This window comes from Sphingobium cyanobacteriorum, assembly GCF_030580935.1.
Classification (GTDB): Bacteria; Pseudomonadota; Alphaproteobacteria; order Sphingomonadales; family Sphingomonadaceae; genus Sphingobium; species Sphingobium cyanobacteriorum.
Genome location: NZ_JAUQOM010000004.1, coordinates 1 through 57,671 on the forward strand (window position 1 = coordinate 1; position 57,671 = coordinate 57,671).

Sequence of the window (57,671 nt, forward strand, 5' to 3'; positions counted from 1 at the left end):
TACAGGTGCTCGATCGAGACCGATGTTTACGAGATTGGAGGACAAGAGCGAGCCTGGTAGATCGCCATGTTCAATCTTTGTTCTTCAACATGGCCAAAATCGCAGCTTCGGGCCGACTGGGCCAGGTAAGCTCGAGTTCGCCGCCTACGGTTTCCGACTTGCGAATGTTGTCCACCGCAGCGAGGACCGAACTGGTGAACAGCAGGACCTGAAGGTTCGTATAGTCATAGTGGAAGACCGAAAGATTGGCCGTGACGACGCCATTGAACAATGTCGATTTGATGCCGCCCTCGAGGGATGTCAAGCTTTCAGGCTTGAACGTGTCGCCACAGGCTGTGATATTTACCCCGCCGTCCTTGAAGCCGGTTTGCCATTGGGCGTAACTCAATACGCGTGGTGCAAGATCATATTCTAGACGAGCCTTGCCATTGACGCGTTCGAACGTCTGCTCGGTACGCGGAGACGGGCAGGTGAGGATTTCAGATGCTACCCCGTTTGAACTGATGGCTACCCCCGTCCTCTGGACCGAGACTTTTTCATCGTGGCTGTAGCGCCCCCCAAGATTCAGTCGCAGCCTGTCGGTCAGGCTATAGGTAAGGTCGGTAAATGCAGCATAGGAAGTCGTCTTTTCCCGCATCGAGAGGATGAGCCGCGTCAGTTTGACGCCGGGGCCGAAGCCCGCGCCGTTCAGTTCCTGGATCAGCGGATCGACAAACGAGAGGTCGGTCGCGGCATCGAGCTTCCCGCTAAAATAGTATAACCCGGCAATCCAGCTCAGGCGATCGTCGAAGGCCGAGCCGGAAAAGTTGAACTCCTGACTGAACGCATGCGACTTGTAATCGCGCGGATTGTCGACGCTGCCGGTCGTTGCGATCGCCAAAGACGTTCCGTCGGTATCATAGGCGCCGGGCCCCCAGCGGTGCTTGATATAACCTGTGAGCGAGCGGATCTTGACGGTATCGCTTGCATCGACCGATACGTCCAGGGTCGCGCCCCAAGTCTTTTTCGCGTCAAAAGGGCTGTATTCGCCAGCCGTTTCATTCGGCCGGGTAGTCGAGATCACGCTTCCCGGCGCGATCACTCCAGCGTTCTCGAGCAGGGCGACCAGATCATTCTCCCCCCTCAGCAGCGTCTGAATAGGCCCCGTGAACCTGTCCTTCTTGTAATAAGCGGACAAATCGACGCTGACATCAGTTGCGGGCGTAAGCCGTAGAGCCCCGCGAACGCCGTATCGGCGTGACCCCATCAGATTTTCGCCCGTCACAATATTACGGTAATAGCCTTCATCACGGTCGAAGTATGCAGACACCCGACCGGCGAGAACGTCGGATACAATCGGCCCAGAAAGGAAGCCATCGACATTGCGGCCCTTCCAGCTGCCAATCCCGGCAGTCACCCCGCCTTCGAATATGTTTGTCGGCTTCTTCGAAATAAAGTTTACAGCGCCGCCGGTGGCATTACGTCCGTAAAGCGTGCCTTGAGGGCCGCGCAGAACCTCAATTCGTTCGAGATCGACACTCTCAAGCCCCGGCATGGTCGGCTGAGACTGATAGATTCCGTCGATGTGCTGGGCGATATTGGCTTCGGCAACGCCCGTCAGGACCTGCATGCCGACGCCTCGGACAATAAGGCGGGGGGTTCCATTGGTATCCGAAAAGTTGAGCCCGGGAACGGTTCTGGCCACATCGGCAATGCTCGTTATGGCTCGATCCTGAAGTTTATCCGAATCGAGAGCGGTGATTGCGCCCGCGACTTTTTGTACCGATTGCGACCGGCGCTCCGCTGTCACGACGATCTCGACTCCGTCGGTCGCAGCCTCTGCTGCCGTATGACCGCAGATCATCAGGCCGAGGCAAGTCGTTCTCAAAAGTGCTCGTTTCATCGCTCTCCCTCTCTGTCGCGCCTGTGCGCTGCCGACTGGCGGACCACGCTGGCCACCCTATGATTCGTCTTGAAAGATTTTCCTAGAGACGAAAAATCTTATTTCAATAGTCGATTAATGAGTTTATGCGTTTTTCTGTTGTCGTTTTTGAACAGGGTGTTCACTGTGCTGGGGCTCGGTTTGCCGCAATCCGGCCGTAACCATGGCTCCGCCTCGCACGGAGGCGGCAGGCTCGACGGGAGAGAGAATATGGGTCAAGCGAAGAAGGTTCTTGCAGATCTGGCGATTGGGAAAAGCCGCGCGATTGACCCCGCGGACGAGGATCTCCACAGCCCAAATCGGGAAGATCTCAATTGGGCGGAAACATCCTGGTGGGCATTCGCGAACGCGGACGGCGACATCGGCGGCTGGTTTTATTTGCTCACCCGGCGCAATCTCGGCGTGGCATCGCTCGGCATTTACATATGGGACGGCACCTCGGCCAACCCGTGGGACTTTCCCTATTCCAAACACTTCCAGCATATACCGCTGGCGGCCGACTTCAGCCTGCTGAACGGGAGTTTTCCTGAGATTGGGGCCGCGCTCGGGGTACGCGAGCCTCTCCGTTCCTACTGGCTGCGCTACTCGGACACACCGCATCTCGAATTCGAACTTGATTTCGAAGCGCTTGTGATGCCGCAGCCCATCGGAGTGGGGGAGAGCACCGGCCACCTCGACCAATTGCTGTGGGCCAAGGGAGAGCTGCGCTTCGAAGGCCGGCAGGTACGGATAGACGGTCCCGCATGCCGAGACCGTACGTGGAGCACCCGACCCGAAGCCAATGCCGGGCAATATAATTCCTATGCCTGGGGCGCCACGCGCAATGGCGGCTTTCACGCGATGATGCTCGAGACGCCTGAAGGCCAGCTTCTCTTCTCGGCCGGATTTATCTGGCGCGATGGCGCGGTGGTGCCGATCGAAAAGGTTAAGCGAACGGTTGAGGCGAGAGGGCCAGACGGTCATGCGATTCGCGTCCGGATGGAGATGACCGACCGAGAAGGCCGAGTGGTAAACCTGGTCGGCTCATCGCGAAGCACAGCCGCACTCGAAGCGTTCACGGGATCGCTGTGCTGGTGCTCGGTCATGGATTGGCAAGCGGAAGATGGCCCCATTTATCGTGGAGAAGATCATGAGGGCTGGCCGCACACCTTGCTAAGGCAAGCAAGACTCACGGGAAAATTGCCCGGCTTGGGGGAGCTTTGACCTTGTCCAAAAACACTCTTCAAGGCACGGCCGGACATGCGGTCGCAGCGGCAAAAAAGCGCTTTTCTCCAATCGAGGCTTCCGCGATCCACAGGTTGCTGTCGGCCCAGCGCGGCGTGTCGGCCGTCTCGCTCTCCGATGTGGAGACACTGGCGGACGGCGCTGGCGCGAGCAATGGGATCACTTTCTTCAAGGCGCAATATGTCGAGGATGGGGTAGAGCGTTCGGGTGAGTTCGTTCTGCGTTACGAGGCAGGCGAAAAATTGTTTAAACAGAACCGATTCAGCGCCGAATTTCATACTTTGTCTGCGGTCGCCAAGAGGGGGCTGCCGGTGCCGTTTCCCGTCTGGATCGACGAGGCAGGCCAGATATTGGGCCGCTCGGGTTATATTCTCGAACGCCTTCATGGCGACGCTCCTAAAGCCGCCATTTATTCCCAAGGACCGTTGGCCAGTGTTTCTCCGGCCACTCGTCACGACATGATGCTGCAGGCTGCGGATTTTATCGCAGCGCTTGCGGTCGCTGGCCTTGATGCCGAAGATGTCCCGCATCTTGCCGCCCGAGGCGGCGACGGTCATCCGATCGACAACGATCTGAACTGGTGGATGACGGAAGTTTCCGGGGTAACCGACTCTGCGCTGGTGCTCGATGGACTGCTGGTCCGGGCCGCCACGAAGCTTTCCGACCGAAAGCCGGCCGATGCGCCGATCGTCCTCGTCCACGGCGACACGAACTTCGGCAATATGATGTATGGTGAGAACCGGTTTCGCGCGATGCTCGATTGGGAATTGAGTAGGCTCGGTCACAGCGAACTGGACCTCGCTTTCACGATCTTCTGTTCGGAGATATTCCAGATCATGGACAAGCAGGTCGAGGGCGTACCATCCGAGCAGGATTTTATCGCTCGCTTCGAAGCGCAGGCGGGCCGCAGCGTGACTCACTGGGATTATCATAAGGCCTATGTGCGCTTTACATCGGCTTGCGTATCGGTGCTGCTTGCCGATGTGATGGGCCCAACCCTCGCGCGGTCGGTGGCGGAACTGCATACCGACCTGTTGTCGAGGGCATTAGCCCGGATCTGACTTCGCGCCGGCGCCGTGGTCCTTTCCTGCCGGGATGTTGGCGATCCGGCATTCGTTGCTTATGCAGCATGGCGTGCTTGCAAGGGAGGAAATGTGTCAGCCGCTGACCTGGACCATATCGATTTGGGTATCATTGCTCTGCTGCAGGGCGACGCGAAGCGGAGCAATCGCGAAATTGCGGTCGAGCTCAAGTTATCCGAAATCACTGTAGCGGCAAGAATCCGTTCGCTTCACGAGCGCAACGTATTGCGGATCATTTTGCAACGGGACATCAGTGAATTCCAGGCACACGCCATGGTTGACATTCTGGTGGAAGGACGTAGCCCCGCCGATGTCGCGTCGGATCTCGCGTCGATCGATCAGGTCGTTGCTGTCATCCTTGCGATCGGTCAGCCCGATATCGTGCTCCACCTTTATGCCGAAAACCTCGCGGATCTGCTGGACATGATGGAGCGAGACGTCGCCACAATAGATGGTGTCACGGGGTACGAAGTCATGCCGATCGGAAATATCCTGAAACTGGACAAGCGGTTGGGTGTCCTCGACCGATGAGCACGCAGATAGATGAAACAAACGAGCAGATAATCGCGGCACTTGTCCGCGATGCGAGACAAAGTAACCGCGAGGTCGGTAAGGCGCTGGGCTTGTCCGAAGCGACGGTTCGCAAGCGCCTGTCGCGCATGATCGATGAGCGGCAGGTGAAGCTCACGGCTGTTTGCGACGCGGCCGCCATGGGCGTGAAAGTGTCGGCTATCGTGCGCCTGCGAGCACGACCAGCAGAAGTCCGCAATGTCGTCGCCTCGGTTCAGGATCTCGACAATGTCTCGTTCGTCGCGCTCTCGGCGGGGCGTTTCAATATCATGCTGATCGTCGCGTGCGAAAGCCGGGGTGCTTTGGCAAGCTTCATCCACGGCACTTTGAAGAAACGCAGCGGCATCGATGCATTGGAGGTCGTGGAATTTGTCGACGTGGTAAAGCACCGCCTTGACTTGATTCTGGTCCCCAAGGACTGATGCCGAGAATTGTCATAGCGCCGAGCCAGACTGCCACTCATCTTCCCTACCACAATGCCGCCGGTTGCATGTCAGCGCTGCGCTCATGTCACTCCCGTGTTCAGGCTCACCTCAAGCGTAACGCTCCGTTGAGGGGCGCCTTGCGGTGATCGGCTGATATTTTGACATGGCACCTGTGCAAGGGCGGGTGTTTGCACCGATACTCAGGACGGTGCGATGAGTCAGATCACGGAAATTTCGGGGCCGGAGCGGCGGCGGGTATGGACCGACCAGCAGAAGCGCGAACTGGTCGCGGCGGTTTCGGCGGCCGGTGCGAACGTGGCGGAGATTGCCCGCCGTGCCGATTCAGGGGACGCCGCAGCGACTTCTGCGAGATCATCGGGCATGATGGTGTCGGCATGTCGCTTTATGCCAAGGCTCTCCTGCGCTTGTCGAAGGGCGTCTCGATCGCAGGAAGTATATCTGGCCTTCGGCCGTCCACGGCGTGATTGCCACCTCCCCCTAGCAGATGGCCTGCATGTTGGAGGCGATCGACTGGCGTAATCCGCAGGCCACATGGCGGCCGACATTGGCCGGATAAAAACCCCGGCATGCCCAGCGAAGCTACGAATTCCGGTACTTTTTGGCTAGCGCTCCGAACGTACGCGCCATCTGCTCGACCAGCTGGAACTGACCTTTGAAGAGTGCGAGACCGCTGCCAGCGAAGATGAGCTTTTGGCTGCCCCGACAGCGGCGAAGATCAACGTCGGCCTGTTTGAGCGCAAGCGGCCCGCCCGCAAGTCCTTGCCTGAACATCTACCACGTGAGCGGGTCGTCATCGCCGCGCCCGATGCCTGCCCCTGCTGCGGTTCGGATCGGCTGTGCAAGCTGGGTGAGGATATCACTGAGACGCTCGAGGTGGTGCCCCGACAGTGGAATGTGATCCAGACCGTTCGGGCGAAGTTCTCCTGTCGCGATTGCGAGAAGATCACGCAGCCGCTGGCGCCATTCCTCGATGATGGCCGCATCTGCCTGACGAACAACGCGGCGGAACGGGCGCTTCGAGTCATAGCCCTGGGAAGAAAATCAAGGCTATTGGCTGGTTCAGATCACGGCGGCCAGCGCACCGCCTCCATGCTGAGCCTCATTGGCACGACGAAGCTCAACGACATCGATCCGCCGCCTTGGCTTGCCGATGTGCTCAGCCCCATCGCAGACATCACCCAGAACCGTACCCACCAACTGCTGCTCTGGAACTGGCGCGCCGCCGCTCTGCCGAACGCCACGCTTCAGATACCACACAAGCGTTCCCGCAGATCTCAAGAACAGGAGCCGATCCAGCTGGCCTTCTCCACTAAAAGCCAGCTGGAATCAAAGCCCCAGGCAGAGAACCGACGACCATTTAGCCGCAGTCCGATAGACTCCCGTCACTGCTCAACTCACCGCCAATGCGGTTTTTGAGTTATTTGAAGAAGAATTTCACTCGGCGGCTTCGGCCAACGACCGATCATCGCGAACTGTCTCCAGCATCCGCCCGGGCATGGCACCAGTGGCCTCGCTGTTGTGCATGATAGGCTCTCCGTTCACCACGACCCACTCGACACCCTGGGCGCGTATCACGCGACGCCAGTCGTTCTCCGGGAGATCATGGACGATGTCCATCTGCTCGCGATTATAGTCCAGCTTTTCGTAGTCATAGATGTAAAGGTCCGCCGCCTTGCCTTCGACCAACGTACCGCGATCCTCAAGACCCAGGACCTCGGCGGGACGCTGCGACAGCAGGCTGTGCAGCTCTTCGAGCGTGAACCGCTTTTCCTCGCGCTCCATCCAGGCGATCACATCGGTGGCATACACACCGCCGTCGCTGAACTTGACATGGGCGCCGCCGTCCGACGTGCCGGCCAGCACACGTGGGTGACGCAGGATCGCGTCGACCTTTGCCGGATCCTTGGTCGTCGCTTCGGTCGTGCGGAAGTCGGCATGCGCCTCGGTATCCGCAATGATATCGAACAGAATGTCGATTGGCGCAGTCCCTTCAGCCTTGGCAATCTCGGCAATGAGCTGCCCTTCATATTTCGCGAAGCGTGAACTTTTGGCGTCAACCAGCTTGTGCGATTCGATCGGGCCGCCGGAGGCATACATCACATTCGGGTCATAGGCCTTGCGCGCGCGTTGCCGGAAGGCGGGATCTTTTGCAGCGCGGGTCTTGGCTTCCGAACCGACGTGGGTGCTGAATTCGGCGAAGGGTTCGACGTTCTGCCACAGAGTATCGACCGTCAAGGCCGTGAACTCGGCCCAGGAGCGATGTACCAGCGACTGGCTATAGATGTTGAGACCGCGTTCAACGGTGCTATCCAGCCACTTGAGCACGTTGACATGATGCTCGGGGGCGGAATCGAAGCCGATCACGACGTTGTGGAGGATCGGACGACCGGAAACACGGGCCATTTCCTCCACCAGGAAACTATTGTTCACAACCGCGTTCAGCTGGGCAAGGCATTGAATCACACCCTGTCCCCGCTCGCGCAGCACCTCCGCCAGATAGACGGCATCTTCGGGAAACATCGAGTCGGTCGGCATTGGCGTGAAGTCGATATCTTTGTGGCTATTGTAGACACCAAGATGCGACATGGCGAAACCAATCGCCCCGGCGTCCATCGCCTCATTCAGAAGATCGCGCATCTGGGCGCGCTCTGCCTTGGTCGCAGCGCGTGTCTTGGCGGCTTCCAGGCCCATCACATAGATCATCAGCGAATTGAGCGGCATGTAGGATGCGAGATTGATGCCTTTGTTGAGCTTGCGCATGTGCGCCATCCACTCGGGAAAGGATTCCCAGGTCCACGGCAGGGCGCGCTGCATCGCCGCGGCCGGAACCTGTTCGGTGTTTTCCATCATCAGCATATAGCGCTCACGATCGCTTGGCCGGCACGGGGAAAAGCCGAAGCCGCAGTTGCTGACCACCACGGTCGTGTTGCCGTGCCAACTGGAACTTGTGCAGTAGGGATCCCAATGCACTGCGGCGTCATAATGGGTGTGCGGATCAATGACGCCCGGTGCTACGATTTGACCTTTGGCATCGATGACCCGTGAGGCGACCGTCTCAATCACGCTGTCAATCCGGGCGATCACGCCATCCTGGACCGCGATGTCGCCCTCAAATCGGGTCGCCCCGGTGCCATCGACGATAGTGCCGTTCTTGATGATCAAATCGTACATTGTTCTCTCTCCAAAATGCATCAGGGATGCGACCGCAGGATCGGCCGGGCGATCCTGCGGCGGTGGCCGCTCTAAGCATCATCATCCCTACCGACCACTCACGAAAACATGCATATTTTCGCTATATCAGTTCGAACATTATTGCCTATATGTAATTTGTCAACATAATAAGATCCACATATAGCATTAATGGTGTTATAAATTTATATGCACCTCGTTCATGTCAGGAGATGCGCTGTGATCGCGGATCGGGCTGGCGGCGCGTTACGATGAACCGTGGGGCGGCGAACTTTCGTCCCTGTTAGAACGCCATCTGCCGACTCGACCCGCGATGGAGGCGGCCGATATAGTCGATCCGCGCGAGGTAAGCGGTCGAACCAGCAGCAAAGATCCCAAACTCGATCCGTGCTAATAGCTTGAATAGACGCGCAGTGAGCCATCGGGCGGCCACCGGATGCCCACCTTCGGCGTTATGGAAGTCCTGGACGTGTAACGGATTTGCGCCGGTCACCTGAGCGATGGGAACTCGCAACAGGAGACCAGCGCGATGATCAAGCACACAGAAGACCTCAGGCAGGAGGCGGTGCGGATTGCACGTAAGCGTCCGGGCTATGGCGTTTTTTGAGGAGATTTGCCGGTCGGATCTCGACAAAATGGCGAACGTTGACTGCCCGCATCATTCGTTCGGAAAGCAATAATCCGGCAAATTCTTTGGATCGATGCTGGAGCACCGTTCCTCCGCGTTTAACATCACCCAATCATTCCCGAGTTGAGTGAATACCTTTCGCCGGGGCTACCACGGTCCGAACTCTGTTTCGCCGAACTGCCGAACACGGATTTGATATTTGCATGCAAAATGTCGAAAAGCGCTCTTTGCACATGAAACGCCTGCAATCTCTACCGTCGGCGTCTTTAAAGCGCCGCTAGGCTCAAACTTCCAAGGTTGAGCGAGACTCAGCCGTTCTATATCACTTATTGTCTGGGTGGGCGGGGGTTCGGGTATGTCTTGGGCAGTCCCAGCATCAGGAATAGGGCCAACGATTGGTGGCTTCATTGCCGAGGCGGTCGTTCCAGCGAAAACTGGACTTGCCAGAAATATGTAGGCTGCGAGAAGCATTCTGCAGCAATGCTGGAAAACATTGTCTGTGGTAATTCGCTTGAACAGCCGGTCAGCCTTCTGCATTCCAGTTCCATGGCAGCAACTCGTCCACCCGGTCGATGGGGTGACCCTTGCCGATACGGCCAAGCACATCGGCCAGTCATTCTTGCGGCCAACACAGATGCCGCGCAGCGCGTTCTCGGCGAGGCTGTTGTCGATCTCGAGGCTGCCGTCGTCGGTATAGGCTATCCTACTCTAGGACGTGAACCCATAAACGGCTGAGAGAGCGGTCCCAGATTGAACGGGATCGGTTACGGCCGTATCGTCAAGGGATGGGCATCTTCGATCAGCGACGAAAATGGCGGGAACTGGCTCGTTTGCTGGATAGCGCCTTGGAGATTGAGCGATCTGAACCGCGCCGGGATTGCCGGAGGCATTGGGTTGTGAGTCACGCTGCCATATCGATGTTGTCTGCGGCAGCATGATATTGTTCTTCGGCTTCGGCAGGCGGGATGTTGCCGATGGGCTCCAGCAGCCGACGATGGTTGAACCAGTCGACCCATTCGAGCGTGGCATATTCGACGGCTTCGAAGCTGCGCCATGGTCCACGCCTGTGGATCACCCCGGCCTTGTAAAGGCCATTGATCATCTCGGCCAAAGCGTTGTCGTAGCTATCGCCGACGCTGCCGACCGAGGGTTCTATCCCAGCTTGGGCGAGGCGCTCGGTGTACTTGATGGAGACCTATTGCGACCCGCGATCGCTATGATGGATGAGGCCGCCCCGATGGGCCGGCCGTCGATCGTGAAGCGCCTGTTCCAGAGCATCGAGCACGAAGCTGGCATGGGCCGTTCTGCTGGCCCGCCAACCGACAATCCGCCGAGCATAGGTATCGATAACGAAGGCAACATAGACGAACCCCGCCCAGGTCGCGACGCAGGTGAAGTCCGACACCCACAGCATGTTCGGTGCTGGTGCGTAGAACCTGCGGTTGACGTGATCGAGAGGGCATGGCGCCGCCTTGCCACTGATAGTTGTGCGCACCGGTTTGCCCCGGATCACCCCTGCCAAGCCCATCTCGCGCATCAACCGCGCGACTGTGCAGCGGGCGACCGGAAAGCCTTCCCGCATCATCTGCCGCCAGACCTTGCGCACGCCGTAGACCGCGAAGTTCTCGGCGAATAGGAACGCCCGCGCGCTTGCCGCTGTCGACCTCAGCCTTCTTCACCCACTCATGCAGCGTCGGCGGCGAGCAGCCGATCTTCTCGGCAATCGATACAACCGTTGCCCAGCGCGATGGATGATCCCGCTCGTGATCCAGCACCATCCGGATCGCTCGATCGCGCACCTCCGGCGCAAACTTGTTCGTCGTCTTGCTCATATCGGCTCCATCTACTCAAGAGTTGAAGCCGCCGACAAACCCGGCGCGGTTCATCCCATCCTTTCCCCCGCCGCCATTTTGAACCCAGTAGCGGCCTTGATCACGATCGGTGCTGGAGCGGGATCAAACGCCTCCCGGCCCGACCCCGCACCGGGCCAGGGAAGGCGTCAAAGACCCAGTGCCGTCTTTGCAAGAATGTTGCGCTGGATCTCGTTGGATCCGGCATAGATCGAGCCTGCGCGTTCATTCATGTAACGCAGTGGCGCGATCGCCTGCCAAATTTCCCCGGAGACGTAGCCATCGGCGGGCGGCTGATAGTCCACTACCGGGCCGCCAGGCCTGGTTGCGTGCGGCTGATAGACGGCGCCTTGCGGCCCGGCTGCCTCCAGCGCCAACTCGGTAACATGCTGGCTCAGTTCTGTGCCCATAATCTTTATCACGGAAGAAAATATGCCGACGCTGCCCCCGGCGGATGCTTCAGACATGATGCGGAACTCGAACATCTCCAGCACGTCGGTCCTGATCCGGGCGGTTGCCAGCTTCGCTGCGAAGATCGGATCTTGAATTAACGCCTCGCCATCGTCACCCGGCTGGCGCGCAGCCGCTTCGCCAATCTCACCAAGCCGCACCTGAAGTTCGGGCGCATAGGCCGCGCCGCCACGCTCGAACTCCAGTAGATATTTCGCAACCGTCCAGCCCTTGTCCACCTCACCCAGCACATTGCTTTTCGGCACACGCACATTGTCGAAGAAGACCTGGTTCTGGATCTTTTCCCCCGAGGTCATAACCAGCGGCCTGACTTCGATGCCAGGCGTATCCATGGGGATCAGCAGAAAGGTAATGCCCTGCTGCGGCTTTCCATCGCGTGAGGTGCGCACGAGGCAGAAAATCCAGTTGGCCTCCCCTGCGTGGGTGGTCCAGATTTTGGACCCGTTGCAGATGAAGTCGTCACCATCCTGAACCGCACTCATCTGCAAGGAAGCAAGGTCCGACCCTGAACCTGGCTCAGAATAGCCCTGGCACCAGAAATGTTCACCCGTCAGGATGCGCGGCAGGAAAAACGCCTTCTGTTCATCCGTGCCGAAGCGTGCAATGACATGGGCGACCATGTGGACGCCCATCGGCGACACCGGCGGAGCGCCCGCCGCAACGCGCTCGCGGGAAAAGATATAATGTTGTAGGGTCGACCAGTCGCAACCGCCATGTTCGACGGCCCAGCTTGGTGCGGCCCAGCCCTTTTCGTTGAGCACCGCTTGCCAAGCCATGCCGATATCATGATCGGCATATACGCTGGTCATCAGGCTGCCGCCGTCCCGGAATGCCGGTGTCAACTTCTCCGCGAAAAAGTTGCGCACCTCGTCCCGGAAGGCCAATTCCTCCTTGCTCCATTTGAGATCCATGTCAGTTCCTCAGGCCGCTTGTGAACTGCGGTTTTCCAATGTGGTCAGCATGCCTTCCAGGCGCTGGCGGATAAGCGCTTCGGCCTGCTCGATGATCCCGTCGATCAGGCCTTTGACCGTCGGGATATCGTTGATGATCCCAACGACCGAACCCGCCGTCCAGATGCCATGATCGGTATCGCCGCTGATCAAACCTTCAAGGCCCCGCGCGCCCTTGACCAGATGCGCAACATCCTCGAACGGGCGGCCTTCCCGCTCCAGCCGAACGACTTCCTGACTGATGGCATTGCGCGCCACCCGCGCGCTGTTCTTGTAGGTCCGGAAAATGATGTCAGTGGCCCGCTCGTCGGATTCCACCATTATTTTTTTGAAATTCTCGTGAATCGGCGCTTCCTGTGTGGCACAGAAGCGCGTGCCCATGTTGATGCCGTCCGCGCCCAGCGCAAGCGCGGCGACGAGCCCCCGGCCATCGGCGAAGCCGCCCGAAGCGAGCATCGGCACCTTGACCTTGTTGGCAGCGGCGGGGATCAGGATCAATCCGGGGATATCATCTTCGCCGGGATGGCCGGCGCATTCGAACCCATCGATCGAGATGGCGTCCACGCCCATTCGCTCCGCCGACAAAGCGTGCCGCACTGCGGTGCATTTGTGGATCACCTTGATCCCGTGCGCCTTGAAATCATCTACATGTTCCTGCGGCTTGTAGCCTGCGGTTTCGACGATCTTGATGCCAGCCTCGATGATCGCCTGGCGATATTCGGCATAGGGCGGCGGGTTGATCGAGGGCAGAATGGTGATGTTCACGCCGAACGGCTTGTCCGTCATCTCCCGCGTGCGCGCGATTTCCTTGGTCAGTGCTTCGGGCGTCGGCTGCGTAAGCGCGGTGAGGAAGCCCAGCGCGCCGGCGTTGGCGACAGGCGCGACCAGTTCGGCCTTGCCAACCCACATCATGCCGCCTTGGGCAATGGGGTGATCGACGCCGAACATTTCGGTGAAACGTGTCTTGATCATGTTAATGGCCCTTCCATTGCGGAGCACGCTTCTGCGCGAAAGCGAGCGGTCCTTCCTTGATATCATTCGACCGGAACAACGCACCCATGGCAGGATAGCGAGTCTGGCTCATGGATGCGCTTTGCAGATCCTCTTCCAGACCACGCAAAACCGCTTCCTTCGATGCGCGAACCGACATCGGACTGCACGCGCTGATCTCCTCGGCCCAGCGGCGCGCTGCTGCAATAAGGTCATCGGGCTCCACGACTTCGTTCACGAAGCCGAGCGATAGCCCCTCCTCCGCTGAAACACGCCGTCCTGTCAGGATCATGCCCATGGCCTGCTTGAGGCCAATCTGCCGCGGCAATCGCAACAGCCCCCCGGCGAGAGCGGCCAGCCCTACCTTCGGTTCCGGCAGCGCGAACACGGCGTTGCGCGACGCGATGATAAGATCGCAAGCCAGCGCAATCTCGAAACCGCCCCCCATCGCGACGCCATTGACCGCAGCGATCACCGGCTTCGACAAGTCCCATCGCGACGTCAGGCCAGCAAAGCCTTTGGTCGGCATGGGGGCCTGATCCCCGCGCGCCATGGCGGTGGCCGTGAATTTCAGATCGTTACCGGACGAAAAAGCACGATCGCCCGCCCCGGTCAGAATGGCGACCCACTGATCGGGGTCCGCCTGAAACTCGTCGAAAACCTCGCTCAGCTCTTCATTGGCAAAGGGATGCAGCGAGTTCATCGAATCGGGGCGATTGATCGTAACTATCGTAATCTTGCCATCGCGCTCGACCGTGCAGAATTTCTTGGGCACGGCCCTGCGATCCCGCAACGCGCCAGCCTCCCAGACCAGATTGCCGAACGCATCGATCCGGGCATATCCTTTGGCGCCGACTGGCGATTGTTCGGTGCTGGTCAGCAGCGCGAGGGAGATTTCATCGTCAGCGCGGACGCGCGCGATCAAGCGCGCGCCGTCCGGGTTGCGCGCGATCACCACCCCGTGGCGCACATGGCCTGTGGGGCCATATAGCACGGTGAACGTCTCGATCTCGGCCGGACCGGCATAATCATCGATCAGTTCAGGCACCGGACCGCGCAGCGCGTCAGCCTTGTCCTGGACCGAATACTCCTCGTCCAGAGGCGTTGTGGCAGGGAAGGACGCCAGGACAAGCGCATGATGTTTCGACACTACGCCGCCCTGCCCGTAGACGAGGCCAACCTTCCCCTCACCGCTGCGCAGCCGACGCACCATCGCGCAGACGCCGTGCGTCATGTAGTTATTCAAGGGGCCGCCAAAGAAAGTAAGGCCACCCGCAACCGTGGGCTCGACATCCTCGCGCAGCCCCAGCGTCGCCATCGCCATTTTTGGAACGACCGGGAAACAGCTATAGAGTTCCGCCAGATCGAAAACACCCGCGTCTCCGCCAGCCACTTCGACGGCGCGTTCGAGCACCGCCTGCTGCGCGGTCGAATGGTCGTAACCGTCCCGCAGAAGGTAATCGCCCGGCTCATGCGCCGCCGCGCCGCCATGAATATAGACGATCTTGTCATCGGCTATGCCCGCTGTGCGCGCCCAGGCAAGGCTGGCGACAATCACCGTGCCCGCCTGATTGACGTTGGGGTTGGCTACCATCAATTTGGGGTAAGGATGGCTCACCATCCGGTTGCTTTCCGATGGCGTGCCGATATCTTCGGCAGAAGGTGCCGTGCGGATCCAGGCATAGGGATTGTCGGCCGCGACAGCGGCGTAACGCGCCCACAAGGCGGCGGACTCTGCGGTGCCCTGCGCAGGGGTCTGGCCCTTCGCGGCCTGGAGTGCATTTTCGTAAAGCGGATAGATATGGACCGGATCGGTCGCAGCCGCTTTCTTGGCCGAGCGGCTCAATGGCAGCTTTTCAAAGTCGAGCTTTACCGTGTCCTCGCGTGACGCGAGGGGCGGCCAGTCGAGTTTGACCTTCGCCTTGCGCGCCTTGTTCAGCGCACTGACGGCCTCTCCCCCGACGACCGCCGCTACCTGGCTTTCGCCTTTGGCGATGCGCAGTGCTGCCTGATGAATGAGGCGAATGGGCGTCTCGCCGCCCATGCTGGCGTTGATGGCGCGCGCTGGCTTGATGCCCAACCTGTGACACAGAAGATTGACGGGATCGCTGTATCGCCAGCTCACCTGACCGACAAGTTCGATGGAATTGATCGACGGCAGCAAGGGGACGCCAGCATCGAGCTCTGCCGCGCGCAGCGCTTGCGCCATCAAGTCAACCGGCTCTCGCGCCTCAGCCGGATCGGCAGGCTGCTCAAGAAATTCGCCGATTGCGATGATCACCGGAATCCTATCGAGGGATTCACCCGTCATGCGTTTCTCCTATCACCTTGCTTAGCCCCGACCCGCTCGTCATCTTGGGTTAACCACGCCTCGACTGCCCCTCATAATTGTCGAGCGCTGGGCGCTTGCAGAATGACCAGGCCGTTGCATCATCAAATGTTGGTGGACGAGTACAAAAAACCCCGCACACGCGCAAGCTTAATTGGTCGATTGAAGATATTTACCCCATGCGTGAGCGCCGAGCGCATCAAAGGGCTATGGCGCGATATTCTAGGCGTACGCCGCGCTGCCTGCGGACTCCGCAAAGCGGACGGTCACACCCCGTCCGTTTCCAACATGCCCCATACGGCTTCATTTTTATACATGTCGGACATAATCTGCGCAGTCACGCTGATGACGCCGTCCAGTGATCTGCACCAATCGAGAAGCACCGCGCTCCGGCCATCGCTCGTGAGGCCGATGGCGATGATGACGACGACCGACACCATGCGACCGGCCCGCCGCACGTTGATATAGGTCGCGTCCATCCACAGGTAGGGCCTGTCGCCATCAATCGGATGACGTCTGGCGCAGTCATCATCCTTCTCCCTCATAACGATTTCATCGCCGAAAATCGGGGCCATCATACCCTTCGCTGGAGTTCCAGCCCGTTGCCAGCCGGCACAGGGAATGGCCACAGGCTGGAACTGGCCCCATAAGAAGAGGGCGACGTCACCGCCGCCCTCTTGTCATCTCGACGCGGGCCGCCCGTCAGCCGCGCGTGAAGCTCTTGCCCTCTTCGGCAAGTTTCACCAACAGCGGGGAAGCCGTGAATTCCGCGCCATATTTGGCCTCATATTCCCGCAGCTTGGCCACGATCTTTGGCAAGCCGACAGTGTCAGCCCAGAACATGGGGCCACCAGTATAGACCGGCCAGTTATAGCCCAGGATTGAAGCCATATCGATATCGGATGCTCTCAGCGCGATGCCTTCGTCAAGCAGTTTGGCGCCTTCGTTGACGACCGGATACAGCAGACGCGCAAGAATCTCCTCGTCGCTCTGCTTGCCCTTGTTCTCGATCCCCTTAGCCTTGGCAAAGTCAGCGATGATCTCGGCCGCGACAGGCGAAGGGGTCGCTTTGCGCGATTCATCATAGTCATAATAGCCGCCATTCTTCTTCTGGCCCAGCCGGTCCAGCTTGACGAGATCGCCCGCCACTGTGCGCTCAGCGCTATCGCGGCCGATCACATCCAGCCCGACCAGATCGCTCATCTGGAAGGGGCCCATCGCGAAGCCATAGTCATAGATGACTTTGTCGACTTCCTGCGGGGTCGGACCTTCCAGGATAAGGGCGTCGCCCTGAATGGCGCGCTTGGCCATGATGCGATTGGCGATAAAGCCCCAGCACACGCGGCTCAGCACCGGCACCTTGCCGATCTGGCGGGCCAGCTTCATGCCGGTCGCGATGACTTCGATGGAGGTTTTTTCGCCGCGCACGACTTCGAGCAGGCGCATGACATTGGCGGGCGAGAAGAAGTGGAGACCGATCACCCACTCGGGCCGCCCGGTGACAGCCGCAATCTCGTCAATGTCGAGGAAGCTGGTGTTCGTCGCCAGGATAGCGCCCTGCTTGGCGATCCGGTCGAGCTTGGAGAATATCTCCTTCTTGATCGCCATTTCTTCAAACACAGCCTCGATCACGAGATCGACATCGGACAGGGCCTCGATTCCGATGACCGGATTGACCAGCGCCATGCGCTTTTCGACCTGCTCGATGGTGAGCTTGCCCTTCTTGGCGCTGTTCTCGTAATTTTTGCGGATGACCGCAACGCCGCGATCCAGCGCGGCCTGGTTCATTTCCACGAGCGTTACGGGAATGCCGACATTAAGGAAGTTCATGGTGATGCCGCCACCCATCGTGCCGGCACCGATGACGCCCACGGACTTAACCGGGATCGTGGGAGTGGACGACGGCACGTCCGGGATCTTGCTGGTTTCACGCTCACCAAAGAAGGCGTAACGCTGAGCCTGGCTTTCGATCGAGGGTTCGAGTTCGAGGAACAGTTCCATTTCACGCTCGATGCCCTCGTCGAATGGCAATTCGACGGCAGCCTCTATTGCCTTGATGATATTTTCAGGCGCCTTGAAACCCCGAAACGCACGGGCGTTCTTCTTGCGGAACTCGCTGAACAACTCAGGTTTGCCGCGATAAGGCGCGACTTTGTCGTCACGGTCGCGCACGCGGACGGGCGGCTTGTCGGCGACAGTACGGGCAAATGCGATCGCGTCCTCGCGCAGCGTGCCTTCCTCGGCCAGCGCATCGATGACGCCATATTCCAGCGCCTGCTTGGCCGAAATCGGACGCCCCGAGATGATCAGGTCAAGGGCAATTTCAGGGCCGACGATGCGTGGCAGTCGTTGCGTGCCACCGGCACCCGGCAACAGGCCCAGATTGACTTCCGGCAGACCGACCTTGGCCGATGGCACTGCAATGCGATAATTGCAGATCAACGCCGTTTCCAGGCCGCCGCCAAGTGCCGTGCCGTGGATCGCAGCTACGACCGGCTTGCCGACATTCTCGATCGCTTCGAACACGTCGCCCAGATGCGGTCGCACCGGTTCGCTGCCGAATTCGCTAATATCGGCGCCGGCGAAGAACGTGCGCCCGCCACAGATCAACACAATCGCCTTGACGGCGTTATCAGCCGCAAGGCTATTGAACCCGTCATGCAGGGCCCGGCGCACATTGATCCCCAAGGCGTTGACCGGGGGGGAGTCGATGGTCAATATCCCGATGCCGTCCTCGACGGTCAAAGATGCCACGTTTGTCATATAGTCGCCCTTCTTGCGCTATTGCGCCGATGATAATTACGCTTCGCACGCGGTCCCAGTGCGAACAGCTGCGGACCGATCAGATCGATCGGCTGATGACTTCTTTCATGATCTCGCTGGTGCCGCCGAAAATGCGGGTCACGCGCGAGTCGCGCCAGAAGCGCGCGATCGGATATTCGTTCATGTAACCGGCGCCGCCGTGCAGCTGAAGCGAGGCGTCCACGATCCGCGAGAGCATTTCCGTATGCCACAGCTTCGCTGCCGACGCTTCGGCGGTGGTGAGTTCCCCGACGAGATGACGGCGCAGCGCCCAATCGACATGCGCCCAACCGACCTGGAGCTGCGCCTTGAGGTCAGCGAGCACGAAGCGGGTGTTCTGGAAATCAAATACCGTCTGACCGAAGGCCTTGCGACCTTTGGTGAATTCGACCGCTTCGTCAAACGCTCGCTGCGCCGAAGCCTGCGCCGAAATTGCGATGGACAGACGTTCCTGCGGCAGCTGGCTCATCAGATAGCCAAAGCCCCTGCCCTCTTCGCCCAGCAGATTGTCGACCGGCACGCGCATGTCCTGAAAGAACAGTTCCGAAGTGTCGGCCGAATGTTGACCGATCTTGTCGAGGTTGCGGCCGCGGCTGAAACCGGGCGTGTCGGCGTCGACCAGAATCAGCGAGATGCCCTTGGCGCCCTTGGTCGGGTCGGTCTTTGCCACCACAATGACAAGGTCTGCATTCTGGCCGTTGGTGATATAGGTCTTCGACCCGTTGATCACATAATGATCACCATCCCTGGCCGCAGTCGTGCGCACGGCCTGAAGATCCGATCCGGTCCCCGGTTCGGTCATGGCGATGGCGGTGATGCACTCACCCGCCACCATCTTGGGCAGATATTTCTGCCGCTGCTCCTCGGACCCGTAGACTTCAATATATTCGACAACGATGTCGCTTTGAAGGGTGATGCCAGCCGACGAGCCGGCATAGGCCAGCTCTTCGGCGACGACGGCGTTATACCCGAAGTCCAGTCCCAGACCGCCATATTCTGCCTTGACCGTGGGACAAAGAAGCCCAGCCTGGCCACACGCAAGCCAGAACTCCCGGCCCACAATCCCGTCTTCTTCATGTTTGTCGAGATGAGGTATCAGTTCCCGCTCGAACAGGCGGCGCACCGTGTCGCGGAACATCGTGTGGTTTTCATCATAGGCTGTCCGGCCATTGAGATCGAGCATCTTCATTCTCCTGTCTGCCACATGAGCTGGCAGCCCACGGTGCTTTGCTGTTAAGGGCACGATGTGCCTTCGATGATAATCAGGGCATCCGGACGGATATTTGGGCGGTGCGCGGCGCCTTGGCCGGTCAACTGCCCCTTGCGCGAAAGACTCGTCCCCCTTCGTCAGTTTGGTGCCCGCAGCCGGCGCTGCAACGCGGCACAAGTCGGTCATCCGCGCACGATGATCTGCGACCTCCCGTGCGGCCAATTGCCAAGCGCGGCCGAGCCCGGAAAGTCGATCGACAGGTCAGCGGTAAACACGAACCCTTCATCCGTATCCCCAAGGCGCCCGTCATCATCCTGTCGCGCAGCGTCGCGATCCAGCTGCCGTGACCGACACCAAGCGGTCGGTTCCGGGCGACAAACCCCATAACGGCTTGCACTTCTTCGCCACCGGGCAGCACATTCCGATCATCGCGCGCAGGATTGGGTATCGATGATCGTTTCCATAGTGCGTGGCGATCCGCCGATATGCCGGCGCGACCTTTCATTCCCAAGCCACTTTCGACTGGATGATCATGATGGCAACATGGCGCACGCAGACATGGGAACTGTTAATCCATGCTATGGTCATGCCCGCACCTGCTTTTATTCCCGCTTGATCCCGCCACTCACGCCCGCTCGTTAGCACTCTGTCCAGGACTAATCAATCGGACAATGAAATATTGCGCATTTGCCGTTCGGTGCACCGCTCGGGGGTCGACGCATAGCAAACCCGCTGATATGCACCGGACAAGAGCGTCGTATTCCCCCATGAATAATATTGGATCGTGTCAATGTCGCTGGTCATACTGGAACGCGCTGAACGCATCGCGACGGTCACTCTTAACCGGCCAGAGGCGCTCAATGCGCTGTCCCTGTCGCTGCAAACGGAACTGGCGCGCATATTTATCGAGCTTGAGCAGGATAAAACGGTCGATGTCATCATCCTGACCGGGGCGGGCGAGCGTGCCTTTTCCGCCGGCCTTGACCTCAAGGAATTGGGACAGGGCACGATCACCTTTGGCAGCGATAGCGACGCCCAGGATTGTGTGGCCGCGCTGTCGAAACTGACCAAGCCCGTGATCGGCGCGATCAACGGCATCGCCATCACCGGCGGCTTCGAACTGGCGCTCGCCTGCGATATTCTTATTGCCTCCCCGAATGCGCGGTTCGCCGACACCCATGCGCGCGTGGGTGTCATCCCCGGCTGGGGCTTGTCGCAGCGATTGTCGCGGATCGTCGGCATCTCGCGCGCCAAGCAACTATCACTGACGGGCAACTTCATTGATGCCCAAACCGCGCTTGCCTGGGGTCTGGTCAACGAAATCCTGCCGGTCGACGGGTTGATGGTAAAGGCCAGGGCACTGGCCGCCGACATCGCCAGCGCCGATCCGCAAATGATAAAGCGGTACAAGAATTTGATTGATGTCGGCTATGGCATGGCCCTGGCCGATGCCTTGGCACATGAAGGTCGGGAAGCATCCGCCTATAACAGCCGCTTGAATCCTGAAGCGCTCGAAGCGCGCCGTGGCGCAGTGCTGGACCGGGGCCGCACCGCTTGAAGCTGAAGCAGGCGCCTGACAGAATGATCGTTAAAGGGAAGGATATCTTATGCTGTCAGGCAGAATAGCGCTTGTCACTGGGGCCGGTCGGATGCGCGGCATTGGACGAGCAGCTGCGCTTCGCCTCGCGGCAGACGGCGCCGCTGTCGTCATATCCGAAGCACCCCGTGACCCGGCCAGTTTCCCCGACGACGAAAAGGCCGTTGGATGGCGCGGCGCGGCGAGCATCGCTGATGAGATCAGGACCGCCGGGGGCCGCGCCATGGCGATCACCTGCGATGTGACGCAGGCTGACCAGGTAACCGCGATGTTCGATCAGGCCCGGCGCGAAATCGGCGTGCCCGATGCCATCGTCAACAATGCCGGCACCGCAGGCGGCGCAGGATCGTCGCCGATCATCGATCTGGATGACAGCTTGTGGCAGCGCACGCTAGATATCAATCTTAACGGCACCTATTATGTGTCGAAGGCTGCTGCGCGGGCGATGCGCGAAGCCGAAAAAGGCGGTGCGATCGTCAATCTTTCCTCTCTGGCCGGGCGGACAGGCATGGCTGGCTATGGCGCCTATTGCGCCTCGAAATTCGCGGTCATCGGCTTTACCCAGCAGTTGGCGCAGGAGCTTGTCCGTATCGGCATCCGGGTGAATTGCGTGTGCCCGGGTTCGGTGGACACGGATATGATGGACGGCACCTTTCAGCGCACCGCCGACCAATCCGGCCGGGTCAATTTCGATCAGGTCAAAAAAAATGTGGCGCGCGGCGTCCCCATGCGTCGGCAAGGCCGGCCCGATGAACAAGCCGCGATGATCGCCTTCCTGCTGAGTGAGGAAGCATCCTACATCACCGGGCAGACGATCAATGTGGATGGCGGGGTCCGAATGGATTGAAGCATATGCCGGTCCGCCGCTGCCTCGGAGGCTTGGCGGATCGATCCTGCGCAGGCGATCAGGCACCCGTTTGGCCACCCCAGCACTGCCGCCAGCGCGTAGAAATCCTCAGGCGGCCGGATATCGGTTGGCATCGGCGTACCGTCGAAGTCGGTGTGATTGCTGGTATCGAGCATCCGCGAGAAAGAGAAACCGGCCGCGCCCAGATCCATCGCCTCGTTAAGCAGAGCCTTGAGATGCGCCATCCATTCCGGGAATGTTTCCCATGTCCAGGCCAGCGCGGCCAGCAGAACCCGCTCTGTGCTTTCCATCATCGCCATCGTGCTTTCGCGCATTTCCGGGCGAGCCGGAGCCTGGCCAAAGCCGCAGCGGGTGATCAGGGTCGTCGTGGCGCCGTGCGACGTACGGGGCGAGCAATACGGATCCCAATGGACCTGCGCATCAAAATGGGCGTGCGGATCAATCGCGCGGGGCGCGACGATCAGGCCATTGGCGTCTATTGCCAGCTTGGCCTCAACAGGGCCAAGGTCTTTCGAGATTGCCGCGATCACGCCGTCTTTGGCGGCAATGTCGCCTTTGCCTGCGGGTGAGCGGTCGCCAGCGATGACCGTGCAGGCGTAATAGCTGGCGTGGGTGCCTACAACGCGTAAGCGATGCCGACAGCCCACAGCAGCACCTCGAACTGATCCACATGCACCCTAGCCAGATGATGGCGGCGGCGAGGTGTACCCTCAATGTCCCCCAGTTTAGAACTGATAGCCAAATTGCAAGCCATAGGTGCGCGGTTCGCGGGCTGAGGAGAAGGAGAAGAGGCCCGCAACCGTCAGCGCCGCATTGGGGCCGCGATCGTCGGCCAGGTTGCGACCATAGGCGGTCACGCGCGCCTTATGGCCGTTGAGGTCGAATTCCAGCGTGGCGCTGGCATCCAGCAGGCCCTGGCGATCGGACCGCACGCGCGGATCGTTGCCGCCCACGATCACGACGCCGCTGCTGCTGGTCGTGGTCGGGCCAACCGAAATCTGCTGGTCATAGGGTGCGATGTTCCGATAGCTGACATTGAATTTCGCTTCGCCAAAACTGACCGGCACAACATAGTCAGCGGTGAGCGACAGGGTTTCGCGCGGATTGTAGATCAGGTTATTGGCCGAATAGTCGAACGTGGTCAGCACCCCGCCGACCGGCGCCTGGGTAATGAAATTCTTGAACTTGGACCGCAACAGGCCCAGCGAGGCAGTCAGCGTCAGGCCGGTGGCCGGCTTGGCGACCAACTCCGCCTCTATGCCCTTGATGCTGGCCGACCCGACATTGGTGACGACCGTTTCATTGCCGATGCCGCCGGAAATGGGGATCGTCGTATTCTGCTGGAGGTCGCTATAATCGGAATAGAAGCCCGCGACATTGAACAGCAGCCGCTTGTCGAGAAACGCGCTCTTGAAGCCCAGTTCATAGGAATCGACCGTTTCAGCGCCATAGGGCGTCGTCGAGGATATGAGCGTCTGCCCACGCCCTGACAGGCCCCCCGCACGATAGCCCCGCGACCAGGAGGCATAGAGCATCAGATCATCGGACGGCCGGAAATCCAGCCCGACCTTGGGTGTGAACTTGCTGCCGGAGTAGCCGGCTTTGGGGAACTGGTTGGGCTCGACGAAATTCTCGTTGGTCTTTTTGTCATGTGTCCAGCGACCACCGAAGGACAGGCGCACCCTGTCGATCAGTTGGAGGTTGAAGTCGCCGAATAAAGCATAGGATTGCGATGTGCCCGTCACCGTTTGCGTGGGGGCTGGAAAGCCTCCGAACTGGGTATATTGCGTCAGATTATATTTCGAGTCGTAGAAATAGGCGCCCACGACATAGTCGAAGCCATCGCTGATCTTGCCTGCGGCCCGCAATTCCTGGCTGAACTGGCGGAAATCCTGCACCCGGTTGACGAAATAGAGATTGGCGCTGGTGGAATCGAAATCCTGCGTCTGATCCTCGTCCGATTTGCGATAGCCGGTGATCGACGTCAGCTTCACCCCGCCCAGGTCCAGGTTCATCTCCAGCGTCGCGGCGGGCGCGGTATAGTGCGACCGGGTCGGGCTGCCGAACACGGTGTAGAGATCGTCCGTCGTGTTGCGGTTGCACTGATTGGCCGGCGCGGCGGCGACCAGACCGGGGACACCGATCACCGCGTCCAGAATGGCCTGGTTACAAAAGGCTTCGCTGCTGTTGGAAATACTGGAATTGACCGGCTCGAAATCCTGCACCTGCTTTTCCAGCGTCAGCAGCGCGTCGAAGTTGCTGGAGGGGGTGAACAGGATACTGGCGCCGAAATTCTCGTTATTGCTCTTGCCCACCCGCTTGTTGCGGATGACGTTGCGATAATAGCCGTCACTTTGATTGTGGAAGTAAAAAGCCTTCGCTGCCAGCACGCCATCCACGACAACACCGACCGTAGGATCAAAGGATTTTTCCACGTCGGCGAAGGTCAGGCCGCGGATCGACACGTTGGCGGCGGCCGCCCCGCTATTCTGATTGGTGATCAGCACGTTGGGTGCCGCACCCTGAAGATCGCCGATGTTGATTGCGGCCTTGTTTTCAAGCTGCGCGGACGAAAAGGCGGTGATCGCGATGGGCGTCTGTTGCAGCGTTTCGTCACGGCGACGGGCGGCAATCTGGTATTTCAGGGCCGCATCGACGGCCAGTTCAACGCCTATGCCGCCGACAGCGGCAAGCTGTTGTGGCGCTTTTCGGCGCAGGCGCCCGTCACGGCCCCACCGATCAGCTATGCGGTCAATGGCAAGCAATATGTCACGGTCATCACCGGCATGGGCACCAGCGGCGCAGCGTTCGGCGCCCTGTTGCCGGTCAGCATAGATTATCGCACCCAGGCACGCCGCATCCTCACCTTTGCGATCGGCGGACGGGGGACTTTGCCGGCATCGCAGGCCGCGCCCGTTACGCCGACGAACGATCCCGGCTTTGCGCCCGACGCGCCTGCGGAGGCGCGCGGCATGCTGACCTATGCCCGGCATTGCGCCGTATGCCATGGAGTGGATGCGATCGCTGCGGGCCACGCGCCCGATTTGCGGGCATCGTCGGTGCCGCTTGATCCGGCGACCTTCGCCACTGTCGTTCGCGACGGTGTGCTGGTGCCGAACGGCATGCCGCGCTTTGAAGAATTTGACGATGCGCAGTTGGCGGCGCTGCGCCAATATATCCGACGCAGCAATGCCGACTGGCGCGCGCATGGCGGCGCGAAGTAAGCAATCTTGCTTGCGGCAGACCGCCCGTTTGGCGGCGATCGGGGGTTTGCGCTTTGGCAATTCCGATCCCGCCCGCTATAGGCGCGCCTCGTGCAACGGGGAATCAAGACAGCGCCATGGCTCGCAAACATCCAAAGCAAGGCAGCTATGAAATTGTCCCTGAGGACAATGAGGCGGAGGCTCAGGCGCCGGACCTGGCCTGCTGGCTGTGTGGCAGGCCTATGGGAACAACCACCGTGTGGCATCATCCCGTCCCCAAAAGCCGGGGCGGACGGGACGTGGTGCCAATGCATCCGATCTGCCAGCAGACGCTGATCACCAATTTCACCAATTCGGAACTTCAGCGGCATGGCATGGACGTCGGCGCCTTGCTGGCCAACCCTGCCGTGCGGAAATTCGTCGATTGGGTCGCGACCAAGGAGCCGGACTTTACCGCCACGACGGCAAAGAAGCGGCGCTGATCGCCTGTCTCATTTACACGTTCCGCCCACCGGCCCGCTTGCAAAATGCGATGTGGACCGCCATTTCCGGCGCGTTCGATATGGCAAAGGGGTTTTTGCAGCATGACGACTGATACCGACGCAGCACCGCAGGTCCACGCTTTTGAGGCGGACGTGTCGAAGCTGCTGCACATGATGGTGCATTCGGTTTATTCGGACCGTGACGTTTTCCTGCGTGAACTGATTTCCAACGCCGCCGATGCCTGCGAAAAGCTGCGCTATGAAGGCATTGCGACGCCTGCGCTGCTGGGCGACGACGCGCAACCGCGCATCAGCCTGATCCTCGATCCCGAACAGGGGCGCCTGACGATCGAGGATAACGGCATCGGCATGACCGCCGCCGACATGGGCGAGACGCTCGGCACCATCGCCCGGTCGGGGACCAAGGCATTCATGGACCGGCTAGCGGCCGATGCGGGCAAGGAAGGGTCGCAGTTGATCGGCCAGTTCGGCGTCGGCTTCTATTCCGCGTTCATGGTCGCGCGCGAGGTCGAGGTCTTTTCCCGTCGCGCTGGCACGGACGAAGCGGCGCGGTGGCGTTCGGACGGACAGGGCACCTACATGATTGCGCCCGTGGACCTGAACGAAGCGCCCGCGCGCGGCACCCGCGTCGTGCTGCATCTGCTGGACGACGCCAAAACCTATGCCGATCGCTTCACCGTCGAGCGCATCGTCAAGGCGCAATCGGGCCATGTGCCCGTGCCGATCACCCTGTTTGAAAAGCCAGACGCGGAAGGGACGGCCATTGCCGACGGCGCGGCGCTGTGGCTCAAACCCCGCGCGGAGATCAGCGAGGCCGATTATGCCGACTTCTATCGCAGTGTCGCGGGTCAATATGATGCGCCAGCCCGCACGATCCATTACCGGGCGGAAGGGCGGTATGAATATTCGGTCCTGACCTTCATCCCGCAGACCAAGCCGTTCGATCTGTTCGACCCCGATCGCAAGGGGCATATCAAACTCTATGTGCGCCGCGTGTTCATCACCGACGAGGCGCAAATCCTGCCCCGTTACCTGCGCTTCGTCCGGGGCCTGGTGGATTCCGCCGACATGCCGCTCAACATGTCGCGCGAGATGATCCAGGACAGCCCGGTGCTGGCCACGATCCAGAAAGGCGTGACCGGCCGGATCCTGAGCGATTTGCAGAAGGTCGCGGACAGCGACCCGGATGCCTATCGGCAGATATGGGAGAATTTCGGCCCCGTCCTCAAGGAAGGCCTGTATGAGGATTTCGAACGGCGCGAGACGCTGCTCGGCCTCGCCCGGTTCAGGACGACGGCGTCGCAGGATGGCTGGCGCTCGCTCAAGGACTATGTCGCCGACATAAGGGAAAACCAGACCGCCATCTATTATGCGACCGGCAGCGATCTCGACCGCCTCGCCACGTCGCCGCAACTTGAAGGCTTTCGCGCGCGCGGGATCGAGGTGCTGCTGCTCCCCGATCAGGTGGACAATTTCTGGACGACCGTGGGCATCGACCATGACGGCAAGCCGTTCAAGTCGGTCACGCAAGGGGCGGCTGATCTGAGCCTCATCCCGCTGACACAGGATGGCGAACAGCCCGAACAGCCCGCAACCGGCGACGTCGACGCCTTCCTGACCTTCGCCAGGGAGGCACTGGCCGGCGCGGTGTCGGACGTGCGCGCGTCCGAACGCCTGACAACGAGCGCAGTATGCCTGGTGGCCCCCGAAAGCGGGATGGACCGTCAGCTTGAAAAGCTGCTCGCCAGCGCCGGACAATTGCCGCAGGCGGCGCTCCCCGTGCTGGAGATCAACCCGGCCCATGCGCTGATCCGCAAACTGGCGGCGGCGGACGAGGCGGACGGGCTGAAGGCCGACCTGGCCCATCTCCTGCTGGATCAGGCGCGGATCGCCGATGGCGAGCAGCCCGCCGACGCCCGCGCCTTTGCCGAACGGCTCGACAGGCTGATGCGCCGCGTCGTCGACTAGGGGCATGGCGGACAGCGCCCCCTATCGCCAGATCGGCATCGTCGGCACGGGCCGGGTCGCCCGCGCGATCGGACTGGCGCTGGCGCCCCATTCCGCGGCGCCGGCGCGGATATGGGGGCGCAATCCCGACCATGCCGCGGATGCCGTGGCCATAATCGGCCATGGCTGTGCCGCGCGGAACCTGGCCGACATCGGGCGGACATGCGACCTGATCGTCATCGCCGTATCGGACGATGCGATGGGACGGGTCATTGGCGATCTTGCCACGCTCGACGGTCCGGCATCGCCCTTCGCCTTCCATGTCAGCGGCGGCAGCGGGGCCGCCTTGCTGGCGCCGTTGCAGGACAGGGGGTGGCTGACGGCCGCCATCCATCCCGCCATGACCTTCACGGGCGATCCGCAGGCCGAAGTCGCCCGGATGACGGGTGCGCGCTTCGCCGTGACCGGATCGACGCAACAGGCCAGCGTCGCGGCCCGCGCCGTCGTAACCCGACTGGGCGGGGTGGCGGTGGACGTCGCCGAAGCGCATCGGCCGCTCTACCATGCGGCCCTGTGCCATGGCTCCAACCACCTCGTCACCCTGATCGCGGACGCCTGCGAAGCGCTGGCAGCGGCGGGCGTGGATGATCCCGCCGCCCTGATCGCCCCGCTTGCGCGCGCCGCTCTCGACAACAGCCTCGCCAGTGGGATGGCGGGCCTGTCCGGTCCGCTGCTGCGGGGCGACGAAGGCACGATCGCGGGGCATGTCGCCGCCATGCGTCAGGACTGCCCGCCGCTGCTGGCGCCCTATCGGGCCATGGCACGCGCGACGCTCGATGCGCTGGAGCGGGCAGATGGCACGGCGCGTCCCGATTGCCTGCGGGCCATGCTGGATCAGACGCCGTCATCGGGAATTTGCTGACCACAGGGCAACCATTACCCGCGCGGAATGTTCTGCGGTTGCCCTCGGACGAACTGGAGCGACGATGACCGCGCGGACCATGCTGCAATTCTTCCACTGGTATTATCCCGACGGCGGCAGATTGTGGGGCGAGGTCGCGGACAAGGCGACCGCCCTTGCCGACATGGGCGTCACCGACATTTGGTTGCCGCCCGCCTGCAAGGGCGCGTCGGGCGGCTGGTCGGTGGGCTATGACATATATGACCTGTTCGATCTGGGCGAGTTCGACCAGAAGGGTTCCGTGGCGACCAAATATGGCGACCGCGCCGGGCTGGTGCATGCGGCCCAATCCCTGCGCGATGCCGGTATCGGCGTGATCCACGATGTCGTGTTCAATCACAAGATGGGCGCGGACGAGAAGGAGCGGGTGCAGGTGCGCCGCGCCGATCCGGAGAATCGAACCGATATCGAGGATCATGTTTTCGAAGCATCGGCCTATACCCGCTTCACCTTTCCCGGACGCAACGGCCAATATTCGCAGTTCATATGGGATATGAAGTGCTTCAGCGGCATCGACCATATCGAAGACCCGGACGACGACGGCATATTCCGGCTGGTCAACGAATATGGTGACGGCGAATGGAACCGTGAAGTCGATGATGAAAAGGGGAATTTCGACTATCTGATGGGTTCGGACGTCGAGTTTCGCAATAATGCGGTCTATGAGGAACTGAAATATTGGGGCCGCTGGCTACCGGAGCAGGTGGTGTGCAACGGCTTCCGGCTCGACGCAGCGAAGCATATTCCGGCCTGGTTCTTCCGCGACTGGGTGGGCCATGTGCGGGAAACGGTGGATAGCGAGTTGTTCGTCGTCGCGGAATATTGGCACCCCGACATGGCGGTGCTGCGCCAGTATCTCGACCAGGTCGACAAGCAACTGATGCTGTTCGACGTGGCGCTGCATCATCGCTTCTTCGAGGCGTCCAAGGCCGGCGGCGATTTCGACATGCGGACCATCTTCGACGACACGCTGGTTTCCGCGCTGCCCGATCATGCGGTAACATTGGTCGCCAATCACGACACCCAGCCGCTTCAGGCGATGGAGGCATCGGTCGAACCCTGGTTCAAGCCGCTGGCCTATGCGTTGATCCTGCTGCGTGAGCAGGGGGTACCGTGCCTTTTTTATCCTGATCTTTACGGCGCGCGCTACAGCGATCAAGGCGATGACGGCCAGTCGCATGAGGTGGACATGCCGGCAATCGCCTGCCTGCCCCGGCTGGTGGAGGTGCGCAAGCGCTTTGCCCATGGGCCGCAGACCGATCTGTTCGACGACCCGCATTGCATCGCCTTCGTCCGCCATGGCACTGCCGAAGCGCCGGGGTGCATCACCATCCTGTCGAACGGCGAGGGGATGGACAAGACCGTCGAACTGGGCGCGGACCATGCGGGCGTGCGCTATCGCGACTATCTGGGGCATTGCGAGGAAGATGTCGTGGCGGACGATCATGGCACGGTGACGGTTCGGGTGAACGGTGGCAGCGTCAGCGTGTGGTCAGCCTGTGACGTGGGATGAAGCGCGCAGACTAACTACGCGCGCAAGGGCTGATGCGGCGCAAATGCCCAGGTCTTTCCGCGCTGAACCTCCGGCGGGCTGGGCCAGGCAAAGCCCGATGTCATCCGGGGCGCTTGCCACTGGACGCGCTGCGACATTTATCCGAACAATATCGCACGGCGTCCCAGTCGCGCTCCCATTTTTTGCGCCACGCAAAGGGGCGGGCGCACGTTGCGCATATCTTGGTCGGAAGGGTCAGTTTCTTGTGAACCATCATCATCCCCTGCCGCCCGCGACCGTCATCCTGGCCCCATGACCATCCTTATACCGATATTGGGCGATCAACTCACCCATGATCTCGCTTCGCTGCGCGACGTGGCGCAACAGGACGCCGTCCTGCTGCTGATGGAGGTAGCCGACGAAACCACCTATGTCCGGCACCATAAATGCAAGATTGCGCTGATTCTGTCGGCGATGCGCCACTTCGCGCAGGAGGCGCGCGCGGCGGGCTGGACGGTCGATTATGTCCCGCTCGACCATCCGGACAATAGCGGCAGCTTCACGGGGGAGGTCGCCCGCGCCATTGCCCGTCACCATCCCCGGTCCATCCGCATCGTCGAACCGGGGGAATGGCGCGTCAAGGCCATGATCGAGGGCTGGGCCGCGCGCTTCGGCCTGCCGGTCGAGATACTAAGCGACGATCGCTTCATCTGCGGGATTCTGGAATTTCAGACCTGGGCGCAGGCGCGCGGCGATCTCGTAATGGAATTTTTCTACCGTGCCATGCGGCGCAAGACCGGATTGCTCATGACCGGCGACGGACAGCCCGAAGGGGGCGCGTGGAACCTGGACAAGGACAATCGCGCGCCGCCAAAACAGGGGCTAAACTACCCCGAACCGATGCATTTCACCGCCGATTCCGTGACAAATGACGTGATTGTGCTGGTCAATGACCGTTATGCGGATCATTTTGGACGGCTTGAAACCTTCACGCTGCCGGTCACGGAGACGCAGGCCCGCCGGGCGCTTGCCCATTTCATCCGCACCGCGCTGCCTGATTTCGGCACGTATCAGGACGCGATGGTGACGGGACAGGACTGGCTCTACCATAGCTGGCTCAGCCCCGCGCTCAACCTTGGCCTGCTGACGCCGCTCCACGTCGCACAGGCCGCTGCGGACGCCTATGCTGCGGGCGACGTGCCGCTGAACGCGGCCGAAGGCTTCATCCGCCAGATCATTGGCTGGCGCGAATATGTGCGCGGCTATTACTGGCTGGAAATGCCCGATGTCGCACAGGCCAACGCGCTGGATGCGACGCGGCCCTTGCCCGATTTCTACTGGACCGGCGAAACCGACATGCTTTGCATGGCCGAAGCGATCCGCAACACCCGCGATCATGCCTATGCCCATCATATCCAGCGCCTGATGGTGCTCGGCAACTTCGCCATGCTGGCCGGCGTGCGGCCTCAGGCGGTCGCGGACTGGTTTCTTGTCGTCTATGCCGATGCCTATGAATGGGTCGAACTGCCCAATGTCATCGGCATGAGCCCGCATGCCGACCGCGGGCGACTGGCGACCAAGCCCTATGCCGGCGGGGGCGCCTACATCAATCGCATGTCCGACCATTGCGGTCGCTGCGCCTATGATGTGAAGCAGAAGGTCGGCTCGAAAGCCTGTCTGTTCAACGCATTATATTGTGAATTTCTAGCCCGGCATGAACAACGCTTCCGCCGCAACCGCCGCATGGTCCAGATCTATGCCAACTGGGACAGAATGAAACCCGACATCCGCGAAGCCTATCGCGCCAGCGCCGCCACATTCCTCGACAGCCTCGAACCAGCGGCACCGGGCTGGGCGCGCTGAACGCGAGCAGGCCGAACGCGTTGGCGGATCGGATCGCCCTTCCAAATATACGATAAAATTACGTTTATGTTAAATTTTATCGCCGGCATGGACCGCTGAGATAGCGGACCATCATGATGCCTGGCCGTCAGGATCGCGCTGGCGCGGCGGGATATGGCTTGCGATCCCATGGCATCGGACGAACTGCTCCAGATTTCTGATTTTACCTTATATTCCAAATATTAGATGATCGTATCTTATGTGTAATATCAAAAGATGCGCAACGCCCTGTTCAAGGATTTTCACCTCATCCCCGCGCCGACGGGTATCCCTCTCCTGAGGCAACATCATGATGATAGCCTGGGAGATGGCTTTCCGCCTGCGCGGGGATGGCGATGAAGCATGCGGGCATCGGCATGGCGCACCGATCCCCATCATGGGGTCATGGACGCGACCAACAGGAAGGACAGCATTTTAATGCTAATGCGTTTGACTCGCATTTTGTTCCGGTTTAACGGGTGCCACGCCCTGGCAAGGAATGACAATGCACGTACCCGTCCGCTTCCCCCTTCTGTCCGGCACGATGCCGTTCACCAGCCGGGCCTGGGCGGCAAAGGGCGAACCGCGACCGGTCAGTGAGGCCCCCATCATCGTCACCGGCGTTGGCATCTGCCTTGGCGCAGGCGTTGGCACAGGCATTGACAGCAGCGGTCAGGCGCCGGGCACGGCAACCGGCCTGGCATTGGCGCGGCGCGACACGCCATTGTCGAACAGCATCATCGATCGCCATCTGATCCGGGGTCAGGCCCATGATGCGTCGCCGCATCCTGTGCTGGCACCGCTGCGCGCGGAGCATTGAGGGCGTGGCGGAGGGCGTGGCGACTGGCACGGGGCAGCGACACCATGGCTGGCGCTATCGCGCCAATGTGGCGTTGCGCATCCTGACAGGCACGATCGGCGCCTATCTGGTCGCGGCACTGGCGGCGGCGATGCTGGCGCGCACCCTGCCCATGAGCCGGGCTGAGGCGACCGTCACCGCAACGATGATCGCCTATCTGGTCGCGCCGGGCGTCACCATCTGGGCGTTTCTGGCACGGGGACCATGGCGCGCGCTGGCCGGCGTCGTGATGGCGGCGCTGGTGCTGGGCGGGGGCGTCTGGCTGGCGGGCGCCAGGGCATGAGCATGATCCGTAACGGCGCGCGCCAGTGCATGGCCTGGCTGCATGGCTGGACCGGGCTGTTGCTGGGCCATGTCCTGTTCATCATGTGCCTGGCGGGGACGCTGAGCATATTCAGGCCGGAAATCGGCCGCTGGATGCGCCCGGAGCGTATAGGCGCCGCCGATCCGCACAGCGCGCTGCTGGCCGCGACCACATGGCTGTCGACCCATGCGACCGGGGCAACCGGCTGGTATCTGACCGCGCCCGACGACCGATCGAACAGCGTCGAGGCGACCTATGACAGCGGCGGCGCCTATCTGAGCAAGGTGCTCGATCCGGTCAGTGGCGCGCCGGTCGCGCGCGATACGCTGGGCGGCGAATTTTTCTACCGCCTCCATTTCGAGCTGGAACTGCCCTATCCCTGGGGCCGGTTGCTGGCGTCGCTGGCGGCGATGCTGATGCTGGTGGCGATCATCACCGGCATCATCGCGCACAAGCGCATCTTCAAGGATATCTTCACTTTCCGTCCGGCCAAGGGGCAACGATCCTGGCTGGACGGCCATAATGCGCTGGGCGTCCTGTCCCTGCCCTTTCACATCATGATCACCTTTACCGGGTTGCTGACGCTGGCGTCGCTCAACATGCCATGGGGCATGACCGCGGCCTATGGCGAAAATCTGACGGCGCTCTATGCCGACCTGACCCCCGGCGCGGTCAGCCGGGCGGCCAGCGGGACCAGAGCGCCGCTCGCCCCGATCGCGCCGATGCTGGACCAGGCACGGCGCTATTTCGGCGCGCCGGTGGGACGGGTCTATATCTTTCATCCGGGCGATGCGGCGGCAGTCGTCACCCTCTATCCGGTCGAGGACAAGGCGATCGGCTATCTGCCCGCCGAAATGAGCTTCGACGGGGCCACAGGCAGGCTGCTGAAGGCGTGGACCGAAAAGCGCGCCGGGATGCGGGCCTATCAGACCATTTATGGCCTGCACATGGCGCATTTCGCATCGGGACTGACCCGCTGGCTCTATTTTCTGGGCGGGGCGATGCTGAGCCTGGCGATCGCCAGCGGCATGGCGCTGTGGATCGTCAAGCGGCGCGAACGCGCGCCCCTGTCGATCGGCAACCAGGTGCTGGAGCGGCTGAATGTCGGGGGGCTGGTGGGCGTGCCCATCGGCATGGCGGCATTTCCGGTCGCCAATCGCCTGTTGCCGCTGACCCTGCCGATGCGCAGTGACGCCGAGGTTTCGGTTGCGCTATGCAGTGCGGGCGCCGCCATGCTGCTGGGGTTGATCCTGCCGCCGGCGCTGGGGTGGCCATGGCTGCTGGGCATATTGGCGGCCTGCTGCGCAGCGGCGGCGCTGATCGGGCCGGTCTGGACCAGCGACAGCGTGCTGCTGACCGGCAATATCCTGTTGCTGACGATCGCTGCGGCGTCTGTGCTGCTGATAGGGAAACAGGTGCGGCGCACGCCGGCGCCAGCGCCGGTTCGCCGCCGGGTGGCGCCGGCATGATGGTGACGGCCGGGCTGCTCTATCTCGCCCTGTTCGCGCTGGCCGCGCACATGCAGCGCCACCGGCCCGCCTTGCTGGGACCATGGCAGAAGCATCCCCGCATCCGGCATCTGGCAATGGCCGGATGGCTGCTGCTTGGCCTGTCGTTGCTCAGCCTGGGGCGCAGCCCGGACGCCGGCATGGCGCTGGTCGCCTGGGTCGGGTTGCTGGCGCTGCTGGGTGGCGGCGTCATGCTGGGCATGACATACCGCCCTGTCGTGCCCCGTGTTGGCGTGCCGGTGGCGATGATGCTGATATTGCTGGGCCTGATCGCGCCCGGCTGACATGTCAGCCCTTCATGTCGATGCTGGCGATCAGCCCGCCATCGTCGGCATTGCGCAAGCGTACGGAGGCTTCAAAGCTCATCGCCAGCGACCGGGCGATGGTAAGGCCGATGCCGGTGCCGTTGCGCCCGCCCGGCTGGCTGCTGGCGCCGCGGGTAAAGGGTTCGAACATCTGGTCGATCTGGTCCGCAGGGATGCCGGGGCCATGATCGCGGACATGAATCATCAGCCGGCCCACCGTCCGCATGCAACTGATCTCCGCGCCGCCACCATATTTGACGGCATTGTCGACCAGATTGCCGATGCAGCGGGTCAGGGCGTTGGGCTTGACCCGTATCGTGCCGCCACAACCGGACAGAAAGCGGACCGGCTGGCCCAGATCCTGGGCATCCTCCGCCATGCTGGCCAGCAGCGAATCGATGTCCAGCACGGACCATGGCTCCTGCGCTTCGATGCTGCTGGCCAGGTCCAGCCCTTCCCGCACCAGCGTCTGCATCGCCTGATGATCGGCCAGCAGCCGTTCGCGCAGTTCGACATTTTCGACCAGTTCCAGCCGCAGCCGCAGCCGGGTCAGTGGCGTCTGGAGATCATGGCTGATCGCGGCGAGCAACTGGGTCCGCTCGGCAAAGCCCGCCCGCGCGCGCCGCTGCATCAGGTTGAAGGTGGACAGGGCGGCGCGCACCTCTTCCGGCCCGGTTTCGGGCACATCCTCCGGGTCGAGCGAGAGCGAGAAGGCTTCGGCCGCGCGCTCCAGCCGCCGCAGCGGCTTGGACATGAAGCGGCCGACCAGGATTGCCAGGCCGGCGGACGCGATGATGATGACCAGCAGATAGAGCGGGTTGAAGATGGTGCTGGCCGGCCTTGCCATGCGCGGGAAGGTCAGGGCCATGGCGCGACGCTGGCCGCCGCCGTCGGTGAAGCGCACGATCCAGCAGTCGGGGCGCGGCGCACCGATCAGGCCGGCCGCCCGCTGCCTGGGGCCATCATGGTCGGGGAAGCAGAGGCCGACCGGCACCTGTCCCGCTTCGGGTTGCGCCCGTTCGCCGAACCTGTCCTTGAGCGCGATGCCCAGATCCCTGTCCGCATTGCTCAGCGCAATGCCGGCAGGCGCGGGATAGGCGCCGATGATATTATGGGCCGCCATCATCGCTTCGACCCGTGCGGGGTCGCGGCGCAATCGCGCGGCGATATCGACCGCGCTCGCCACCACCCGCTGGCGCCGGACACGTTCGAAGTCATGATAGCGCGCCTGTTCCGCCACCAGCAGCGCGATGATCGCGGCGATCGACATGCCCAATGTCAGGATCAGGAAAATCTGTCCTGCCATCGACCGGAAAAAGGCGCGCGCCCGGCGCGTCCAGCGCAGGACGATCATGAATAATCGACCCCGCTGGCCAGCACATAGCCTTCACCCCGCACCGTCAGGATCAGTTCGTCGCCGCCCGCTATGCCCGCGAGCTTCTGGCGCAGGCGGCTGACCTGAAGGTCGATCGAGCGGTCGAAGGCGGCCGTGGCGCGGCGTTCGGGCAGCAAAGTCTCACGCGCCAGCACGATATTGGGTTCTTCGAGAAAGCGGCTGAGCAGCCTAAATTCGGCGGAGGACAGCATCACCAGCCGATCATCCGGCGCGATCAGGCGGCGTTGCTGCAAATCCAGCCGCCACGGCCCGAAACGCGCATAGCGCATCGTCGTCGCGCGCGGCGCCGGTTCGGTGCGCCCGCGCCGCAGCAGGTTGCGGATGCGCACCAGCAGTTCGCGCGGCTCGAACGGCTTGGTCAGATAATCGTCGGCGCCCAGTTCCAGCCCCAGCACCCGGTCGATCGCACTGCCCCGCGCCGTCACCATGATGATCTGCACATCGGACCCTTCCGCGCGCAGCTCGCGACAGAGCGTCAGGCCATCGCCATCGGGCAGGTTGAGGTCGAGCACGATCAGGTCGACGGATTCGTCACGCAGCGTCCGGCGCAGTTCGGCCAGGTTCGACGCGCCCAGCAGCCGGTAATTTTCCTGCCGCAACTGGCCCAGGATCAGGTCGCGAATATCCGCGTCGTCATCGACGACCATGATGGTCGCGCCGGGGAAAGAGGCTGGTGACATGCGCTTCTCCTAACGCCGATCGACGACAGAGTCTGTGCCGGCGCGCGTGATGATACAGGCTGATACAAAGCGATACCCGGCTGTGACAGAATGATTATAAGTTCCTCTTTCCTGTAACGGGCAAAGTCCTGAAGAGGGCAAGGTCGGCAGCCCCCGCCGACACCAGCCGGAGCGCTCGCCATGTGTCCTGTCGCATGGCCCCCCTCCCCCGCCATGGCGCGGGGCGCATGGCGAGGCTCCAACCCGTTCGTCTAGGATATGTGCTGATTTATGTCTGGGCCTTCCCCCCTCCACAGCCTTCGGGTCGCACCGCTGGCTTTCTGCATCCTGATCGCCGCCTGCGGACAGCAGAAGCCGCCGCAGAAAGGTCCGGTGGAGGTGGGCGTGGTGACGCTGAGCGCCCAGGATGCGACCGTATCGACAGAGCTGCCGGGGCGTACCGTGTCGACCATGATGTCGGAGGTGCGGCCGCAGGTCGCTGGCCTGATCCAGAAGCGGCTGTTTACCGAAGGATCGATGGTGACGGCGGGGCAGCCGCTCTACCAGATCGACGCGCGCCTGTACCGCGCGTCGCGTGACGAGGCGCAGGCGACACTGGCCAGCGCGCAGGCGACTGCCGCGGCGGCGCAGGCCAAGGCGCAGCGCTATCGCAGCCTGGGCAACACCGAAGCGGTGAGCGCGCAGGACCGCGACGATGTGATCGCCACCGCGCGTCAGGCGCAGGCAGCGGTGATGCAGGCGCGCGCGGGGCTTCAGACCAGCAACGTCAATCTGGAATTCACGCTGGTGCGTGCGCCGATCAGCGGGCGGATCGGCCGCACCCTGTTCACGCCGGGCGCGCTGGTGACGGCCAGCCAGGCCGATCCGCTGACGACGATCCAGCAGCTTGACCCCATCTATGTCGACATCACCCAGTCGAGCGCGCAACTGCTGCAACTGCGCCGATCGCTGGCAGCGGGCAAGACGCTGCCCGCCAGCGCCACCATCCGGCTGAAGCTGGACGATGGCAGCGATTATCCGGCGGAAGGGCGGATCGAGTTCGCCGAACCGATCGTCGACGTGAACAGCGGCACGGTGACGCTGCGCGCGCGCTTCCCCAACCCGGACGGGCTGTTGATGCCCGGCATGTTCGTGCGCGTGGTCGCGCCCCAGTCGGTCGTGCCGGGCGCGATCCTGGCCCCGCAACAGGGCATCAGCCGCGATCCGAAGGGCAATGCGACCGCGCTGGTCGTCAACAGGGCGAACAAGGTCGAGCGGCGGATCGTCACCGCCGGCCAGGCAATCGGCGACACATGGCTGGTCACGGCCGGCCTGAAGGCGGGCGACCGCCTGATCGTCGAGGGCACCGACAAGGTGAAGCCCGACGATCAGGTCAAGCCCGTCGCCATCACGGCCGCGCAATAGGAGCCGGACGGTGCTGAGCCGCTATTTCATCGACCGGCCGATCTTTGCCTGGGTCATCGCCATCGGCATCATGCTGGCGGGGATCGGCGCCATGCTGTCGCTGCCCGTCGCGCAATATCCCGACATCGCGCCGCCCGGCGTCAGCGTCAGCGCCACCTATCCCGGCGCGTCGGCGGAAACGGTCGAAACCAGCGTCACCCAGGTCATCGAGCAGCAACTGACCGGCATCGACGGGCTGATGTATTTCTCGTCCTCCTCCTCGGCGACCGGCCGCGCGCAGATCAGCGTCACCTTCCAGAAGGGCACCGACCCCGACACGGCGCAGGTGCAGGTGCAGAACAAGGTGCAGCAGGCCCTGACCCGCCTGCCCAATGCGGTGCAGCAGCAGGGCCTGTCCGTCACCAAGCAACAAACCGATTTCCTGATGCTGGTCGGCCTGTATGACGAGACGGACACGGCGACCCAGGCGGATATCGCCGATTATCTGGTGAATAATTTCCAGGACCCGATCGCGCGGATCGAGGGCATCGGCGCGACCCAGATTTTCGGATCGCAATATGCGATGCGTGTCTGGCTCAACCCCTACAAGCTGGCGGCGGTCAAGCTGATGCCATCCGACGTGCAGCGTGCGATCGCGGCGCAGAATGTCGAAGTGTCGGCCGGCCAGATCGGCGGCGACCCCGCGCCCGCCGGGCAACAGATCAACGCGACCGTGACCGCCCGTTCGCGGTTGCAGACGCCCGAACAGTTCCGCAACATCATCGTCAAGACGCAGGGCGACGGGGCGATCGTCCACCTGTCCGACGTGGCACGGGTGGAACTGGGCAACGAAAGCTACGCCACATCGGCCCGCATGAACGGCCACCCCGCATCCGGCATGGCGTTGCAACTGGCGCCCGGCGCCGACGCGCTCAAGACCGCGGAGCTGGTGAAGGCGAAGGTCGCCGAACTGTCCGCCAGCCTGCCCCATGGCTATAAGACCGCCTTTCCACGCGACACCACCCCTTTCATCAAATTGTCGGTCAAAGAAGTCATCCAGACGCTGATCGAGGCGGTCGTTCTGGTCGTCGTCGTGATGTTCGTTTTCCTGCAAAGCTGGCGCGCCACGCTGGTCCCGGCCATCGCCGTGCCGGTGGTGCTGCTCGGCACCTTCGGCATCCTTGCCCTGTTCGGCTATTCGATCAACACGCTGACGCTGTTCGGCATGGTGCTGTCCATCGGCCTGCTGGTGGACGACGCGATCGTCGTGGTCGAGAATGTCGAACGGCTGATGGAGGAGGAAGGGCTGTCGCCGCGCGACGCCACGATCCAGTCGATGCAAGAAATCGGCAGCGCGCTGGTCGGCATCGCCCTGGTCCTGTCCGCCGTCCTGTTGCCCATGGCCTTTTTCGGCGGATCAACCGGCGTCATCTATCGCCAATTTTCGATCACCATCGTTTCCTCGATGCTGCTGTCGGTGCTGGTCGCGCTGATCCTTTCCCCGGCGCTGTGCGCCACGCTCCTCAAAGGGTCGGAAGAGGAAAAGCGGCATCGCGGCTGGGCCGGCAAGTTCAATCGCTGGTTCGAGCGCATGACCGGCGGCTATGTGCGCCGGACCGGACAGGTGCTGGGCCGGCGCGCACTTTATTGGGGTCTGTATGCCGTCATGCTGGTGCTGCTGGCGCTGCTGTTCCTGCGGCTGCCATCGAGTTTCCTGCCGGTCGAGGATCAGGGCCAGGTGATGGTGCAGGTGACGCTGCCCGCCGGCGCGAAATCCAGCCGCACCGCAGCGGCGGTCAACCAGGTGCAGAATTATTTCCAGAATGATGAAAAGGACAATGTCGCCTACGCCTTCATCATGACCGGCTTCAGTTTCCAGGGGCAGGGCGAGAATGTCGGCCAGGGCTTCATCAACCTGGCGCCATGGGACGATCGCAAGGGTTTCGCCAACAGCGCCGGCGCGATCGCCGGGCGCGCGACCAAGCAACTGGCCGCGTTGCGTGACGCCAAGGTGCTGGCGATGACCCCGCCGGCGATCCGGGGCCTGGGCCAGTCCAACGGTTTCACCTTCGAACTGCTCAACAGCGGCGGCCTGAGCCGGGCGCGCTTCCTGGAACTGCGCAACCAGTTGCTCGCCGCGGCCGCGAAAGACCCCGCGCTTGCCGGCGTCCGGGCCGCAACATTGGAGGACACGCCGCAGCTCAAGGTCGATATCGATTCCGAAAAGCTCGCCGTGCTGGGTTTGACCCAGGCGGATGTCGATGATGTGCTGCGTTCCGCCTGGGGCAGCAGCTATATCAACGATTTCGTGGATCGCGGCCGGGTGAAGCGCGTCTATATGCAGGCCGACGCGCCCTATCGCGCACTGCCCACCGACCTCGACAACTGGATGGTGCGATCGGGCAGCACGGGCGAGATGGTGCCCTTCTCCGCCTTTGCAACGACCCACTGGATGATGGGACCAGCCAGTGTGGCGCGCTTCAACGGCCTGTCCTCTTTTGAAATTCAGGGGCAGGCGGGCGACGGCGCCAGTTCGGGCGATGCGATGGCGCGCATGGTCGCATTGCAGAAGCAACTGCCGCCCGGCACCAGCTACGCCTGGAGCGGCCTGTCCTATCAGGAACAGCTTTCGGGCGGGCAGGCGCCGTTGCTCTACGGCCTGTCGGTGCTGGTGGTGTTTCTCTGCCTCGCCGCCTTGTACGAAAGCTGGTCGATCCCGCTTGCGGTGCTGCTGGTCATTCCACTCGGCCTGATCGGTGCTGTGATCGCGGTGTCGGTGCGCGGGCTGGAAAATAATATCTTCTTCCAGGTCGGCCTGCTGACCACCATGGGCCTGGCAGCCAAGAATGCGATCCTGATCGTCGAATTTGCCGAAATGGCCCATAGCCAGGGGAAGGATGCGCTGGCGTCCGCGCTGGAGGCGGCACGGTTGCGGTTCCGCCCGATCCTGATGACCTCGCTCGCCTTCATCGCGGGCGTCATTCCGCTGGCGATCGCCACCGGGGCAGGTGCGCAGAGCCGTGTCGCCATCGGCACCGCCGTGGTCGGCGGCATGACGACGGCGACTGTGCTGGCGATCTTCTACGTCCCGCTTTTCTTCCTCACCATTTCTCGCCTGTTCGGCAGCGACAGGCCCAAGGCCACGCCGCCAGCCCCGGCGACCGACGCAGGAGTGCCGGCATGATGCGCGCCCTTTTCCCCGCCGCATCGCTGCTGGCGCTGGCCGGATGCACCATGGCGCCGACCTATGTGCGCCCCGCCCCGCCGGTGCCCGCCGCCCTGCCCGGCGGCGCTGCCTATGCGGTGCAGGCCGACATGGCGGCCGGGCTGGCCTGGACGGCGCTGGTGCAGGACGCACGGCTCAGGATCGTGATCGAACGGGCGCTGGCGAACAATCGCGACCTGCGCGTGGCGCTGACCAATGTGCTGTCGGCACGGGCGCAATATAAGGTGCAGCGGGCGGCGCAACTGCCGACCGTGACCGGCGATGCGGGTGCCGGTTTCACCGGGCGGAATGACGCGCGCCAGAACAGCTATAGCGCCGACATCGGCATCAGTGCGTTCGAGATCGACCTGTTCGGCCGGGTCCGCGCCCTCAGCCAGTCCGCGCTTGAATCCTATCTTGCGACGCAGGAAGGTGCGCGATCGACACGGATCACGCTGATCGCCGAAACGGCGAGCGCCTATGCCACGCTGGCGGCGGACCAGGCATTGCTGGCCGTGTCGCGCCAGACGATGGCGAGCGCGCAGCGCAGCCTGGCGCTGACGCGCGCGCTCAACCAGGCGGGCCTGTCGGGCAAGGTCGATGTCTATCAGGCCGAAACGGTGGTCGAGCAGGCGCAGGCGGATATCGCCGCCGGCATCACGCAGGTCGCGCAGGATCGCAATGCACTGGACCTGCTGGTCGGCGCGCCGGTGGAGGATGCCCTGTTGCCCGCCTCGCTCGACAGCCTGGTCACGGCTGTTGCGAAGGTTCCGGCAGGGCTGTCGTCCGACATTCTGCTCCAGCGGCCCGATGTGCTCCAGGCCGAGCATCAGCTCAAGGCCGCCAATGCCGATATTGGCGCGGCCCGCGCGGCGATGTTCCCCAGGATCAGCCTGACCACGGCGATCGGTGTCGCCAGTGCGGCCCTGTCCGCCCTGTTTTCCGACGACGCTTTCGCCTGGTCGGCCAATCCATCGGCCGGCCTGCCGATCTTTGGCGGCGCGGCGCGTGGCAATCTGGACTATAGCAAGGCGCAGCGCGACCTCTACCTTGCCCAGTATGAAAAGGCAGTCCAGACCGCCTTCCGGGAAGTGGCGGACGGGCTGGCGCGGGATGGCACGATCGATGCGCAACAGGTGGCGCAGCGCCGGCTGGTGACGGCCAGCCAGCGTGCCTATGACCTGGCGGACCAGCGCTATCGCGCGGGCATCGACACGTTCCTCAATACACTGACCAGCCAGCGCCTGTTGTACAACGCGCAACAGGCGGCCATAGCGACCGACCTGGCGGCGGTAAGCAACCGCATCCTGCTTTACCGCGTCATCGGCGCGGATCAGTAGGCGCCTATCCGTACCGGCCCGTATCATTTTGCGCGCTGATCCTGCCGGCTCTTCTCCCGCCTGTCGCTTATGCTATGATGGGTTCATAAGAATAGGAGAGAACCATGCTGTTTCTGGCACGGTGTCTGGATTGGCTTTGCCGGGCTTTTGCGTCGGGCGCGCAGGATGAACTGCGCCTCAATCAACTGATCTGCCCGCTGACCCAGCAGCAACGGTCCGACAATAGTACAGGTCGACACTGAGCCTGTGCATGACCGGAGCATGGCAGGCGGCGCCGATCCCTTCGCGCACGCAAAAAAAGGGCCGATCAAAAGACCGGCCCGTAAAGTTTTAGGAGAGGATGCCTGAAAGGCACTTTCCTTGTGGGCCAAGTCAGAATTTGCTGCAAGTGCGAAATGCGTCTTGTGATTGCAAAATGTGCATCCGTGGCGCGATGCAACCCTTTCCGTAACGTCAACCACTCTGGCAGAGGCGCATGCGATGAGTGCGGGTGGCTGATCTGAACGCCGAATCGCTTCACGCCCTGATTCGCAGCGAAGCGATCGCCGCAGCCAGCAGCGTCACGGCCGCAAAAGCCATCGTCCAGATCGGGTCGCCAGGGAAGAAGGCCTTCATGATCGATCCCATCACCGTCGCGACCAGCAACTGCGGCACCACGACGAAGATGTTGAACAGGCCCATATAGATGCCGAGCTTGCCCTGCGGCAGGGTTGAGGCGAGCATCGCATAGGGCATGGCGAGGATCGAGGCCCAGGCGATGCCAACGCCGATTTCGCTCAGCAGCAGCAGGCGGGGATCGCGCAGGACCAGGAAGCTGGCGAAACCGGCCGCGCCCGCGACCAGGCAAAGCGCATGGGTCCGCGCCTTGCCCAGCCGGGCCGACAGCCAGGGCAAGAGGGTGAGCGCGGCCAGGGCGGCCACGCCATTATAGACCGAAAACAGCACGCCGACCCAATTGCCGCCCGCCTGATAGGCGGCGCTGGCCGGGTCGGCGGACCCGAACATATATTGGGCGACGACCGGCGTGGTGTGAATCCACATGATGAACAGCGCCGACCAACTGAAAAACTGAATCAGCGCCAGACGGCGCATGATCGGCGGCATCCCGGCCAGGTCGCCGACGATATGGGTCAGCATCGTCTGCCCCCTGCCCGCACGCGCCAGCAGGATCGCGGCGATGGAGGCAAGGCCATAGCCGGCCAGCAAGGCCCCCAGCAGATAGACTTCCTTCTCCATCCCCCAGATATCGACCAGCAGCGCGACGATGGCGCCGGCCGCGATCCAGCCAAGACAGGGCGCGATGCGCCGCCCGCCCAGATCCGGCGCGGCATCGGCGTCCTGTTCCCCGGCGAAGGCGCGCATCTCGTCCGGCCCATATTCGCGCGTGGTAAGGACGGTCCAGAGCACCGAGGCGAACAGCGCCGCCCCGCCCGCCCAGAAGCTGTAACGGACCGTGTCGGGCACCTGCCCCGGCGCGGCGACATTGGCGACGCCCAGATGGTCGAGCACATAGGGAAAGAGCGAGCCGACCACCGCGCCCGCGCCGATGAAGGCGGTCTGCACCCCGTAGCCGATCGTGTGCTGATCCTGGCGCAGCATGTCGCCGACGAAGGCGCGGAACGGCTCCATCGAAATATTGAGGCTGGCGTCGAGCATCCACAGCAGCAGCGCCGCCATCAACAGGCTCTGGCTTTGCGGCATCCCCAGCAGCGCCAGCGCGGACAGGAAAGCGCCGGCAAGGAAATAGGGACGCCGCCGTCCCAGCCGGCCAAGCCAGGTGCGATCCGACAGATGGCCGATGATCGGCTGCACCAGCAGGCCGGTGAGCGGCGCGGCGATCCAGAGCGCGGACAGATTATCGATGCTGGAGCCGAGCGACTGGAACAGCCGGCTCATATTGGCGTTTTGCAACGCAAAGCCAATCTGGATGCCGAAAAAGCCGAAGCTGATATTCCACAGCCCGACAAAACCCTGACGGGCTTTTTCCATTGCCTTTCCCTTCCCATCCGCGGCGGGCCTGTCGTCCGCCTGCGCCATGCCCACAGCGCTCGCATGGCGCGGCGGGCAGGACAAGGCATGAATACGAATACATGGAAGGCCGCGCGATGCCGGCGGGCCAAACCGTTCGGACGGGATGCAATGCGGCCTATCCGCCCGTGCTTTTCCGTACCACCAGCCTGACCGGCAAGGTGCTGGGCGGCAGCGGCGTGGCTTCGATCTGGCAGACGAGCGTATCCACCAGCAATTGTCCTGCGCCTTTCATGTCCTGCATGATGGTGGTGAGCGGCGGGCTGGTCAGGCTGGCGGTGGGAATGTCGTCGAATCCGATGATGGCGACATCGCCGGGCACCGACAGCCCCGCCTCCGCCAGCGCACGCATCGCCCCGATCGCGATCAGGTCGCTGGCCGCGAAGATCGCGTCGAAGGGCGTGCCCCGCGCGATCAGCGTCCGGGCCGCGGCATCGCCGGCATCCTCGGCGGTAAGGGCGTCAACCTGCAATGTCGCATCCGGCGCGACGCCCCGTTCCGCCATCGCCTGACACAGGCCGGCATAGCGATCGGCAAATTCGGGATAATGGCCGTCGGCATGCCCCAGAAAGGCGATATGGCGGCGGCCAAGGTCCAGCAGATGCGCACCCGCCAGCCGCCCCGCGCCCACATTGTCCGACCCCACGGTCGGGCCGATCATGCCCTCTCCCACCGATCCCCAGCGCACGAAATGGGTGCCGTGCCCCACCAGATCGGTCAGCCGGCGCTCATACAGCCTGTAGTCGCCATAACCGAGCAGGATCAGCCCGTCGGCGCGGTGACTGTCCTGATACCGGACATGCCAGTCATGTTCCATCTTCTGGAACGAGATCAGGAGGTCGAGGCCCCGTGCGCCGCATTGCCGGGTGATCGCCCCCAGCATGGCGAGGAAAAAGGGATTGATATTCGATTCGTCCGGGGTCGGATCCTCGAAGAAGAGCAAGGCGATGGTATTCGATCGTTGCGATCGGAGGGACGAGGCGTTCTTGTCGACCGAATAGTTGAGGTCGCGGGCGATCGCCTCGATCCGCTGGCGCGTCGCCAGGCTGACCGATCGCGATCCGCGCAGGGCGCGGCTGACCGTGGGCTGCGACACGCCGGCCAGATAGGCTATGTCGAAACTGGTCGGCTTGCTGCCGGGTTGGCGTCCCATCTCTCTCCTTCTGCGCGCTTTGCGCGCAACAGCAATGATAGAAGGAGGCGGAAAGCAAGGCAATTGCGTCCTTTCGAACAGCGAAAAGCGTTACCTGGCCGCCACAGTCCGCCCTGTGCGGATTAGGCATACGTATGCCTTATGGCCGGACCAGACCGCACAGGCGTAAGACAGCGCCACCGCAGGACAAGGGGCGCTGCACGGCCACGCCTGCGGCACCAGATTGCCGCATCGGCGAAGGGTTTCGCCGGTGCCACAGGGGAGAGGATATATGGCCACGCAATTCAATCGCGCCCGGTTACTGGGCGCTTCGATCCTTGCCATCGCGTTGGCGGGCGCCGCCGCGCCGGCATGGGCGCAGGCAACGCCGCAGACCGATGCCGCTCCCCAGGATGACGCGGCCAGCACGATCATCGTCACCGGATTCCGCGCGTCGCTGCAATCGGCGGTCAACGTCAAGAAGAACGCGCAGACGATCGTGGAATCGGTGTCGGCCGAAGATATCGGCAAGCTGCCCGACGCATCGATCGGCGAATCCATCGCCCGCCTGCCCGGCCTGACCTCCCAGCGCCTGTTCGGCCGCGCCAATTCGATCGCGATCCGCGGCGCCAGCGCCGACCTGTCCTCCACCACGCTGAACGGCCGGCCGCAAACGTCGACCGGCGAACAGCGCAATGTCGAATTCGACCAATATCCCGCCGAAGTCGTCAGCCGCGTGGATGTGTACAAGACGCCGCAGGCCAACCTCATCCACCAGGGCCTGGTCGGCACCGTCGACATCCGCACCATCCGTCCGCTCGATTATGGCAAGCAGATGGTCGCCGTGGGCGCGCGCGGCGTCTATGCAGACCTGGGCAAGGTCAATGCCGACAGCAAGGACAAGGGCTATCGCCTGACCGGCACCTATGTCGACCAGTTCGCCGGCGACCGCATCGGCGTCGCCCTGTCGGTCGCCTATAGCGATGAACCCTATCAGTCGAAGGAGTTCGAGGCATGGGGCTATGCCGACGGGCCGAACGGCAGCAAGGTGATCGGCGGCATCAAGCCGTTCGGCGTGTCGACGCAACTCAAGCGTCTGGGCGTGCAGGGCGCGGTGCAGGTGCGCGCGACCGATACGCTGATGCTGACCTTCGACGGCTTCTATGGCGATTTCAAGGACAAGCAGATCAAGCGCGGCGTCGAATTCCCGCTTTACTGGAGCGGCGCGACCCTGGTGCCCGGCAGCACCCAGATGGACGGCAATTTCATCAAGAGCGGCACCTTCACCGGGGTCGAGGCGGTGGTCAACAACCATGGCTATGAACGCAAGTCGACCATCTTTTCGGGCGGGTTCAACGCCAAATATACCGGCGACGATGGCTGGTCGGCCAGTTTCGATTTCGGCTATTCGCGCACCGACCGCAGTGAATTGTCGCTCGAATCCAACGCAGGGACGGGCTATGGCCCCGGCAATGGCGCGACCGACACGCTGGATTTCGTGAGCGGCGCCAAGGGCACGCGCTTCACCTCCAGCCTGCTCGACTACAGCGATCCGAACCTGATGGTGCTGACCGATCCGCTCGGCTGGGGCGGCGGCGCGCCGCTCGGCCATCAGGAAGGCTATTATAACAACCGCATCATCGACGATGAGCTGAAAAGCTATCAACTGGAATTCGGCAAGGAGATCGAAAGCGGTTTCCTGTCAAAGATCAGCGCGGGGCTGGGCTATACCGACCGGACCAAGGCCAAGACGCCGGAGGAATATATCCTCAACCTGGCGAATGGCGCGACATCGCTGGCATTGCCTGAAAAATATCGCATGGACGGCACCGACCTCGGCTTCATCGGCGTCGGCCCGATCCTGTCCTACGATCCCTTCCGGTTGCTCAAGGATGGCGTCTATATCAGGACGCTCAACCCCAGCAAGGATGTGCCGGCCAAGGCCTATGCCGTGACCGAACGGGTCATGTCGCTCTATCTGATGGCGGATATCAAGGCGTCGCTGGGATCGTCGGACCTGACCGGCAATATCGGCGTGCTCGCGCAGAATACGGAACAGAAGTCGCGCGGCTTCGTCAACCTGGCGGCGGCGTCCCTGGTGCCGACCACGCGCGGCGACGATTATTGGGATATATTGCCCAGCATGAACCTGTCGCTGCGAATGCCGAGCGACTTTGTCGTGCGCCTGTCGGCCGCGCGCGAAATCCAGCGCCCGCGCTTCGAGGACATGAAGGTCAGCCTGGACTATGGCTATAACACCTCCAGCGGGGTCATCACCGGCACCGGCGGCAACCCGACCCTGCGCCCCTATCGCGCCTGGGCGGCGGACCTCAATTTCGAGAAATATTTCGGCACCAAGGGTTATCTGGGCCTGCAATTCTTCGCGAAGAAGCTGCAAAGCTATGTCTATCGCGAAACCGTGCCGTTCGATTATTCCGGCCTGCCCGTCACCCTGCCGCCGGGCGTCACGGACCTGAACGGCACCATCACCGTGCCGGTCAATGGCAAGGGCGGCAAGCTCTATGGCTTTGAAGTCGCGGGCACCCTGCCCTTCGATGTCATCACGCCGGCGCTGGAAGGCTTTGGCATGACCGGCGGCGCGGGCTATACCAAGACCAGCATCAAGCCGGGCGTGGGCGCGTCGTCCGAAGATCTGCCCGATTATTCGCGCTGGGTGGCGAACGGCACGCTGTTCTTCGAAAAATGGGGCTTTTCGGCGCGCGGTTCGGTCCGCTATCGCTCCTCCTTCGTCGGCCAGTTCGTCGGCTTCGGCGGTGAGCGCGAGTTGCGCCGGGCCTTGAGCGAAACCATCGTCGACGGGCAGATCGGCTATGATTTCCAGAAGGGCAGCGCGCTGGAAGGCTTGTCGCTCTTCCTCCAGGGGCAGAATCTGACCGATGAACCCTTTGTGTCGGTCGATACCGGCGCGTCGATCCAGATCCGCAACTATCAAAGCTATGGCCGCCGCTTCATGGCAGGCTTCAACTACCGCTTCTGATGTGTAGGATGGCCCGGCGGCATGTTCGTCGCCGGGCCTTCGGGTTCTAGCAAAGGGGTGCCCGTGATGGGACGAACGGCCACGCAATTGTTGGTGACGGCCGCCGGGATGGCCGCGGCCATGATGGGCGCTCCACTGGCGACCGCTGATACGCTGGACGATCTGCGCGCCCGCACCCCGGGGCAGGAGATCGTCTATTTCGTGCTGCCCGACCGTTTCGCCAATGGCGATCCGGCGAACGACCGGGGCGGCCTGAAAGGCGGTCCGCTCCAGACCGGCTATGACCCGACCTCGCGCGCTTTCTATCATGGCGGCGACCTGAAGGGGCTGACGGCTAGGCTGGACTATATCCAGGGCCTGGGCGCGACCGCGATCTGGCTGGCGCCGATCTTCAGGAACAAGCCGGTGCAGGGCGCCAGGGGTCAGGAAAGCGCGGGCTATCACGGCTATTGGGTGACGGACTTCACCACCGTCGACCCCCATTTCGGCACGGACAAGGATTTCAAGGCGCTGGTCGATGCCGCCCATGCGCGCGGCATGAAAGTCTATATGGACATCATCGCCAACCATACGGCCGATGTGATCCAATATCGGGAAAGCCCGGCCAGCGCCCCGCCCTATCGTAGCAAGGGCGACTATCCCTGGTCGCGCAAGGGCGGGGTGACGGGCGCGCCGATCAATGCAGGGTTCGCCGGCGATCAGGACGCCAGCGCCGGCAACTGGGCGAAGCTGACCGATCCGGCCTTTGCCTATACGCCGTTCGTGCCCAAGGGCGAGGAAAAGGTCAAAATTCCCGCCTGGCTCAACGACCCCATCTATTATCACAATCGCGGCGACACCGACTGGAAGGGCGAAAGTGCGCAATATGGCGATTTCGTCGGGCTGGACGACCTGGCCACCGAAAACCCGCGCGTGGTCGACGGCTTCATCGCCATCTACAAGGGCTGGATCGACCGTTTCGGTATCGACGGCTATCGCATCGACACCGCGCGTCATGTGGATGCGGCGTTCTGGCGCGCCTTCATCCCCGCCATCCGCGCCCATGCGGCGCGCAAGGGCATTCCCAATTTCCACGTGTTCGGCGAAGTCGCGACCGGCGACTATGATCCGGCATTGCTGGCAAGCTGGACCCGCAACGCCGCCTTCCCCGCCGTGCTGGACTTCGCCTTCATGCGCGCCGCCGTCGATGCGGCCAGCGGCAAGACCGGCACCGACATGCTGGCGCGGCTGGGCGATGATGACGCGCTGTATGAAGGGGGCAAGGCGGCGGCGCTGCAACTGCCGACCTTCCTGGGCAATCATGACGCGGGCCGCTTCGCCTTCTTCCTGCGGCAGGCCCGGCCCGGCATGGGCGGGGACGAGGCACTGGCGCGGGCTGAGCTGGGCCATGCGATGCTGCTGACGCTGCGCGGCGTGCCGACCCTCTATTATGGCGACGAACAAGGGTTCGCCGGCACCGGCAATGACCAGCAGGCGCGGCAGGACATGTTCGCTTCCAAGGTCGCCGAATATAATGCGGACAGGCTGGTCGGCACGGCGGCGACGACCGCGACGGACAATTTCCGCACCGACCATCCGCTCTATCGCGCGATCGCGGCATTGGCGAAAATCCGGCGCGACACCCCGGCCCTGTCGCGCGGCGCGACTGTGCTGCGCGCCAGTTCGGACAAGCCCGGCCTGTTCGCCGTCTCCCGCATCGACCCCGATACGGGGCGCGAGGTGCTGGTCGCCTTCAACACATCGTCCGCGCCGCTGTCGGGCAAGATCGCGGTCGATCCGGCCAGTGGCGGCTTTACGGCGCTGGCCGGCCCCTGCCCGGCCACGCCCCAAGCGCCGGGCAGCATCGCCCTGTCCCTCCCTGCCTTCGGCTATGCCGTCTGCGCCGCCCACCCCTGAACGCCGGAACGCCCCCATGACGCCTGTGACGACAACGACCGATCAGCCCTGGTGGAAGGGCGCGGTGATTTACCAGATTTATCCGCGCAGCTTTCAGGACAGCAATGGCGACGGCATTGGCGACCTGCGCGGCATCACGCAGCGGCTGGAGCATGTCGCCCGGCTGGGCGTGGATGCGATCTGGATTTCGCCCTTCTTCACATCGCCGATGCGCGATTTCGGCTATGACATTGCGGATTATTGCGATGTCGATCCGATTTTCGGCACGCTGGCCGATTTCGATGCGCTGGTCGCGCGCGCGCACGAACTGGGCCTGAAAGTCACGATCGACCAGGTCTATGCCCATACGTCGGACCTGCATGACTGGTTCGCGCACAGTCGCGCCAGTCGCACCGGGGACAAGGCGGACTGGTTCGTCTGGGCCGATCCCAGGGCGGACGGCACCCCGCCCAACAACTGGCAGTCGGTATTCGGCGGCCCGGCCTGGACTTGGGACGCCCGGCGCGGCCAATATTATATGCATCAGTTCCTGAGCAGCCAGCCGCAGCTCAACCTGCACAAGCTGGCGGTGCAGGACGCGCTGCTGGCCGCGATGCGATTCTGGCTGGACCGGGGGGTGGACGGGTTCCGGCTCGATGCGCTCAACCATTCGATGCACGATCCGCAATTACGCGACAATCCGCCCGCGCCGGATACGGGCAAGCCCCGCACCCGGCCCTTCGATTTCCAGATCAAGCGCTACAGCCAGTCCCACCCCGGCGTGGTCGATTTCATCAAGCGCATCCGCAGCCTGTGCGACACCTATGGCGCGATCTTCACCGTAGCGGAGGTCGGTGGCGACCTGTCCGAAGCGGAGATGAAGGCCTATACGGCGGGTGAAAGCCATCTCAACAGCGCCTATGGCTTCAACTTCCTCTATGCCGACAGACTGACCCCGGCGCTGGTGGCCGAAACGGTCGACCGCTGGCCCGACGAACCGGGCATGGGCTGGCCAAGCTGGGCGTTCGAAAATCATGATGCGCCGCGCGCGCTGTCGCGCTGGTGCGCGCCGGAAGATCGCCCGGCCTTCGGGCGGCTGAAGGCGATGCTGCTGGTCGCGCTGCGCGGCAACGCCATCCTCTATCAGGGGGAGGAACTGGGCATCACCCAGGTCGATATTCCCTTCGAGCGCCTGCAAGACCCCGAAGCCATCGCCAACTGGCCGCTGACCCTGTCGCGCGACGGCGCGCGCACGCCGCTGCCCTGGTCGGCCGATGCGGCACAGGCCGGTTTTAGCGATGCCCAATCCTGGCTGCCGGTGGGCGACGAAAATCTCTGCCGCGCGGTGGACGCCCAGGAGGCGGACGCCAACTCGCTGCTCAACCACACCCGCGCCATGCTGGCCCTGCGCAAGGCGAATCCGGCCCTGCGCCATGGCAGCATGGACATGGTGATCGCCGACGACCAGCGGTTGCTGTTCCGGCGCAGGGCGAACGGCCAGTCGCTGCTCTGCCTGTTCAACCTGTCGGGCGAACCGGCGGCATGGCCCGATGATGTCGCGCCGACCAACACGGTGCTGTCCGCCGTCAATGGCGCCGCGCCCGGCATCCTGCCGCCCTTTGGCGGGCTGATGATCGAAGAATAAGGAGACGCCAAATGCTGCACCTGTCGCTGCGCGCCTGCGCGCTGGCCCTGCCGTTCGCCCTGATGACGCCGGCTTTCGCGCAGGCGGCCAGGCCCTCCGTCACGGCCACGTCGCCGGACGGGTCGATCGTCCTGACCGTCACCACCGACAATGACAGCCGCCCCACCTGGTCGCTGTCGCGCAAGGGCAAGCTGCTGATCGCGCCGTCGAAGCTGGGCTTCATCCTGACCGACGGGCTGAACATGGCGCGCGGCTTTGCCATCGCCGGGGCGGACAAGGGCCAGGGCAATGACCGCTGGGAACAGCCCTGGGGCGAACGCCGCTTCGTCACCGATCATTATAATGCGGTGACGGTCCGTTTCCGCCAGTCGGACGTGCAGGGCGCGCGGTTGATGAACGTGCATTTCCGCCTGTTCGATGACGGCATCGGCTTCCGCTACGAACTGCCGCAGCAGCCCGCTCTCAAAACGATGAAGATCGCGGACGAGAGCACCGAGTTCGACATCGCGCCCAGGGGCACCGCCTGGTGGATACCGGGCGGCGAATGGAACCGATATGAACAGGTGTATCAGCAGACGCCGATCGACGCGGTATCGACCGCGCATACGCCCATCACCATGCGGCTGGACGATGGCACGCACCTGTCCTTCCACGAAGCCGCGCTGGTCGATTATGCGGCCTATTGGCTGAAGCGCGCGTCGGGCCAGACCTTCCGCACCACCCTCTCCCCTTCGTCGCAGGGCGCGCGGGTGATCCGCGATCTGCCGTTCAACACCCCCTGGCGCACCATCCGCATCGCCGACAAGGCGGCGGGACTGGTCGAGAACGACCTGGAACTCAACTTGAACGAACCCAACAGGCTGGGCGACGTTAGCTGGTTCAAGCCCGCCAAATATATCGGCATCTGGTGGGGCATGATCCGGGGCGACTGGAGCTGGGCCGAAGGGCCAAAGCATGGCGCGACCACGGCGCGTACCAGGCAATATATCGACTTCGCCGCCAAACACGGCTTTCGCGGCGTGCTGGTCGAAGGGTGGGACAAGGGCTGGAACGGCGAATGGTTCGGCCATGGCGACGCCTTCAGCTTTACGCAGGCCACGCCCGATTTCGACCTGCCGGGGCTTGCCGCCTATGCCAGGAAGAAGGGCGTTCACCTGATCGGCCATCATGAAACCGGCGGCAATATCGCCAATTATGAGGCGCAACTGGACGATGCGATGCAGCTCTATGGCGGGCTGGGCGTCGATGTCGTCAAGACCGGCTATGTCGCCGACATGGGCGGGATCATCGCGCCGGGCGACAGGCCGGGCGAGACGCGGATGGAATATCATGACGGCCAGCGCATGGCGCGGCATCATCTGCGCGTGGTGGAAACAGCCGCTAGATATCATGTCGCGGTCAATGCCCATGAACCGATCAAGGATACCGGCCTGCGCCGCACCTACCCCAACTGGGTCGCGCGGGAGGGCGCGCGGGGGATGGAATATAATGCCTGGGGGCGGTTTGCGAACGGGCCGGATCATGAGCCTACCCTGGTCTATACGCGGATGCTGTCCGGGCCGATGGACTTCACGCCGGGCGTGCTGAGCCTGGAGGGGGCGGAGCATGTGCCGCTGGCGTCGACGCTGGCAAAACAGTTGGGGCTTTACCTCGCCATCTATTCGCCGATCCAGATGGCGGCGGACTTCATCGAAAATCTCGCCAAATATCCGAAGGAACTGGACTTCATCGCCAAAGTCCCGGCGGACTGGAGCGAGAGCCACCTGATCGCGGGCGACGTGGGCGACTATGCCATCTTCGCGCGCAAGGACCGCAACAGCGAAAACTGGTATGTCGGCGGCGTCAATGATGCGACGGCGCGGACGGTGACGCTGAACTTCGATTATCTGGAGCCGGGCAAAAGCTATACCGCAAGCCTTTACAAGGATGGCGAAGGCGCGACCTATCTGACCGATGCGCGCCACAGGATCGCCTATGAAACGCGGACATTCCGCAAGGGCGACCATTATGACCTGTGGCTGGCGCCGGGCGGCGGCGCGGCGATGCGTCTGGTCGCCGACCAATAGCGAATCCGGCCTTTGAGGCCGGTCTCCCCCGTCGCCGGGCCGGACTGCACGCCGGTCCGGCGGCCTTGCGTCCCATAACCAGGAGCGTCCGCGCCCGCCCCCTTGATCCCGCACCCTCGACACCAGCGCCTGCCACGACCGGATGTTCCTTACGCAGCAGGAACGTTCCTGCCTGTGCCGCATTACACAGGCGAATGGATGGCGCGCGATGCATCATGCGCCATCCGCCCCATGCGATTGGCCAATTCTATCGATCAGTCAGAGCGATATTCCCGGTTTCTCTCTGATGATGACGATCAATAGAACAACCGCATATCCGATGTGAGAGGAGAAGTGACATGGACGCCAAGACCACCGACCCGTTGCGCTGCCCGATGAAGGAGCCTGCGGCCCGGCGCACCCTGCTCGGCCGCACCAACCGCGACTGGTGGCCCAATCAGTTGTCGCTCGACATCCTTCAGCAAAACGGCCTGTCGGGCAATCCGATGGACAAGGATTTCGATTATGCGACGGCGTTCAAGTCGCTGGACTATGCAGCGGTCAAGGCGGACCTGACCGCGCTGATGACCGACAGCCAGCCCTGGTGGCCGGCGGACTATGGCCATTATGGTCCCTTCTTCATCCGCATGGCGTGGCACAGCGCGGGCACCTATCGCACCGGCGACGGGCGCGGCGGCGCGTCGTCCGGCTCGCAGCGCTTCGCCCCGCTCAATAGCTGGCCGGACAATGGCAATCTGGACAAGGCACGCCGGCTGCTGTGGCCGATCAAGCAGAAATATGGCCAGAAGCTGAGCTGGGCCGACCTCATGATCCTGGCCGGCAATGTCGCGATCGAATCGATGGGCGGCCCGGTGTTCGGCTTTGGCGGGGGGCGCGTGGACGTGTTCGAGCCGGAAAAGGACATTTACTGGGGCACGGAGGAAAATTGGGTCGGCGACGAAGCCAATGAAACCCGCATCCAGCCCGACAGGGACATGGCGCTGGAAAGCCCGCTGGCGGCGATCCAGATGGGCCTCATCTACGTCAATCCCGAAGGACCGGGCGGCAATCCCGATGCGCTCCAGTCGGCCCGCGACATTCGCGAGACGTTCGAGCGGATGGGCATGAATGATGAAGAAACGGCAGCGCTGACCGCAGGCGGCCACACCTTCGGCAAGGCGCATGGCGCGGGTGACGCAGCGCTGGTCGGCGCGGAACCCGAAGGCGCGGACATCGCGCAGCAGGGGCTGGGCTGGCAGAGCGGCCATGAAAGCGGCATGGGCGACCACACCATCACCAGCGGGATCGAGGGGTCGTGGACCCCCACGCCGATCACCTGGGACATGAGCTATTTCGACATGCTGCTGGACCATGAATATGAACTGGTGCGCAGCCCGGCGGGCGCGAAGCAATGGCAGCCGGTCGGCAACCCGCCCGAAACGCTGGCGCCCAAGGCGCATACGCCCGGCGTCAAGGTGCCCACGATGATGACCACCGCCGACATGGCGATGAAGGTCGATCCCGCCTATCGCGCCGTCATGGAGCGGTTCCGCGCCGATCCCGCCTATTTCGCCGACGCCTTCGCCCGCGCCTGGTTCAAGCTGTGCCACCGCGACATGGGGCCGAAGGTCCGTTACCTCGGCCCCGAAGTCCCGGCCGAGGACCTGATCTGGCAGGACCCAATTCCCGCCCCGGCCGGACCGGCCCTGGGCGAGGCGGATGTTGCGGCCCTGAAGCAGAGGATCGCCGCGTCGGGCCTGTCGGTGCAGGATCTGGTCAAGACCGCCTGGGCCGCCGCCGTCACCTATCGCGGTTCCGACCATCGCGGCGGCGCCAATGGCGGGCGGCTGCGCCTTGCCCCGCAGAAGGACTGGGATGTCAACGAACCGGCGGCCCTGGCGCGGGTGCTGGCGGTCTATGAAGGCATCGCGGCCGACAGCGGCGCGTCGGTCGCCGACCTGATCGTGCTGGGCGGCGGTGTCGGCATCGAACAGGCGGCAAGGGCGGCGGGCCATCATGTGACCGTCCCCTTCATGCCGGGCCGCACCGACGCTTCGCAGGCGCAGACCGATGTGGACGGTTTTGCCGTGCTGGAACCCAGGGCGGACGGGTTCCGCAACTATCTCCAGACGCGCTACACCGTGCCGACGGAGGAGTTGCTGGTCGACCGGGCGCAGTTGCTGGGCCTGTCGGCGCCGGAAATGACGGTGCTGGTCGGCGGGCTGCGTGTGCTGGGCGCCAACCATGGCGGATCGCCGCATGGTGTGTTCACCAATCGCGTGGGGCAGTTGACCAACGACTTCTTCGTCAACCTGCTCGACATGAACACGGCCTGGAAACAGATGGATGACGCGGCGGATGAAACCTTCGTCGGGTCCGATCGCGCCAGCGGCGAACCGAAATGGACGGCGACCCGCACCGACCTCGCCTTCGGTTCCAATTCGCAATTGCGCGCCCTGTCCGAAGTCTATGCGGCGTCCGATGCGGGGGACAAGTTCGTCCGCGATTTCGTGGCGGCCTGGACCAAGGTGATGAACGCCGATCGCTTCGACCGCGCGTGAAAGTGACAGCGACATGAACAGCTAGTGACCCGAATCTGAAGTTCGTCACCTTATTTGGCAGACGTTGAACAAACTTCAGATTCATAAGGGTCACTAGCAAATATCTGATTCTATTGTGGTTTAAGGATTTGAAATGCGCTCCCAACCTTGCCGAGAAATGTGGCGAATTTCAAATCCACCACATTAGCGGCGATTGGCATGATCGTCGCGGGCTGTGTCCTGCCCTTTCCATCATTTCTAAAAAATCGAACATGCCAGACGATTTTATACAGATTTTTATAGAAAACCTCCTG

40 protein-coding genes and 4 pseudogenes are annotated in these 57,671 nt (G+C 62.6%); 26 read left to right on the plus strand and 18 right to left on the minus strand.

Annotated features, from left to right (window positions below):
• Nucleotides 1–70 precede the first annotated feature (70 nt).
• Entirely contained in the window at nt 71–1,882 is a 1,812-nt protein-coding gene (locus Q4610_RS10370; protein ID WP_304535880.1) for a TonB-dependent receptor, read from the minus strand.
• 69 nt (nt 1,883–1,951) lie between these two features.
• Here Q4610_RS10370 and Q4610_RS10375 point away from each other — a divergent pair, with 69 nt between their 5' ends.
• The 4 genes from Q4610_RS10375 to Q4610_RS10390 all read left to right on the plus strand — a co-directional run bounded on the left by Q4610_RS10375 (nt 1,952) and on the right by Q4610_RS10390 (nt 5,219).
• Complete coding sequence (locus Q4610_RS10375) at nt 1,952–3,124, plus strand: hypothetical protein (protein ID WP_304535881.1); 1,173 nt, start codon at nt 1,952–1,954, stop codon at nt 3,122–3,124.
• 2 nt (nt 3,125–3,126) lie between these two features.
• On the plus strand, nt 3,127–4,206 hold the full coding sequence (locus Q4610_RS10380; protein ID WP_304535882.1) for a phosphotransferase family protein: 1,080 nt from the start codon (nt 3,127–3,129) through the stop codon (nt 4,204–4,206).
• A 93-nt stretch (nt 4,207–4,299) separates the two neighbouring features.
• Nucleotides 4,300–4,758 carry an Lrp/AsnC family transcriptional regulator gene (locus Q4610_RS10385; protein ID WP_304535883.1) on the plus strand — a complete coding sequence of 153 codons (459 nt, stop codon included), beginning with the start codon at nt 4,300–4,302 and terminating at the stop codon, nt 4,756–4,758.
• Nucleotides 4,755–5,219, plus strand: a complete 465-nt coding sequence (locus Q4610_RS10390) for an Lrp/AsnC family transcriptional regulator (protein ID WP_304535884.1) — start codon at nt 4,755–4,757, stop codon at nt 5,217–5,219. Before Q4610_RS10385 ends, Q4610_RS10390 begins: the two co-directional genes overlap by 4 nt.
• Before the next feature lie 221 nt (nt 5,220–5,440).
• Here the strand turns inward: Q4610_RS10390 and Q4610_RS21735 are convergent, their stop codons facing one another.
• Entirely contained in the window at nt 5,441–5,605 is a 165-nt protein-coding gene (locus tag Q4610_RS21735; RefSeq protein WP_336622866.1) for a hypothetical protein, read from the minus strand.
• Between the two features lie 244 nt (nt 5,606–5,849).
• Between Q4610_RS21735 and Q4610_RS21880 the strand changes: the two are divergent.
• A pseudogene (locus Q4610_RS21880) lies at nt 5,850–6,659 on the plus strand (transposase domain-containing protein); the annotation flags it as partial.
• An 18-nt stretch (nt 6,660–6,677) separates the two neighbouring features.
• Here Q4610_RS21880 and Q4610_RS10405 read toward each other — a convergent pair.
• The 9 genes and pseudogenes from Q4610_RS10405 to Q4610_RS10445 all read right to left on the minus strand — a co-directional run bounded on the left by Q4610_RS10405 (nt 6,678) and on the right by Q4610_RS10445 (nt 19,635).
• Nucleotides 6,678–8,414, minus strand: a complete 1,737-nt coding sequence (locus Q4610_RS10405; protein WP_304535886.1) for an N-acyl-D-amino-acid deacylase family protein — start codon at nt 8,412–8,414, stop codon at nt 6,678–6,680.
• A 1,169-nt stretch (nt 8,415–9,583) separates the two neighbouring features.
• A pseudogene (locus Q4610_RS21815) lies at nt 9,584–9,673 on the minus strand (transposase domain-containing protein); the annotation flags it as partial.
• A gap of 288 nt (nt 9,674–9,961) precedes the next feature.
• Nucleotides 9,962–10,892 (minus strand): annotated as a pseudogene (locus tag Q4610_RS10415) (IS3 family transposase).
• Nucleotides 10,893–11,059: 167 nt separating this feature from the next.
• Nucleotides 11,060–12,292: an acyl-CoA dehydrogenase family protein gene (locus Q4610_RS10420; protein ID WP_304535887.1), complete on the minus strand. Its 1,233-nt coding sequence runs from the start codon at nt 12,290–12,292 to the stop codon at nt 11,060–11,062.
• A gap of 9 nt (nt 12,293–12,301) precedes the next feature.
• On the minus strand, nt 12,302–13,303 hold the full coding sequence (locus Q4610_RS10425) for an NAD(P)H-dependent flavin oxidoreductase (RefSeq protein ID WP_304535888.1): 1,002 nt from the start codon (nt 13,301–13,303) through the stop codon (nt 12,302–12,304).
• A gap of 1 nt (nt 13,304) precedes the next feature.
• A complete protein-coding gene (locus Q4610_RS10430; RefSeq protein WP_304535889.1) occupies nt 13,305–15,632 on the minus strand; it encodes an enoyl-CoA hydratase-related protein in 2,328 nt (775 codons plus the stop codon).
• 395 nt (nt 15,633–16,027) lie between these two features.
• A pseudogene (locus tag Q4610_RS10435) lies at nt 16,028–16,159 on the minus strand (transposase); the annotation flags it as partial.
• A gap of 193 nt (nt 16,160–16,352) precedes the next feature.
• Entirely contained in the window at nt 16,353–18,413 is a 2,061-nt protein-coding gene (locus tag Q4610_RS10440; protein ID WP_304535890.1) for a 3-hydroxyacyl-CoA dehydrogenase NAD-binding domain-containing protein, read from the minus strand.
• 79 nt (nt 18,414–18,492) lie between these two features.
• The gene (locus tag Q4610_RS10445; RefSeq protein ID WP_304536065.1) at nt 18,493–19,635 is read right to left on the minus strand and encodes an acyl-CoA dehydrogenase family protein; all 1,143 of its coding nucleotides are present in this window, start codon (nt 19,633–19,635) and stop codon (nt 18,493–18,495) included.
• A gap of 817 nt (nt 19,636–20,452) precedes the next feature.
• On the opposite strand from Q4610_RS10445, the gene Q4610_RS10450 reads away from it, so the two are divergent.
• Together Q4610_RS10450 and Q4610_RS10455 are read left to right on the plus strand one after the other, a co-directional pair.
• Nucleotides 20,453–21,220: an enoyl-CoA hydratase gene (locus Q4610_RS10450; RefSeq protein ID WP_304535891.1), complete on the plus strand. Its 768-nt coding sequence runs from the start codon at nt 20,453–20,455 to the stop codon at nt 21,218–21,220.
• Between the two features lie 49 nt (nt 21,221–21,269).
• Nucleotides 21,270–22,106: an SDR family NAD(P)-dependent oxidoreductase gene (locus tag Q4610_RS10455; protein WP_304535892.1), complete on the plus strand. Its 837-nt coding sequence runs from the start codon at nt 21,270–21,272 to the stop codon at nt 22,104–22,106.
• On the opposite strand, the gene Q4610_RS10460 is transcribed toward Q4610_RS10455, so the two are convergent.
• Entirely contained in the window at nt 22,055–22,657 is a 603-nt protein-coding gene (locus Q4610_RS10460) for an amidohydrolase family protein (protein ID WP_304535893.1), read from the minus strand. The genes Q4610_RS10455 and Q4610_RS10460 overlap by 52 nt on opposite strands.
• A gap of 195 nt (nt 22,658–22,852) precedes the next feature.
• Nucleotides 22,853–24,844, minus strand: a complete 1,992-nt coding sequence (locus Q4610_RS10465; RefSeq protein ID WP_304536066.1) for a TonB-dependent receptor — start codon at nt 24,842–24,844, stop codon at nt 22,853–22,855.
• Between Q4610_RS10465 and Q4610_RS10470 the strand changes: the two genes are divergently transcribed.
• The 5 genes from Q4610_RS10470 (at nt 24,728) to amyA (ending at nt 30,254) form a co-directional block, all read left to right on the plus strand.
• Nucleotides 24,728–25,351: a c-type cytochrome gene (locus Q4610_RS10470; protein ID WP_304535894.1), complete on the plus strand. Its 624-nt coding sequence runs from the start codon at nt 24,728–24,730 to the stop codon at nt 25,349–25,351. The genes Q4610_RS10465 and Q4610_RS10470 overlap by 117 nt on opposite strands.
• Nucleotides 25,352–25,467: 116 nt before the next feature.
• Entirely contained in the window at nt 25,468–25,812 is a 345-nt protein-coding gene (locus Q4610_RS10475) for a hypothetical protein (protein WP_304536067.1), read from the plus strand.
• A gap of 102 nt (nt 25,813–25,914) precedes the next feature.
• The gene (htpG, locus tag Q4610_RS10480) at nt 25,915–27,801 is read left to right on the plus strand and encodes a molecular chaperone HtpG (RefSeq protein ID WP_304535895.1); all 1,887 of its coding nucleotides are present in this window, start codon (nt 25,915–25,917) and stop codon (nt 27,799–27,801) included.
• Nucleotides 27,802–27,805: 4 nt separating this feature from the next.
• Nucleotides 27,806–28,702: a Rossmann-like and DUF2520 domain-containing protein gene (locus Q4610_RS10485; RefSeq protein ID WP_304535896.1), complete on the plus strand. Its 897-nt coding sequence runs from the start codon at nt 27,806–27,808 to the stop codon at nt 28,700–28,702.
• A 64-nt stretch (nt 28,703–28,766) separates the two neighbouring features.
• Nucleotides 28,767–30,254 carry an alpha-amylase gene (amyA, locus tag Q4610_RS10490; RefSeq protein WP_304535897.1) on the plus strand — a complete coding sequence of 496 codons (1,488 nt, stop codon included), beginning with the start codon at nt 28,767–28,769 and terminating at the stop codon, nt 30,252–30,254.
• Between the two features lie 100 nt (nt 30,255–30,354).
• On the opposite strand, the gene Q4610_RS10495 is transcribed toward amyA, so the two are convergent.
• Nucleotides 30,355–30,513: a DUF2256 domain-containing protein gene (locus tag Q4610_RS10495; protein ID WP_304535898.1), complete on the minus strand. Its 159-nt coding sequence runs from the start codon at nt 30,511–30,513 to the stop codon at nt 30,355–30,357.
• A gap of 32 nt (nt 30,514–30,545) precedes the next feature.
• Between Q4610_RS10495 and Q4610_RS10500 the strand changes: the two genes are divergently transcribed.
• From Q4610_RS10500 to Q4610_RS10520, 5 genes are all read left to right on the plus strand, one after another.
• Nucleotides 30,546–32,096: a cryptochrome/photolyase family protein gene (locus Q4610_RS10500; protein ID WP_304535899.1), complete on the plus strand. Its 1,551-nt coding sequence runs from the start codon at nt 30,546–30,548 to the stop codon at nt 32,094–32,096.
• A 523-nt stretch (nt 32,097–32,619) separates the two neighbouring features.
• Complete coding sequence (locus Q4610_RS10505; protein WP_304535900.1) at nt 32,620–32,934, plus strand: hypothetical protein; 315 nt, start codon at nt 32,620–32,622, stop codon at nt 32,932–32,934.
• Entirely contained in the window at nt 32,885–33,256 is a 372-nt protein-coding gene (locus tag Q4610_RS10510; protein ID WP_304535901.1) for a ketohydroxyglutarate aldolase, read from the plus strand. The genes Q4610_RS10505 and Q4610_RS10510 overlap by 50 nt, the downstream gene beginning before the upstream one ends.
• Nucleotides 33,253–34,746, plus strand: coding sequence for a PepSY-associated TM helix domain-containing protein (locus Q4610_RS10515; RefSeq protein ID WP_304535902.1), 1,494 nt, complete (start codon nt 33,253–33,255; stop codon nt 34,744–34,746). Before Q4610_RS10510 ends, Q4610_RS10515 begins: the two co-directional genes overlap by 4 nt.
• Entirely contained in the window at nt 34,743–35,069 is a 327-nt protein-coding gene (locus tag Q4610_RS10520) for a DUF3325 family protein (protein ID WP_304535903.1), read from the plus strand. Before Q4610_RS10515 ends, Q4610_RS10520 begins: the two co-directional genes overlap by 4 nt.
• 4 nt (nt 35,070–35,073) lie before the next feature.
• Here the strand turns inward: Q4610_RS10520 and Q4610_RS10525 are convergent, their stop codons facing one another.
• Both Q4610_RS10525 and Q4610_RS10530 read right to left on the minus strand, forming a co-directional pair.
• Nucleotides 35,074–36,444: an ATP-binding protein gene (locus Q4610_RS10525; RefSeq protein ID WP_304535904.1), complete on the minus strand. Its 1,371-nt coding sequence runs from the start codon at nt 36,442–36,444 to the stop codon at nt 35,074–35,076.
• Nucleotides 36,441–37,166 (minus strand): response regulator, encoded by a 726-nt coding sequence (locus Q4610_RS10530; protein WP_304535905.1) that lies wholly within the window; start codon nt 37,164–37,166, stop codon nt 36,441–36,443. The genes Q4610_RS10525 and Q4610_RS10530 overlap by 4 nt, the downstream gene beginning before the upstream one ends.
• 270 nt (nt 37,167–37,436) lie before the next feature.
• On the opposite strand from Q4610_RS10530, the gene Q4610_RS10535 reads away from it, so the two are divergent.
• From Q4610_RS10535 to Q4610_RS10550, 4 genes are all read left to right on the plus strand, one after another.
• Nucleotides 37,437–38,570 (plus strand): efflux RND transporter periplasmic adaptor subunit, encoded by a 1,134-nt coding sequence (locus Q4610_RS10535; RefSeq protein ID WP_304535906.1) that lies wholly within the window; start codon nt 37,437–37,439, stop codon nt 38,568–38,570.
• A gap of 10 nt (nt 38,571–38,580) precedes the next feature.
• Entirely contained in the window at nt 38,581–41,733 is a 3,153-nt protein-coding gene (locus Q4610_RS10540; protein WP_304535907.1) for an efflux RND transporter permease subunit, read from the plus strand.
• The gene (locus Q4610_RS10545; RefSeq protein WP_304535908.1) at nt 41,730–43,094 is read left to right on the plus strand and encodes an efflux transporter outer membrane subunit; all 1,365 of its coding nucleotides are present in this window, start codon (nt 41,730–41,732) and stop codon (nt 43,092–43,094) included. Before Q4610_RS10540 ends, Q4610_RS10545 begins: the two co-directional genes overlap by 4 nt.
• A gap of 104 nt (nt 43,095–43,198) precedes the next feature.
• Nucleotides 43,199–43,336: a hypothetical protein gene (locus Q4610_RS10550; RefSeq protein ID WP_304535909.1), complete on the plus strand. Its 138-nt coding sequence runs from the start codon at nt 43,199–43,201 to the stop codon at nt 43,334–43,336.
• A gap of 274 nt (nt 43,337–43,610) precedes the next feature.
• Here the strand turns inward: Q4610_RS10550 and Q4610_RS10555 are convergent, their stop codons facing one another.
• Nucleotides 43,611–45,083: an MFS transporter gene (locus Q4610_RS10555; RefSeq protein WP_304535910.1), complete on the minus strand. Its 1,473-nt coding sequence runs from the start codon at nt 45,081–45,083 to the stop codon at nt 43,611–43,613.
• A 157-nt stretch (nt 45,084–45,240) separates the two neighbouring features.
• Nucleotides 45,241–46,275, minus strand: coding sequence for a LacI family DNA-binding transcriptional regulator (locus Q4610_RS10560; RefSeq protein WP_304535911.1), 1,035 nt, complete (start codon nt 46,273–46,275; stop codon nt 45,241–45,243).
• A 271-nt stretch (nt 46,276–46,546) separates the two neighbouring features.
• On the opposite strand from Q4610_RS10560, the gene Q4610_RS10565 reads away from it, so the two are divergent.
• From Q4610_RS10565 to katG, 5 genes are all read left to right on the plus strand, one after another.
• Entirely contained in the window at nt 46,547–49,252 is a 2,706-nt protein-coding gene (locus Q4610_RS10565; RefSeq protein WP_304535912.1) for a TonB-dependent receptor, read from the plus strand.
• A 66-nt stretch (nt 49,253–49,318) separates the two neighbouring features.
• Nucleotides 49,319–51,148 (plus strand): alpha-amylase family glycosyl hydrolase, encoded by a 1,830-nt coding sequence (locus Q4610_RS10570; protein ID WP_425262553.1) that lies wholly within the window; start codon nt 49,319–49,321, stop codon nt 51,146–51,148.
• A 16-nt stretch (nt 51,149–51,164) separates the two neighbouring features.
• Nucleotides 51,165–52,772 (plus strand): alpha-amylase family glycosyl hydrolase, encoded by a 1,608-nt coding sequence (locus Q4610_RS10575; protein ID WP_304535913.1) that lies wholly within the window; start codon nt 51,165–51,167, stop codon nt 52,770–52,772.
• Between the two features lie 11 nt (nt 52,773–52,783).
• The gene (locus tag Q4610_RS10580) at nt 52,784–54,838 is read left to right on the plus strand and encodes a glycoside hydrolase family 97 protein (protein WP_425262554.1); all 2,055 of its coding nucleotides are present in this window, start codon (nt 52,784–52,786) and stop codon (nt 54,836–54,838) included.
• 338 nt (nt 54,839–55,176) lie between these two features.
• Nucleotides 55,177–57,378, plus strand: coding sequence for a catalase/peroxidase HPI (gene katG, locus Q4610_RS10585; protein ID WP_304535914.1), 2,202 nt, complete (start codon nt 55,177–55,179; stop codon nt 57,376–57,378).
• Nucleotides 57,379–57,671 lie beyond the last annotated feature (293 nt).

Coding starts and splice junctions, on each gene's coding strand:
- Q4610_RS10565 (WP_304535912.1), top strand. CDS start 46,547: ATGGCCACGCAATTCAATCGCGCCCGGTTACTGGGCGCTTCGATCCTT.
- Q4610_RS10550 (WP_304535909.1), top strand. CDS start 43,199: ATGCTGTTTCTGGCACGGTGTCTGGATTGGCTTTGCCGGGCTTTTGCG.
- Q4610_RS10530 (WP_304535905.1), bottom strand. CDS start 37,166: ATGTCACCAGCCTCTTTCCCCGGCGCGACCATCATGGTCGTCGATGAC.
- Q4610_RS10445 (WP_304536065.1), bottom strand. CDS start 19,635: ATGCTCGATCTCAATGGCCGGACAGCCTATGATGAAAACCACACGATG.
- Q4610_RS10370 (WP_304535880.1), bottom strand. CDS start 1,882: ATGAAACGAGCACTTTTGAGAACGACTTGCCTCGGCCTGATGATCTGC.
- katG (WP_304535914.1), top strand. CDS start 55,177: ATGGACGCCAAGACCACCGACCCGTTGCGCTGCCCGATGAAGGAGCCT.
- Q4610_RS10500 (WP_304535899.1), top strand. CDS start 30,546: ATGACCATCCTTATACCGATATTGGGCGATCAACTCACCCATGATCTC.
- Q4610_RS10405 (WP_304535886.1), bottom strand. CDS start 8,414: ATGTACGATTTGATCATCAAGAACGGCACTATCGTCGATGGCACCGGG.
- htpG (WP_304535895.1), top strand. CDS start 25,915: ATGACGACTGATACCGACGCAGCACCGCAGGTCCACGCTTTTGAGGCG.
- Q4610_RS21735 (WP_336622866.1), bottom strand. CDS start 5,605: ATGCCCGATGATCTCGCAGAAGTCGCTGCGGCGTCCCCTGAATCGGCA.
- Q4610_RS10575 (WP_304535913.1), top strand. CDS start 51,165: ATGACGCCTGTGACGACAACGACCGATCAGCCCTGGTGGAAGGGCGCG.
- Q4610_RS10475 (WP_304536067.1), top strand. CDS start 25,468: ATGGCTCGCAAACATCCAAAGCAAGGCAGCTATGAAATTGTCCCTGAG.
- Q4610_RS10515 (WP_304535902.1), top strand. CDS start 33,253: ATGAGCATGATCCGTAACGGCGCGCGCCAGTGCATGGCCTGGCTGCAT.
- Q4610_RS10570 (WP_425262553.1), top strand. CDS start 49,319: ATGGGACGAACGGCCACGCAATTGTTGGTGACGGCCGCCGGGATGGCC.
- Q4610_RS10420 (WP_304535887.1), bottom strand. CDS start 12,292: ATGGATCTCAAATGGAGCAAGGAGGAATTGGCCTTCCGGGACGAGGTG.
- Q4610_RS10455 (WP_304535892.1), top strand. CDS start 21,270: ATGCTGTCAGGCAGAATAGCGCTTGTCACTGGGGCCGGTCGGATGCGC.
- Q4610_RS10505 (WP_304535900.1), top strand. CDS start 32,620: ATGCACGTACCCGTCCGCTTCCCCCTTCTGTCCGGCACGATGCCGTTC.
- Q4610_RS10450 (WP_304535891.1), top strand. CDS start 20,453: ATGTCGCTGGTCATACTGGAACGCGCTGAACGCATCGCGACGGTCACT.
- amyA (WP_304535897.1), top strand. CDS start 28,767: ATGACCGCGCGGACCATGCTGCAATTCTTCCACTGGTATTATCCCGAC.
- Q4610_RS10390 (WP_304535884.1), top strand. CDS start 4,755: ATGAGCACGCAGATAGATGAAACAAACGAGCAGATAATCGCGGCACTT.
- Q4610_RS10510 (WP_304535901.1), top strand. CDS start 32,885: ATGATGCGTCGCCGCATCCTGTGCTGGCACCGCTGCGCGCGGAGCATT.
- Q4610_RS10495 (WP_304535898.1), bottom strand. CDS start 30,513: ATGATGATGGTTCACAAGAAACTGACCCTTCCGACCAAGATATGCGCA.
- Q4610_RS10555 (WP_304535910.1), bottom strand. CDS start 45,083: ATGGAAAAAGCCCGTCAGGGTTTTGTCGGGCTGTGGAATATCAGCTTC.
- Q4610_RS10560 (WP_304535911.1), bottom strand. CDS start 46,275: ATGGGACGCCAACCCGGCAGCAAGCCGACCAGTTTCGACATAGCCTAT.
- Q4610_RS10545 (WP_304535908.1), top strand. CDS start 41,730: ATGATGCGCGCCCTTTTCCCCGCCGCATCGCTGCTGGCGCTGGCCGGA.
- Q4610_RS10525 (WP_304535904.1), bottom strand. CDS start 36,444: ATGATCGTCCTGCGCTGGACGCGCCGGGCGCGCGCCTTTTTCCGGTCG.
- Q4610_RS10580 (WP_425262554.1), top strand. CDS start 52,784: ATGCTGCACCTGTCGCTGCGCGCCTGCGCGCTGGCCCTGCCGTTCGCC.
- Q4610_RS10485 (WP_304535896.1), top strand. CDS start 27,806: ATGGCGGACAGCGCCCCCTATCGCCAGATCGGCATCGTCGGCACGGGC.
- Q4610_RS10520 (WP_304535903.1), top strand. CDS start 34,743: ATGATGGTGACGGCCGGGCTGCTCTATCTCGCCCTGTTCGCGCTGGCC.
- Q4610_RS10425 (WP_304535888.1), bottom strand. CDS start 13,303: ATGATCAAGACACGTTTCACCGAAATGTTCGGCGTCGATCACCCCATT.
- Q4610_RS10535 (WP_304535906.1), top strand. CDS start 37,437: ATGTCTGGGCCTTCCCCCCTCCACAGCCTTCGGGTCGCACCGCTGGCT.
- Q4610_RS10430 (WP_304535889.1), bottom strand. CDS start 15,632: ATGACGGGTGAATCCCTCGATAGGATTCCGGTGATCATCGCAATCGGC.
- Q4610_RS10440 (WP_304535890.1), bottom strand. CDS start 18,413: ATGACAAACGTGGCATCTTTGACCGTCGAGGACGGCATCGGGATATTG.